At 52.6% G+C, this 57,671-nt stretch carries 47 protein-coding genes and 1 pseudogene (1 of these 48 running past the window's edge); 39 read left to right on the top strand and 9 right to left on the bottom strand.

Annotated features, from left to right (window positions below; all coding sequences use genetic code 11):
* Window positions 1-642: 642 nt before the first annotated feature.
* Window positions 643-1,767 (top strand): cupin domain-containing protein, encoded by a 1,125-nt coding sequence (locus ABLU87_RS17460; protein WP_014227737.1) that lies wholly within the window; start codon window positions 643-645, stop codon window positions 1,765-1,767.
* Window positions 1,768-1,835: 68 nt separating this feature from the next.
* Here ABLU87_RS17460 and surE read toward each other — a convergent pair whose 3' ends face one another.
* Window positions 1,836-2,711 carry a 5'/3'-nucleotidase SurE gene (gene surE, locus ABLU87_RS17465; protein ID WP_122117969.1) on the bottom strand — a complete coding sequence of 292 codons (876 nt, stop codon included), beginning with the start codon at window positions 2,709-2,711 and terminating at the stop codon, window positions 1,836-1,838.
* Between the two features lie 495 nt (window positions 2,712-3,206).
* Between surE and ABLU87_RS17470 the strand changes: the two genes are divergently transcribed.
* Together ABLU87_RS17470 and ABLU87_RS17475 are read left to right on the top strand one after the other, a co-directional pair.
* On the top strand, window positions 3,207-3,986 hold the full coding sequence (locus ABLU87_RS17470; RefSeq protein WP_122117968.1) for a histidine phosphatase family protein: 780 nt from the start codon (window positions 3,207-3,209) through the stop codon (window positions 3,984-3,986).
* 84 nt (window positions 3,987-4,070) lie between these two features.
* Window positions 4,071-5,414 carry an OprD family outer membrane porin gene (locus ABLU87_RS17475; RefSeq protein ID WP_116281058.1) on the top strand — a complete coding sequence of 448 codons (1,344 nt, stop codon included), beginning with the start codon at window positions 4,071-4,073 and terminating at the stop codon, window positions 5,412-5,414.
* 41 nt (window positions 5,415-5,455) lie between these two features.
* Here the strand turns inward: ABLU87_RS17475 and ABLU87_RS17480 are convergent, their stop codons facing one another.
* Window positions 5,456-6,820 (bottom strand): MFS transporter, encoded by a 1,365-nt coding sequence (locus tag ABLU87_RS17480; protein ID WP_014227732.1) that lies wholly within the window; start codon window positions 6,818-6,820, stop codon window positions 5,456-5,458.
* Window positions 6,821-7,385: 565 nt separating this feature from the next.
* On the opposite strand from ABLU87_RS17480, the gene ABLU87_RS17485 reads away from it, so the two are divergent.
* The 6 genes from ABLU87_RS17485 to ABLU87_RS17510 all read left to right on the top strand — a co-directional run bounded on the left by ABLU87_RS17485 (window position 7,386) and on the right by ABLU87_RS17510 (window position 13,961).
* Window positions 7,386-9,035 carry a signal transduction protein gene (locus tag ABLU87_RS17485; RefSeq protein ID WP_116281057.1) on the top strand — a complete coding sequence of 550 codons (1,650 nt, stop codon included), beginning with the start codon at window positions 7,386-7,388 and terminating at the stop codon, window positions 9,033-9,035.
* A 144-nt stretch (window positions 9,036-9,179) separates the two neighbouring features.
* On the top strand, window positions 9,180-10,631 hold the full coding sequence (locus ABLU87_RS17490) for an MFS transporter (RefSeq protein ID WP_122117719.1): 1,452 nt from the start codon (window positions 9,180-9,182) through the stop codon (window positions 10,629-10,631).
* A 52-nt stretch (window positions 10,632-10,683) separates the two neighbouring features.
* Window positions 10,684-11,787 (top strand): mandelate racemase/muconate lactonizing enzyme family protein, encoded by a 1,104-nt coding sequence (locus ABLU87_RS17495; protein ID WP_004108723.1) that lies wholly within the window; start codon window positions 10,684-10,686, stop codon window positions 11,785-11,787.
* Between the two features lie 23 nt (window positions 11,788-11,810).
* Window positions 11,811-12,638, top strand: coding sequence for an SDR family oxidoreductase (locus ABLU87_RS17500; RefSeq protein WP_122117718.1), 828 nt, complete (start codon window positions 11,811-11,813; stop codon window positions 12,636-12,638).
* The gene (locus ABLU87_RS17505) at window positions 12,632-13,543 is read left to right on the top strand and encodes a dihydrodipicolinate synthase family protein (RefSeq protein ID WP_064378495.1); all 912 of its coding nucleotides are present in this window, start codon (window positions 12,632-12,634) and stop codon (window positions 13,541-13,543) included. The genes ABLU87_RS17500 and ABLU87_RS17505 overlap by 7 nt, the downstream gene beginning before the upstream one ends.
* Window positions 13,530-13,961 (top strand): heme-binding protein, encoded by a 432-nt coding sequence (locus ABLU87_RS17510; RefSeq protein ID WP_122117717.1) that lies wholly within the window; start codon window positions 13,530-13,532, stop codon window positions 13,959-13,961. Before ABLU87_RS17505 ends, ABLU87_RS17510 begins: the two co-directional genes overlap by 14 nt.
* A 136-nt stretch (window positions 13,962-14,097) precedes the next feature.
* On the opposite strand, the gene ABLU87_RS17515 is transcribed toward ABLU87_RS17510, so the two are convergent.
* Together ABLU87_RS17515 and ABLU87_RS17520 are read right to left on the bottom strand one after the other, a co-directional pair.
* The gene (locus ABLU87_RS17515) at window positions 14,098-15,111 is read right to left on the bottom strand and encodes a LacI family DNA-binding transcriptional regulator (RefSeq protein WP_004117622.1); all 1,014 of its coding nucleotides are present in this window, start codon (window positions 15,109-15,111) and stop codon (window positions 14,098-14,100) included.
* A 210-nt stretch (window positions 15,112-15,321) separates the two neighbouring features.
* Window positions 15,322-16,353, bottom strand: coding sequence for a DUF1176 domain-containing protein (locus ABLU87_RS17520; protein ID WP_122117716.1), 1,032 nt, complete (start codon window positions 16,351-16,353; stop codon window positions 15,322-15,324).
* 381 nt (window positions 16,354-16,734) lie between these two features.
* Between ABLU87_RS17520 and ABLU87_RS17525 the strand changes: the two genes are divergently transcribed.
* The 4 genes from ABLU87_RS17525 to ABLU87_RS17540 all read left to right on the top strand — a co-directional run bounded on the left by ABLU87_RS17525 (window position 16,735) and on the right by ABLU87_RS17540 (window position 19,580).
* Window positions 16,735-17,529 carry a DNA/RNA non-specific endonuclease gene (locus ABLU87_RS17525; protein ID WP_224237532.1) on the top strand — a complete coding sequence of 265 codons (795 nt, stop codon included), beginning with the start codon at window positions 16,735-16,737 and terminating at the stop codon, window positions 17,527-17,529.
* Between the two features lie 289 nt (window positions 17,530-17,818).
* Window positions 17,819-18,142, top strand: coding sequence for an endoribonuclease SymE (gene symE, locus ABLU87_RS17530; protein ID WP_122117714.1), 324 nt, complete (start codon window positions 17,819-17,821; stop codon window positions 18,140-18,142).
* Window positions 18,143-18,288: 146 nt separating this feature from the next.
* The gene (locus ABLU87_RS17535) at window positions 18,289-18,723 is read left to right on the top strand and encodes a VOC family protein (RefSeq protein ID WP_004098173.1); all 435 of its coding nucleotides are present in this window, start codon (window positions 18,289-18,291) and stop codon (window positions 18,721-18,723) included.
* Window positions 18,724-18,887: 164 nt separating this feature from the next.
* Window positions 18,888-19,580 (top strand): hypothetical protein, encoded by a 693-nt coding sequence (locus ABLU87_RS17540; RefSeq protein WP_224237531.1) that lies wholly within the window; start codon window positions 18,888-18,890, stop codon window positions 19,578-19,580.
* A 231-nt stretch (window positions 19,581-19,811) separates the two neighbouring features.
* Here the strand turns inward: ABLU87_RS17540 and ABLU87_RS17545 are convergent.
* A pseudogene (locus tag ABLU87_RS17545) lies at window positions 19,812-20,036 on the bottom strand (FosA family fosfomycin resistance glutathione transferase); the annotation flags it as partial.
* Window positions 20,037-20,288: 252 nt separating this feature from the next.
* Here ABLU87_RS17545 and ABLU87_RS17550 point away from each other — a divergent pair.
* The 9 genes from ABLU87_RS17550 to ABLU87_RS17590 all read left to right on the top strand — a co-directional run bounded on the left by ABLU87_RS17550 (window position 20,289) and on the right by ABLU87_RS17590 (window position 36,590).
* Window positions 20,289-21,284 carry a hypothetical protein gene (locus ABLU87_RS17550; RefSeq protein ID WP_142927871.1) on the top strand — a complete coding sequence of 332 codons (996 nt, stop codon included), beginning with the start codon at window positions 20,289-20,291 and terminating at the stop codon, window positions 21,282-21,284.
* A gap of 113 nt (window positions 21,285-21,397) precedes the next feature.
* A complete protein-coding gene (locus ABLU87_RS17555; RefSeq protein WP_142927870.1) occupies window positions 21,398-21,637 on the top strand; it encodes a hypothetical protein in 240 nt (79 codons plus the stop codon).
* Between the two features lie 25 nt (window positions 21,638-21,662).
* Window positions 21,663-22,265 (top strand): DUF1819 family protein, encoded by a 603-nt coding sequence (locus ABLU87_RS17560; RefSeq protein ID WP_122118028.1) that lies wholly within the window; start codon window positions 21,663-21,665, stop codon window positions 22,263-22,265.
* Entirely contained in the window at window positions 22,262-22,864 is a 603-nt protein-coding gene (locus ABLU87_RS17565; RefSeq protein ID WP_086531847.1) for a DUF1788 domain-containing protein, read from the top strand. The genes ABLU87_RS17560 and ABLU87_RS17565 overlap by 4 nt, the downstream gene beginning before the upstream one ends.
* Window positions 22,865-22,875: 11 nt before the next feature.
* Window positions 22,876-26,517 carry a BREX system P-loop protein BrxC gene (gene brxC / locus ABLU87_RS17570; RefSeq protein WP_196942032.1) on the top strand — a complete coding sequence of 1,214 codons (3,642 nt, stop codon included), beginning with the start codon at window positions 22,876-22,878 and terminating at the stop codon, window positions 26,515-26,517.
* Window positions 26,518-26,562: 45 nt separating this feature from the next.
* Window positions 26,563-30,240 carry a BREX-1 system adenine-specific DNA-methyltransferase PglX gene (pglX, locus tag ABLU87_RS17575; protein WP_196942033.1) on the top strand — a complete coding sequence of 1,226 codons (3,678 nt, stop codon included), beginning with the start codon at window positions 26,563-26,565 and terminating at the stop codon, window positions 30,238-30,240.
* A 190-nt stretch (window positions 30,241-30,430) separates the two neighbouring features.
* Complete coding sequence (pglZ, locus tag ABLU87_RS17580; protein WP_196942034.1) at window positions 30,431-33,028, top strand: BREX-1 system phosphatase PglZ type A; 2,598 nt, start codon at window positions 30,431-30,433, stop codon at window positions 33,026-33,028.
* Between the two features lie 10 nt (window positions 33,029-33,038).
* Window positions 33,039-35,123: a protease Lon-related BREX system protein BrxL gene (gene brxL, locus ABLU87_RS17585; protein ID WP_196942035.1), complete on the top strand. Its 2,085-nt coding sequence runs from the start codon at window positions 33,039-33,041 to the stop codon at window positions 35,121-35,123.
* A gap of 117 nt (window positions 35,124-35,240) precedes the next feature.
* Window positions 35,241-36,590, top strand: a complete 1,350-nt coding sequence (locus tag ABLU87_RS17590; protein ID WP_117029420.1) for a phospholipase D-like domain-containing protein — start codon at window positions 35,241-35,243, stop codon at window positions 36,588-36,590.
* Between the two features lie 60 nt (window positions 36,591-36,650).
* On the opposite strand, the gene ABLU87_RS17595 is transcribed toward ABLU87_RS17590, so the two are convergent.
* From ABLU87_RS17595 to ABLU87_RS17605, 3 genes are all read right to left on the bottom strand, one after another.
* On the bottom strand, window positions 36,651-37,640 hold the full coding sequence (locus ABLU87_RS17595; protein ID WP_122117228.1) for a restriction endonuclease: 990 nt from the start codon (window positions 37,638-37,640) through the stop codon (window positions 36,651-36,653).
* 96 nt (window positions 37,641-37,736) lie between these two features.
* Complete coding sequence (locus tag ABLU87_RS17600; protein ID WP_122117203.1) at window positions 37,737-41,252, bottom strand: AAA domain-containing protein; 3,516 nt, start codon at window positions 41,250-41,252, stop codon at window positions 37,737-37,739.
* A 315-nt stretch (window positions 41,253-41,567) separates the two neighbouring features.
* Window positions 41,568-42,347 (bottom strand): HNH endonuclease, encoded by a 780-nt coding sequence (locus ABLU87_RS17605; protein WP_122117204.1) that lies wholly within the window; start codon window positions 42,345-42,347, stop codon window positions 41,568-41,570.
* 160 nt (window positions 42,348-42,507) lie between these two features.
* On the opposite strand from ABLU87_RS17605, the gene ABLU87_RS17610 reads away from it, so the two are divergent.
* The 8 genes from ABLU87_RS17610 to ABLU87_RS17645 all read left to right on the top strand — a co-directional run bounded on the left by ABLU87_RS17610 (window position 42,508) and on the right by ABLU87_RS17645 (window position 49,644).
* Window positions 42,508-43,398: a hypothetical protein gene (locus ABLU87_RS17610; protein ID WP_122117205.1), complete on the top strand. Its 891-nt coding sequence runs from the start codon at window positions 42,508-42,510 to the stop codon at window positions 43,396-43,398.
* A 138-nt stretch (window positions 43,399-43,536) separates the two neighbouring features.
* Window positions 43,537-43,731, top strand: a complete 195-nt coding sequence (locus ABLU87_RS17615; RefSeq protein ID WP_122117206.1) for an AlpA family transcriptional regulator — start codon at window positions 43,537-43,539, stop codon at window positions 43,729-43,731.
* 16 nt (window positions 43,732-43,747) lie between these two features.
* Window positions 43,748-45,037 (top strand): ParB family protein, encoded by a 1,290-nt coding sequence (locus ABLU87_RS17620; RefSeq protein WP_122117207.1) that lies wholly within the window; start codon window positions 43,748-43,750, stop codon window positions 45,035-45,037.
* Window positions 45,021-45,578, top strand: coding sequence for a DUF2857 domain-containing protein (locus tag ABLU87_RS17625; protein ID WP_032670637.1), 558 nt, complete (start codon window positions 45,021-45,023; stop codon window positions 45,576-45,578). The genes ABLU87_RS17620 and ABLU87_RS17625 overlap by 17 nt, the downstream gene beginning before the upstream one ends.
* Window positions 45,568-46,440 (top strand): STY4528 family pathogenicity island replication protein, encoded by an 873-nt coding sequence (locus ABLU87_RS17630; RefSeq protein WP_122117208.1) that lies wholly within the window; start codon window positions 45,568-45,570, stop codon window positions 46,438-46,440. The genes ABLU87_RS17625 and ABLU87_RS17630 overlap by 11 nt, the downstream gene beginning before the upstream one ends.
* A 159-nt stretch (window positions 46,441-46,599) precedes the next feature.
* Entirely contained in the window at window positions 46,600-47,211 is a 612-nt protein-coding gene (locus ABLU87_RS17635; protein ID WP_122117209.1) for a PFL_4669 family integrating conjugative element protein, read from the top strand.
* Complete coding sequence (locus ABLU87_RS17640; RefSeq protein WP_122117210.1) at window positions 47,201-47,626, top strand: DUF3158 family protein; 426 nt, start codon at window positions 47,201-47,203, stop codon at window positions 47,624-47,626. The genes ABLU87_RS17635 and ABLU87_RS17640 overlap by 11 nt, the downstream gene beginning before the upstream one ends.
* 191 nt (window positions 47,627-47,817) lie before the next feature.
* On the top strand, window positions 47,818-49,644 hold the full coding sequence (locus tag ABLU87_RS17645) for a DNA topoisomerase III (RefSeq protein WP_122117211.1): 1,827 nt from the start codon (window positions 47,818-47,820) through the stop codon (window positions 49,642-49,644).
* A gap of 47 nt (window positions 49,645-49,691) precedes the next feature.
* On the opposite strand, the gene ABLU87_RS17650 is transcribed toward ABLU87_RS17645, so the two are convergent.
* The gene (locus ABLU87_RS17650; RefSeq protein ID WP_122117212.1) at window positions 49,692-50,162 is read right to left on the bottom strand and encodes an Hsp20 family protein; all 471 of its coding nucleotides are present in this window, start codon (window positions 50,160-50,162) and stop codon (window positions 49,692-49,694) included.
* Between the two features lie 387 nt (window positions 50,163-50,549).
* Between ABLU87_RS17650 and ABLU87_RS17655 the strand changes: the two genes are divergently transcribed.
* The 9 genes from ABLU87_RS17655 to ABLU87_RS17695 all read left to right on the top strand — a co-directional run.
* Window positions 50,550-50,993, top strand: a complete 444-nt coding sequence (locus ABLU87_RS17655) for an STY4534 family ICE replication protein (protein ID WP_032718930.1) — start codon at window positions 50,550-50,552, stop codon at window positions 50,991-50,993.
* Window positions 50,994-51,063: 70 nt separating this feature from the next.
* A complete protein-coding gene (locus tag ABLU87_RS17660; protein ID WP_122117213.1) occupies window positions 51,064-51,447 on the top strand; it encodes a hypothetical protein in 384 nt (127 codons plus the stop codon).
* A 111-nt stretch (window positions 51,448-51,558) separates the two neighbouring features.
* The gene (locus ABLU87_RS17665) at window positions 51,559-52,218 is read left to right on the top strand and encodes a pilus assembly protein PilL (RefSeq protein ID WP_122117214.1); all 660 of its coding nucleotides are present in this window, start codon (window positions 51,559-51,561) and stop codon (window positions 52,216-52,218) included.
* Window positions 52,219-52,221: 3 nt separating this feature from the next.
* Window positions 52,222-52,896 (top strand): TIGR03759 family integrating conjugative element protein, encoded by a 675-nt coding sequence (locus tag ABLU87_RS17670; RefSeq protein ID WP_122117215.1) that lies wholly within the window; start codon window positions 52,222-52,224, stop codon window positions 52,894-52,896.
* Window positions 52,897-52,963: 67 nt separating this feature from the next.
* Window positions 52,964-53,410 (top strand): transglycosylase SLT domain-containing protein, encoded by a 447-nt coding sequence (locus tag ABLU87_RS17675; RefSeq protein WP_227633881.1) that lies wholly within the window; start codon window positions 52,964-52,966, stop codon window positions 53,408-53,410.
* Entirely contained in the window at window positions 53,407-55,425 is a 2,019-nt protein-coding gene (gene traD / locus ABLU87_RS17680; RefSeq protein ID WP_122117217.1) for a type IV conjugative transfer system coupling protein TraD, read from the top strand. Before ABLU87_RS17675 ends, traD begins: the two co-directional genes overlap by 4 nt.
* The gene (locus tag ABLU87_RS17685; protein ID WP_122117218.1) at window positions 55,422-56,054 is read left to right on the top strand and encodes a DUF4400 domain-containing protein; all 633 of its coding nucleotides are present in this window, start codon (window positions 55,422-55,424) and stop codon (window positions 56,052-56,054) included. The genes traD and ABLU87_RS17685 overlap by 4 nt, the downstream gene beginning before the upstream one ends.
* A 212-nt stretch (window positions 56,055-56,266) precedes the next feature.
* Entirely contained in the window at window positions 56,267-56,455 is a 189-nt protein-coding gene (locus tag ABLU87_RS17690; protein WP_032734411.1) for a hypothetical protein, read from the top strand.
* A 19-nt stretch (window positions 56,456-56,474) separates the two neighbouring features.
* A protein-coding gene (locus ABLU87_RS17695; RefSeq protein WP_122117219.1) for an anti-phage dCTP deaminase crosses the window boundary here: on the top strand, window positions 56,475-57,671 show its 5' portion. The gene runs 405 nt beyond the window's last position; only the first 1,197 of its 1,602 coding nucleotides appear in the window; the start codon lies at window positions 56,475-56,477; its stop codon lies off the right edge, out of view.

The raw sequence follows: 57,671 nt of genomic DNA on the forward strand, positions 1-57,671 counted from the left end.
GCCAGCGTTCAATCTGAGCCATGATCAAACTCTTCAATTTAAGTTTGATGCTCGTGAATTAAACTTCGTAATGAATTACGTATGTTCACTCAGAGACTTGGTATTCATTTTTCGTCCGAGGACGTTAAGAATCCATGTCACTTTGAGTGCCCACACAGATTGTCTGATAAATTGTTAAAGAGCAGTGCAACGCGGCTTTCGCTCACCGTTGCGAGGTGGCGTATATTACGCTTTCCTCTTTCAGAGTCAACCCGTTATTTCAGGTTTTTTTCTCTTCAACCGACCCGGTTGTTTGTGAAGTGATTCACATCTGCCGTGTCAGTGGGAGCGCATTATAGGGAGCTGCCGGGATATAGCAACCCTTAAAATACAAAAAACTTATCAAACGCTCATAATTTAAACTTCTCACGCTCCCTCCACGCCAGAAAAAATGGGGGAAAGCCAGATGCCACGCGGGCTGCAGCGAATTCAGGCAAAAGCGACATTTTGCGAAAATCAACGTTATCCGCTTTACGTTTCCCCCACTCTTACCGCGTCGTGACTTCAGATGATGAATTAAGCACCAGCTTTGACCCATGACAAAGCGGCTTGAGGGTGCATATTTCTATAATCAGGCCCGTTTCTTCTTATTGGTATGAACCTATGGCTTATCAACTCAACATTAACTGGCCCGAGTTTTTAGAAAAGTACTGGCAAAAGCAGCCGGTCGTATTAAAGAAGGCTTTCGCGAATTTCGTCGATCCGATTACGCCGGATGAGCTGGCCGGGCTGGCCATGGAACCGGAAGTCGATAGTCGACTGGTGAGCCTCAAGAACGGTCAATGGCAGGCCAGCAACGGGCCGTTTGAACATTTTGATGGCCTGGGCGAAACCGGCTGGTCGCTACTGGCTCAGGCGGTAAACCACTGGCATATGCCCGCCGCTGAACTGGTGCGCCCCTTCCGCGTGCTGCCGGACTGGCGTTTAGACGATCTGATGATCTCCTTTTCCGTACCGGGCGGCGGCGTAGGCCCGCATATCGACCAGTACGACGTCTTTATTATTCAGGGCATGGGCAGCCGCCGCTGGCGCGTGGGCGATAAGCTACCGATGCGTCAGTTCTGCCCGCATCCGGCGCTGCTGCACGTTGACCCGTTCCCGCCGATCATTGATGAAGATCTGCAACCTGGCGATATTCTGTACATTCCGCCCGGATTCCCGCACGACGGAATCACTCACGAAACGGCGCTGAACTACTCCGTCGGCTTCCGTGGACCAAACGGCCGCGATTTGATCAGCAGCTTTGCCGATTATGCGCTGGAAAACGATCTCGGCGGCGAGCACTACAGCGATCCGGATTTGACCTGCCGCGAACATCCGGGACGGGTAGAAGAGTATGAACTGGAACGCCTGCGCGGCATGATGATCGAGATGATTAGCCAGCCGGAAGATTTCCGCCGCTGGTTTGGGCGTTTTGCCACCACGCCGCGCCACGAGCTGGATATTGCGCCCGCTGAACCGCCTTTTGAAGAAGAGGAGATTGTCGACGCGCTGGCGGGCGGTGAAATGCTGACTCGCCTGAGCGGCCTGCGTGTACTGCACATCGGCGACAGCTTCTTTGTGAATAGCGAACAGCTGGAGCCAACCGATCCCGCGGCTCTGGACGCGCTGTGCCGCTATACCCTGCTGGGTAAAGAGGAGCTAGGCGAGGCCGCGCTGCGCAATCCGGCTTTTATCGCCGATCTGACCCGCCTGATTAACCAGGGCTACTGGTTCTTCGACGAATAGCGCTTCATCATCGGTTCATATAAAGAAGGCGCGGAGCCCGCGCCTTCTTCTTTACTATCGCTACAGCATCATTTACCGAGCAGCGCCTCAAACTGCGCCTGGTAGTGCGGCGCGTTCCATGAACCATCAAACAGGGTGTAAGTAATATATCCTTTGTTGAGCCAGCCCGAGTCATTATCCCCTTCCGCCGGTTTCATCGCCTCCGGATTCATCGTCTGTTTGGCGGTACCGTCCGCCAGAAGTTCATAACCAATCTGCGGCACAGGGAATTGTTCATTCTCAATATAATGAACGCCCTTAATTTCAGCCGACGGCAGCGGCGGATAGTTAATGCTTAACCCGGCCCCCTGCGGCATAATCGGGCTTCCCGGTTTATGCGCGGCGTTAAGTTTATCCACCAACGAGACGACATAATCCACCGAATCAGGCCAGTACTTATGCGTGCTCGGCCATTTGTTCTTCATCTCTTCTTCCGTGAAGCGGTAGCCAATGCTGGCGGCAATCGCCGGGAAACCGTAGCGTACGGCGCGGGCCACGGCGCTCACGGTGCCGGAGTTAACCTGCGCCATACCGGTATTGGGACCATCGTTGACGCCCGAAATCACCAGATCCGGCGGCGCGTCTTTCAGCACGCCCCACAGGCCAAAATCCAGCGCATCGGCAGGAGTTCCCGGGAAGCAGTAGCGTTTGTCAGCGGCTTTTTTGACATCAAAAACTTTACCCGTCTTAAAAGTAATTGCCGACCCGATACCGCTCTGATTCGTTGCCGGCGCCACCATCCAGACGTCATACCCTTTGGCCGCCAGTTTTTCCTGCAGCGAAGTGGTTCCCACAGACTGGCAGCCATCATCGTTAACCAGCAGTATTTTCAGCGGTTTTTCAGCAGCCTGTACGCCAGTGGCAGATAACGCCAGAATGGCGGCAGTCAGGATTTTCGTTCTCATCATCACTCCTTGTTGGGTAGCAGAGGTATTTCTTAGGCGCAAAAAAAAACCTAAGACTCCTGCCGCACGCCAAATTGGCGGACAGGGGTCTTAGGTTTTGCCTGTGGTCAGTAACAATCCCAGAGTGCTGCGAAAATAACGCCAGAGCGTAAAAGAGTCCAGCCCGGACATCATTATTCTGTGACGGAGATCAATCCTCTAAAATTATTTAAGCCGAAAACTGCCAATTAATCTGAAAATTAAACTTAAGATACAACTCAATCGACAAAATTACCTCCATGAAGACGATCACATTTATTGACATTCATAATAAATAGAGGATGTCTTTTCTCATAATTAGTGCTAACGTCGCCCTTGTTGGATTGTTACTGTTTAGAACAGGCGAAACCTACGTTATAGACGTTCGAGCGAACATAATCTTATTTATGCTTCGCGTCGAATATCTGACGTAGGTTTTTTTTTGCTTATAAAAAGACCATTCAGGTGGAGCGTTATATGAAGAAGTGGCTAATAGCATTAATGATGGCGGCAGGTGCGGCAACCTGCTCTGCGGCGGAAGTTAAAAACGATGACGGCGTGAATATCTATTTCGCCCGCCATGGCAAAACGCTGCTGAATACGTTTGACCGCGTGCAGGGTTGGGCGGACTCACCGCTTACCGAAGACGGCATTCGCGTCGCTCGTTATCTCGGCGAGGGGCTTAAAGGTATTCCGTTTGATAGCTTCTATTCCAGCGATGCCGGACGTCAGCGTGAAACCATGCAGGTGATCCTTAAGCAAGCCGGAGTAAGTGATTACAAACTTACTGAACTCAGCGGCCTGCGAGAAGCCTTCTTCGGCGGTTTCGAAGGCGGCTATAACAAAGATATGGCCGACGCCGGCGCCAGACAGCTGGGGCTTAAAGACGGCGCTGCGCTGTTCAGCCAAATGAAAGCGGGCACCCTGGCCGTCGATACCAACCAGAACGCGCTGGCAGCGGCCGACCCAAAGGGTATGGCGGAAAACTATCAGCAGGTAAAAACCCGTACCCAGGCAGCGCTGCATACTATCGTTGAAAACGCGCAGGCCCGGGGCGATAAAAACGTGCTGGCAATTTCATCCGGTACCGCAATGCAGATTATGATTTCCGATTTAACCAACGATAACGCGAAAAACAAGCCGCTTGCCAATGCCGCGGTGGTTAAAATTGTTTATAAAGACGGCAAATATACCGTTCCAGAAATTGGCACCATGAAATATGTTGAAGCCGGAAAACAGGCTCTCGATAAAAAATAATACCCACGCTTAATTATTTATTACGTCAGACTTCAGGCGAAAACACCTCGCCTGGATCGCTGCGTCCCTACTCTGGGGTTTATTATGAAAATCAATACTACAACAGTCGCCATTATGCTGCTGGCTATTCCCGCCAGCGCCTGGTCAGCTTCGACCACTAACAGCCTGAAGGAGCACGATTATATCGATACCGTGCTCGACGATCCGTTATTCAGCCAGTCCCATATGAATTTATCGTTTAAAAACTACTGGAAATATCTTAAGGAAGAAGAGACCGAGCCAAAGAAAGTCCATAATGCCTGGGGTCAGGGCGTCGCCGTCGATTATCAGTCCGGCTATTTTGCCGATATTATTGGCTTTGATGCCACTTACTACGGAGCGGTCAAGCTCGGCGCCAGCGATTACTTTAACTCCCGCGGCGTGCTGTATAACAACGGCAGCGGGAATAAAAAGAGCAACGCTGAAGGCTTTTCTAAATTTGGTCAACGCAACATCAAGCTACAGTATCGCCTGGCGGACACTCATCTGAACGCCCGCTGGGGCTGGCAGACGATGAAAAACTTTGGCGTCATCTCCAACTCCACCCGCCTCTCCCCGACCACCTATTTGGGCTGGACCGGCGCGGTGAACTACGGCCCCTTCACGCTGCGCGGCGCGTACATCGAAAGCGCGATGGATCGTAACTCGCCGGATAAGAAACGCTTCCAGACCAACAGCGGACAGTACATTAACCATATCGCCAGCGGCGATATTCTGTGGCAAAGCGAGCACCTGAACATGCAGTACGGCTATGGTGAAAGCGATAACTATCTGCGCCGCCATATTCTGTTTACCAATATTAAGCCGATAAAAGCGCTGAACATCGGTACTCAGGTCTACACCACTCACGCGCTGGACGAGTATAAAGCGATGCCAGCGAATAAGCGTGACTTTGACGACGACGCCTGGCACATCGCCATGGATGTGAAGTGGCAGGCGGACAACTGGAGCACCAAGTGGGGTCTGGGCTATACCGATGCGAACAAGGCCAATGAAGTGGGCTTCTACCCGCGCCATATGAGTAAAAACTCGCGCGGGACCTTTATCTCAATGGCCTATGCCGGCAACGACTATATGCGCGACGGTGAGCTGGTTCTCTCTAATATGTCGGACTATAACCTGACGCCGGAGCTGGCGATCGGTCTCGCCGGCAACATCGCCCAGTTTAACTACCGCGGCAACCACGTCCGTACCGGGGAAATTAACGCCTTCAGCCGCTGGGTGCCGACGCACCCAAGACTGAAAAATCTCACCGTCTGGGCGATGTTCGGGCCGGGCTGGTCCTATAAGATGAATGGCAAAACGCCGGTGCTTACCGACGGCCATTACAGCCGGGCCAACTCGCTCTCTTCGGAAGTGATTATCGAATATAAATTTAATCTGTTCTGATACGCCCGCCCCGCCGGTCATGGCGGGGCAACCCTCCCCGGCTACTTCTTCACCTCATTAAGCTCATCGTTATAGCTTTCCCGCGTCACGCAGACGCACAGGATGGTAATCAGCGCCATGCAGGCGAGAAACAGCGAGATGGGCCACGATGCGCCGCCGGACCACACCAGCAGCAAGGTACCAATCATCGGCGTTAAGCCGCCGACGATGTTCGCCAGCTGGAAGCCGAGCGACACGCCGGTGTAGCGCACGCTGGTGTCAAAAAGCTCCGAAAAGAAGGCTGGCTGAACGCTGAACATCATCCCCAGCCCCACGGAATAGCAGAAGGTGGTGGCGAACATAAACATCTTCACCGAGCCGGAGTCGATCATCCAGAACAGCGGAAAGGCAAAGATCAGCGTGATGGCGGCGCCGGCCAGATAGACCGGTCGGCGGCCAATTTTATCGGAAAGCCAGCCGAAGAACGGAAAGGTAAAAATGCCGACAAAGCTGGCCAGCAGCAGCCCGTTCAGCGCCGTTTCGCGAGTGAAGTTGAGTTCCCTTGTCACATAGGACATAAAGAACGCCACCGTCAGCCAGCCCAGAACAATCTCCCCCATGCGCATGCCCATCGCCAGGAACACCGCTTTACGGTGATGCTTGAGTACGGTGAGAATGGGAAACTTCTGCTCCGCCGCTTTCGGCGCGTTCTGCTGCTGTTTCTGATTCTCCTGGAACACCGGCGTCTCTTCGATCCTTGAGCGGATAAACATCCCGACAAACAACAGCGCGATGCTTAACAGGAAAGGCACGCGCCAGCCCCAGGACATCAGGTCATCCTCCGGCAGCATCACCACCAGCGCAAAAACGCCGGTGGCGATAAACAGGCCAAGCACGTTGCCCAACTGAACAAAAGTGCCGAAAAAGCCCCGGCGATGGCGCGGCGCATACTCGGTGATCAGCGTCGTCGCCCCACCCCATTCGCCGCCGATGGCAAAGCCCTGGCAGAGGCGCAAAAAGATAAGTATCAGCGGCGCGGCGTTGCCTATGGTGTCGTAGCTGGGGATTAAGCCTATGAAAAAAGTCGAAATACCCATAATCATCAGCGACAGAACCAGCGATTTTTTGCGGCCGATCTTATCGCCATAGTGGCCAAATACGATGGCCCCGATGGGCCGGCTGACGAAGGTAATCGACAGCGTCAGGAAGGACACCAGCAGCGCCATCAGCGGCGAGAGGTTAGGAAAAAACAGCGACGGAAACACCAGCGCGGCGGCGGTGCCGTAGATAAAAAAGTCATAGAACTCAATCGTTGTGCCGGAAAGACCGGAGCCCAGCACGGTGAGCAGCTTTCTTCTTTCATGCGTTTGTTGCGATGTTTGTTCATTTTTTGCAGGGGTCATGGCGGGCGAGGTAAGCATAGTCATCATTAAATCCTCTGTCCTGAATCATTATTGTTAAGTCGGGCAGCGCCTGGCTAACCGCGGTCGCGAGGGAAAATCGCCCGCAAGCTAACTCGAATTAGCTAATTATAACAAGATACGGAGATTCACAACGTAAATGCTAAAAGAGTGTGACCAGGATCGGTTAAATTTTAACACCTGCGCCAGCGCCGCGAGACAAATCGTTCACGAAATAACGTAAATAATTTAATAAATTCAATTAATTATATATTTAACGCTGATTTACCGTCCCCGCTGCGCTTCCCGTCCGCTTTTCTGCCCGCCTTTATGCCGCCTCAGCAAGCGTTCCCTGTCACCTCGACCCACCGTTTAAAATAAAGAGTTAAATATTAATAAGTTAATAATTGCACATTGATAGCCATCACAAATCCCCGGTAAAGAGTTTGTTCCTGTCTTTTTTTTATCCTAATTTGCTAATTCGAGTTAGCCAAAGAAATTAGCCAGCAACAGAACGATTGATGCCGCGCTTACCCCGGCGCAGCACGCTCAACGATAACCAAGCGACCTATCCCCTACAGGAGAAATTCACATGCTGAATTTAACGTTACCCGCGGAAGCCGGGCTTATTACCCCGCAGCCAGGCGAAGTGTTGATGGTGACCAATGCGGATCTCCGCGAACCGGCTAACGTCACCTGCTGGCCCACGCAGAAGCTGTTTGAACAGCGTCTGGAAACGGCGCTGGAAACATTAGGCTATCGCCTGCGCCGCGCCCATCCGGTCAACGAGCAGCGCGGTCACGGGTTTATCAGCAGCCAGAAAGAGGGTAGCGAGCTGTTCGCCGGGATCGATCCGGATGCGCCGGTTATTGTCCTGCTGACCGCCTGGCAATACTCCCATCACCTTGCTCCTTCGCTGGTACATCATCGCGGCCCTATTTTGCTGCTCGCCAATTTTGACGGTACCTGGCCGGGCCTCGTCGGCATGCTCTGTATGGCAGGCTGCCTCACCAGCCTGGAGCGCAGCTACTCGCGGCTTTGGTCGGAAACCTTCGCCGACGAGGCGTTTATTCGTGGCTTAGACACCTGGCTGCGCGACGGCCATCTCAGCCATAAGCTCGGCTATCTGCATCCGGTTGCACCCAGCGCGCCGCTGCTGGCCAGCGAAGCCGGGCAGATTGGCGTGAAGGTTGGGCAGTCGATCCTCAAACACAAGGCCATTGTCGGGCTGTTCGATACCTTCTGTATGGGGATGATCAACGGCGTGTTCCCGCAAAAAGCGATGATCGACGTAGGGATGCCGGTGGAGTCGCTGTCGCAATCGGCGCTTCTGGTTGAAATGAACAAGGTGCCGATCGCCCTGCGCGAAGCCTGTCTCGACTGGTATGAGACCCGCGGCATGCGCTTCCGGTTCGGCACCGACGGCGCGAAGGATCTGACCCGGGAGCAGGTGCTGGAACAGTGCGCGATGATGATCGCCATGGCGCGCTTCGTGAAGCGCTTCGGCCTGACGGCGGTGGGCGTGCAGTATCAGCAGGGGCTCAAAGACAGCTGCGCCGCCTCGGATTTTGCCGAAGGCGCCATCGGTAACGCGGAACGTTTCCCGATCCCGGATGAAAATGGCGAGATCGTCTGTCCGGACGCGCCGATCCCCTGCATCAACGAGGTGGATATGGGCAGCGCCATCCCGCAGGTGATGCTGGCGAAGCTGCTCGGTGCGCTGGGCATGGCGAGCGAAACCACCCTTCACGATATCCGCTGGGGTAGCGAATACAACGGCACGTTCTACTGGGATTTGGAGATCTCCGGCGCGGTGCCGTTCGCCCATCTGAAAGGCGGGATCGCCGGGGCCACCGGCTATCGCCAGCCGGCGATGTTCTTCCCCTACGGCGGCTCGACCATCGCCGGTCAGGGCAAAGCCGGACGCTTTATCTGGGCGCGAGCGCATTACGAAGGCACCCAGGTGATCCTGCATATCGGCACCGGCACCGCCGTCGAACTACCGCATGACGAATTCGAACGCCGCCGCCGGGCGACCAACTACGAGTGGCCGTTACTCAACGCCGTTCTCGACGGGGTTTCGCGCGACGATTTAATGGCGGGCCACCAGAGCAACCATCTCAGTCTGGCTTATGTAGAGGAGGAGGTATTATCCGAAGTGCTGAACGCCTTTATTGCCCAGGCGCTGACGCAAAATATGAAAGTCTTTATCGCAGGCGATGCGCATTTATTAATGAAATAACAACTGATTCGCTTATGTAATTTTTACGTTGTTAGCGATCCTGGCAAACATCCGCTTCATTCGTCTCTTTATCGCCCATAAAGAGCGGATCAACGCGCATCTGTCCGGGCGGGCTCTCCGCCTGCCCGGATAAGAGAGGATTATATGTATCAGCAGCAACATATTGAATTTATTATCCAGAAGGCAAAGAAACGGCTCGATCTGCAGGAGGCCCCTGGCTGCACCAAAGCGGGATGGCTAATGATCACCGCATTATTAATTGAGTCATGGGATATTTATTCCATGGCGTTTATTTTATTCGCCCTGAAAGATATTTATGAGCCCAGCAGCTGGCTGCTTGGTTTTACCGCCGCCGGCACCCAGCTCGGCGCGGTGGTCGGCGCGCTGCTCGGCGGCTGGCTGACCGATAAGCTCGGACGGCGTAAAATTTTCCTCTGGTCGATGATCCTGTTCGCGATCTTCGCCGTTCTTCAGGGCCTGGCGCCCAATATGTACTGGCTGGCGATTATTCGCTGCCTCGCCGGGATCCCGGTGGGCGCGGACGTGGCTAACGGCTTTACCTACATCATGGAGGTGATGCCGAAGGGCAAGCGCGAAGTGATGGCTAACCGCTGGCAGTTTATGTTCGCGCTGGGGATTATCGCCGCCATTCTGCTGGTCACCACGCTGGTGGCGCTTGATGTTCACCCGGATATGATCTGGCGCATCGTGCTGGCGGTCCCGGCGATCCCGGCCTGCCTGCTGCTGTTTATGCGTCGGGAGCTGCCGGAGACGCCAGCGTGGTTCGTCGAACGCGGCCGCTTTATCGAAGCGAAAAAAGCCTCCCGTGAATATTACGGCGAACAGGATGGCCGTCTGCTGGACGACATTCTGCCCAATGAAAACGTCACTATCGCCGACCCGACGCTCAAAGAGACGCTGCACGATCTGTTCCGCCGTCCGTTTACCCGCCGCACCACCCTGTTCGGCTGGTTCTCCTGCGCCGTGCAGTCGTTTGAAAACTACGCCTTCTCCTTCTTCCTGCCGCTGATCCTCGTCACCATCGGGATTTCCGGGCAGATCCAGAATAACCTCGCCCTGCTGGCGGTGAACTGTATCGCCGCGCTCTCGGCATTTGTCGGCCCGCTGCTGTTGCCGAAGCTCGGGCATAAGGGACTGAGCAAATACGGCTTCCTGCTGGTCACCATCGGTATTTCGATATCGGCGTGGGGCGTCTACAGCAGCAGCTTCGCATTTATCATCTTCGGCGCGGCGCTAATGCTGTGGGGCCACTACTGGGATTCCGAAAGCGGCATGACGGTGATCTCGCTGGTGGCAAAACCGCGCTATCGCGGGGTGGCCTCCGGCATCGGCTACACCATCGTCAAGGTCACCGCCTTCGTTACCACCCTGGTCTTCCCGGCCCTGTTTGAAGCGGTCGGCGTACCGGTCGCCTCGATGATTATCGCTATCGCGCCGTTCTGCGCCTTCCTCGCCTCCATCTTCCTGCTGCCGGAAGTCTTCGGCCATGCGGTGGGCGACGAGAACGATCGAGAACATGACGCCAGCCCGGCAATCGCCCTGAAGGGGCATGAATCCCCGGCCTCCAAACATTAACCGCCCGGGCCGCAGGGGCGGCCCCCGCTGAACCCATAAAGGAAGGAATCAGATGAACAGCACAAAAATGCCCGTGATTGAAAATATCGAACTGATGACCGCCCGCGTTCCGCTGCCGGAAGGCCCGTGGGGGGATCAGATTCACCACGTCACCGATATCGAAGTGGCGATTGTTGACGTCTACGGTTCTAACGGCCACGTCGGCACCGGCTTTAGCCACACTTCCGGCTGGTGCGGGAAAACCATCTCCGCGCTGATTGCCGAGATTATCCCGGACGTTATTGGCCAGCCGCTCTCCCCGCGCGGCCTGTGGCATCGCTCGTATAAACACGTACACGACGTCGGCGGCGCGGGCGTCACCACCCATGCCCTGGCGGCGCTGGATATTGCCTACTGGGATCTGTTAGGTAAAACCCTCAATGCGCCGATTATCGACATTCTTGGCCGCGTACGCGATCGCGTTCCGCTGTACGGCAGCGGCATCAACCTGCATCTGTCCATTGAGGAAGTGATTGACCAGGTCAAACGCTGGAAAAGCACCGGCTACCTGGCGGCGAAAGTGAAAGTGGGCAAACCGACGCTGGAGGAGGACGTGGAGCGGCTGCGTAAGATTCAGGAAGCAGTGCCGGGCTTCCCGCTGGCGGTGGACGCCAACCAGGGCTGGAACTTCCCGCAGGCGCTGCGCGCGTTCAAGCTGTTCGAACCGCTCAACCTGCTGTGGATTGAGGAGCCGCTGCCCTCCGACGATATCGCCGGCCATCTGCGGCTGCGCGAACGCAGCGCCACGCCTATCGCGCTGGGAGAAAACGTCTATAACTTAAACCAGTTTACGCAGTACATCGAGAGCGGCAGCGCGGATTACATCCAGGCGGATCTCGGCCGCGTCGGCGGGATCACCGGCTATCTGGATATCGCCGCCGTCGCCCGCGCGCACAACCTGCCAATGACGCCGCATTTTGTCATGGAGCTCAGCGCCAGCCTGCTGGCAACGGTGCCGAATATCTCATACGCCGAGATGACCGACGGCGGGCGCTGGAAAGATCTGCGCATCATCGCCGAAGCGGGCGAAGAGGTGGACGGCTACTACGTGCCGAGCGAAAGGCCGGGCCACGGCATTATTCTCGATCGTGATTACCTCGCAACCCACAAAATCTAACCACGCAGTGAGGGGAAAGGACAATGGAAGACACGTTATTCTCGGTTAAAGACAAGGTCATCATCGTGACCGGCGGCCTGGGACAGCTGGGGGCGCAGTATGTGAAGACGTTACACGACCGCGGCGCGAAGGTGGCGGCGCTGGCCACCCGCGTCGATGCCGCGCGCGTCGACCGCGTGCTGGGGGCGATTAAGGACTCCGACCGCCTGCTGTGCGCGGAAGTGAATATTACCGATAAAACCAGCATTAACCGGGTGCTGGATAGCATTGAAGCGAAGTGGGGCGTCCCGGATGGCCTGGTCAACAACGCGGGCGTCGACACCCAGCCCAGCGCGCCGCCGGAAGTCTCCGGCCCGTTTGAAGAGTTTCCGGAAGAGGTGTTCCGCGAGGTGGTGGAAGTGAACCTGGTCGGCACCTTCCTGATGACCCAGCAGGTCGGCAAGCGCATGAAACAGGCCGGCAAAGGCGGCTCGATCATCAACGTCGGTTCGATCTACGGCGTGGTCTCCCCTGTGCAGGATATCTATAGCTACAAAAAAGAGGACACCGGCATTCCGTTCGTCAAACCGGTGGCCTATTCGGCGGCAAAGTCCGGGCTGTATAACTTTACCCGCTACTGCGCCACCTACTGGGGGCGCGACGGCATTCGCGTCAATACTCTGACCCTCTCCGGCGTCGAGCGCAGCGATCAGGACCCGCGCTTCCAGAAAAACTACACCAGCCGTATCCCCATCGGGCGGATGGCGAAAGCCCACGAGTACAACGGCGCGGTGGTGTTTTTGCTCTCCGACGCCTCGGTCTATATGACCGGTTCCAACGTGGTGGTGGATGGAGGCTGGACCGCATGGTAAGCGATAAATGGCAGGTTTTTCGCGGCATTATCTCCGCCGTGGTGACGCCGATGCACGCCGATGAGTCGGTGAACTACTCGGCGCTGGACGCTCTCGCCCGCGCCCAGCTGGCGCGCGGGGTTGAGGGCTTTTACTGCTGCGGCTCCTCCGGGGAGGGGCCGTTGCTGCGTTTCGATGAGCGCCGGCAGGTACTGGCAACGCTGGTGCAGTCGGCGGGCGGTCGCGTGCCGGTGATCGCCCACGTCGGGACGCCGCGCACCCGGGATGCCGTCGAGCTGGCGAAGCACGCCGAGCAGGACGGCGCCAGCGCGGTGTCGCTGGTGCCGCCCTACTACTACAAATATAGCCGCGAGGAGATTATCGCCTACTACCGTCGAGTGCTGGACGCCATTTCGATTCCGGTGATTTTGTATAACATTCCGCAGTTTACCGGCGTCGAGCTGGATGCCCAGAGCGCCGACGCGCTGCTCGGCGATGAGCAGGTTCTGGGGGTGAAGCATACTTCGCATAACCTCTATTCGCTGGAACGGATGATCGCCCGCTACCCGGAGAAAGTCTTTTTTAACGGTTTCGATGAGATCTTCCTTTCCAGCCTCGCGGCGGGCGCGACGGCCACGGTTGGCACCACGGTTAACCTGCAGCCGGAGTTGTTTCTCGCCCTGCGCAGCGCTTTTCAACAGGGCGACATCGCCCGGGCGCAGCGCCTGCAGCAGCAGATCAACGAGGTGGTGGAGCAGCTGGTCGCGCGCGGCGTGTTCCAGTCGGCGAAGTATCTTGCCGCGAAAGAGAGCGTCGATACCGGCCCCACCCGCGAGCCGTTTGTGGCGCTGACGGCGGCGCAGAAAGGCGAGCTGGATGACCTCTATCTGCGCTTACGGGGGTATATCGCCGATGCCGGACAATGACGCGCTCTGTCCCAAGATCCGTCTGAACGATAGTGTTGTGTGCCAGCAGGTCGCGCGGTTTTTACAGGAGACGGAAAGCGATGCGCGAACCCGGGGGCTGGCGGTGGCGGTTGTCGGGCCGGAGGGCGAGCTCATCGCCTTTGGCGCGCACGCTCGCTGCCCGCCGCTACCGCGCCAGCTGGCGCAGCGCAAGGCCTGGAGCGCCCTGCGCTTTCGCCGTCCGACGGCAACGCTGGCGCAAGAGGTCAGCGCCGGCGCCCTGCAGCTGGCGGTATTTAACGACCCGCAGCTGCTGGCGATGCCGGGCGGCGAGCCGGTGATCGTCGACGGGCTGGCCATTGGCGGCGTCGGGATCAGCGGCCTGCCACCGGAGCTGGACGCCGGGCTGGCGGCGCGGTTTGTTCAGCGATTGACTTGATGAGGGATCGTTAAGGGTTCCCGGATTGCGGCGCCCGCGCCTTATCCGGGCTGCCAGCGCGCGCAGGATGCGGTATCTGTAGCCCCGGCCAGCATAGCGCAGCCGGGGATTGACATGTTCACACAAGCCGTGTCATTTACTGGCTCCGCTGCTTCTCCACCGACAGCGGGCGGTGAATCAGGGTCATCGGCACGGTGATCTTCACATCGGCATTTTCCCCCTGCAGCTTCTGCTGCATCAGATGAAACGCGTGCTGCGCCCAGGCGTCCTCATCCTGGCGCATCGACCACACCGCGTTCGGCAGAAATCCCAGCATCTGATGTTCATCGAAGGTGCCGATGGGAATATCCGACGGAATAAAGCCGTAGGTTTCCCGCAGCGCGCTCAGCGTCCCTTCCAGAATGGGCAGAGAGGAGGCGATAAACGCCTTCGGCGGCTCGCGGTGCTGACGCAGAAAATCGAGCATCAGCTGTTTGCCCTCTTCCTGACGGTTATGGCTGGCGGACAATATCCACTCCTTGCCGGCGGGCAGCTCGCTCAGGTAGCCCTGCAGACGACGCTGGATCGACGGCTGCTGGGTATCCCCGGCGATAAAAAAAATCGGCGAGACGTCCACCGCCTGGGTCATCGCCTGCACCAGCTTTTTGCTGCCGTTGTAGTTATCGCTTACCACCAGCGACACGTCGCTCTCGCCAAAATCGCGGTCGAGCAGCACCAGCGGCCGCTTGCGCGCTACCTTCTGGTGATGCAGCTGCGTTTCCCGGGTAGAGGGCACCACGAAGAGCCCGTCAACGTTGCGCGCCAGCAGTCCTTCAACCAGACTGTTTTCATGCTCGCTGTCGCTGTAGGTGCAGGCAATCATTAGCTGATACCCCGCCTGACGGCAGCAGGCTTCGAGCTTTTCCGCCAGGGTGGAGAAAAACAGGTTGGATAAACGCGGGATCACCAGCCCTAAGGTCTCGGTTTTATTGAGCTTCAGGCTGCGGGCGATATGGTTAACGACCAGCCCGTTCTCGGCGATGTAATCATTAATACGCTGCTGCGTTTTGGCGCTGATGCGATACTGCTCAGCTTTGCCACCCAGCACCAGGCGCACGGTGGTAATCGAGATTTCCAGCGCCCTGGCGACTTGCTCAACGGTTTTGGCCATAAACTCATTTTCCATAACGAACAGAACGGCTTAATCATAAACTAATTCGAGTTAGCAATACATTAGCCGCGCTGTTATTTTGAACAAGGCGTCAGTTTTCTGACGCCACTGGCGCTGTCGATCGCGATCCCGCTACGCGGAGGATCGTTAAGATCCTTCCCTGTCCTCTCTGTCGCCGTGTGTGCCGGGAGAGATTCTGGCCGCGTGATTTCACTTTGCCGGTTTAACCTCGGTCACCCAGGTGGGAAGATCCCATGTCCCGCCGAGGCGAAGATAGCGGCACATCCCGGTGGTCGCTTCACGGCTTTTGCGGAACGTTGTGCCATCCCAGAGCCAGCTCGCCGTCCCCCAGCAATCGCCGAGCCCTCGCCCTTTCTGGCTCATAAAAATCTCGCCGTCACCATACTCAGAACCGGAGACCGTGATAAGCGTCGGATTGCCCTCAAGTTTACTATCCACAACCCAATAGCCATATCCCTCGTTATAGGCCGCCCGCCAGCACAAGGCCGAAATCAGGGAATGCGCGTTATCCAGCGGCGTCAGACTGATGGTTTCAGGCTCCTGTCCCTCCTCAGGCTGGAGGCGATCGCACCAATCATCATTATTTAGCGTGGCCAGAAGCTTAGGCTTGAGCACCGCCAGCTCAGGCGCGGTTAACGCTCTCTCCTGCGCCTTCTCAGGCATGACCCGGTGAATGACCGGGGCGGGAATCGCCGCCCGGACGCTGCTTTCCGGCCCGTCGCCTTTTTTGGTCAACGCACCCGGCGTGCCGATTCGCCCCTGAACATCGTCCATTTTCAGCAGTACCGCGTAAGCGCCTTCGCCGGAAAGCTCAAACGGCGCCTCCCCGCCTGTAAATTCGACCTTCCCGCTGCCTTTGATGGCGTTAACGATCGCCCGGGCCTGTTTCTCCGACAGCGGCCAGCTCTCTTTTTCGGGCTTCACATCGCCTGCCGGCTGGCCGTTGATCCACAGCGTCAGTTTGCCCGGCAGAACGTCGCTGTCGGTCACCTCCGCCAGCATCAGCTCTCCCGAGACGGCGGTGCCCGCTCCGGCCTGCCGGGTCAGCAGCACCGAACCTCCGCTTCCTTCTTCAGCGCTGTATCCCGCCGCCCGGCAGGTCAGCGTGTTATCGCATACCACTTCCCAGTCTTTGTGGCTGAATGAAACGCCTGTTTTCGCCAGCGCGGGGAGACTAAGTACGGCCAGTGCCAGCACGCCTCTCAAGAGTTCCTTTTTCATACCTTCTCTCCTTAATCGGTCATCCGCGTAGTCTGAGTAATCCTCCTCGCAGAGAGAAGTGTTTTCCCCTGCCGCGACATTTTTTCAGACAACGACATGGATGCCGCACCGCTTTACGCTTCGCTGGACATATTCCCCGTTCAGCCCGGCTGAAAATAGCGGGCTTGAGAGTCTGGTCACCTCATTCAACATCATTTCCAGAGTCACAAAATAACATCCGCCGTGATGTTAAATCATCTTGTGATATTCCGCGCGGCTGCGACCGGCTAACTCTTTTTACGCTCTCACTTCATCTTTGCGATTCATAGCTGAATTCCGCTCTGGTTATTCAGGGGGTTCTTTTATGCATCGGTTCATCTTTTCTTTGACGTCATCAATAATATGAAGCTATCCCGAGTATTCAGCGTTCTGCCGTCGCTATTTTTTGCCGTCGCGTGCGCTGCCGCATCATCCGGCGAGGATCATTGTGAAGTGGGCTGCCCGACCGGCGGAAGCGCGCAGACGCTGGTTCGCGAAGCCTATACGCTCAATAACAACAGCCAGCGCAAATTCGCTAATTGGGTGGCGTATAAAATCACCAAAGCCAGCCTGGCCAGCGGGCGTTCGCGCAGCTGGAAGCGCGATCCGGATTTACCCGCTGCGGATACCCTTGCCCCCGCGGCATACAAAGGGGCCAGCGCAGCATTGGCGGTCGATCGCGGGCATCAGGCGCCGCTCGCCGGGCTCGGCGCCAGCGCAGACTGGCAGGCATTAAACTATCTTTCCAATATCACCCCGCAGGCCTCCAACCTGAATCAGGGGGCGTGGGCGCGGCTGGAGGATAAGGAGCGCGCCCTCGCCGAGCGCCGCGACGTGGCGGCGGTGTGGTCCGTTACCGGGCCGCTGTTCGAACGGCATATCGCCACCCTGCCCGCCGCGCCCGAGGTGGAGATCCCCAGCGGCTACTGGAAGATTATGTTTATCGGCTCCAGTCCGGATAAAGGCGAATACGCGGCGTTTTTGCTGGATCAGGCGACGCCCAAAAGCGCCAGTTTTTGTGATTATCAGGTTACGGTGGACGAGATTGAGCGGCGGACTCATCCGGCGCTCTCGTTCTGGTCCGCCCTGCCGGCAGGTATCGCCCGCCGCCTGAAGTCCCGGAAGGGTACGCTGGCTAAAGAGATGGGGTGCCCGTAATTGGGCATGGGCATCCTGTTGCGCGCATTATCTCGCTTTTATTTTTTGAATCTGCTTTGCGGTTATTTCAGCAATATCAGGAAAGTCATTTTCCACAGATGCTAATTAATAGAAACACGCATTCTGTTAATTCTTAATTCGCGGTTAAAGGCTTTTATTATGTCCGATTAAAGTCTGGACTTTATTTTTATTACTGGTTAGGTTTACAGGTGTTATTTAGCGCGGTGCGAATGTGCGCCAACACACCCGCACCGCTGATCACAATTACTATTTCGCGAGAATAGCAACCATGACTAATGCTGATTGTATTGTAGATTCGTTTGATCCAGAAGTGTCGCCGAAAAATAAGCGTCAGTTGACGGTGAGTTATGTGAGACGTCTGCCAGATCGTCGTCTTGTTCCGGCGCTGATCATGAAGGGCGAGTGGCTGGCGGCGGCAGGGTTTTCGACCGGCACCCGGGTGGAGGTGCGGGTGATGGATGGCTGTATTGTGCTGACGGCGGTTGAGCCGGAACCGGAGCTGGAAGCCGCGATGCGCAGGGTGGAGGAGCTGTCGGCCAGGAAGCAGAAGCAGGTCAGAGAGTTTATCGGAGTGATTGGGGGACGGGGTTGAGGGATCAGGATTGCGGTGACAGACAGGATTTTAATGTCATGCTCTATATCGCCACTCCGGATCTGTACTCATCCATCAAATCCGTACAACGCTCTTTTTAGATAACGGATAAATACCTGTTAATACGACTGAATGAGGAAACCATCATGGAGACTTACCGATTACATCGCGGCAGGCTTATCGACCATATCCAGCTTGTGGTAAATGATTTCGAGGCCAGCAAAGCGTTTTATACAGCCGTGCTGGCGGTCCTTGAGATCCCTGTCGTGAATACCTACGACGATTATTTTTGGGCTGATGAGCTTGTTGTTTCATCCATTAATAGCCCCGGTTCCGCAGGTAAGCCGACAGGACGCCATCATCTGGCTTTCCAGGCCAGGGATCGTGAGACGGTGGATGCTTTTTACCAGGCAGCGCTGGCACACGGCGGCAGTGATAACGGAGCGCCCGGTGAGCGAACTTATCACCCGGGCTACTACGCGGCCTTTGTACTCGATCCCGATGGTAACAATATCGAAGCGGTTTACCATGGCGAGGGGGAACGCAGTGCGGCATCGGTGGAGATTGGCTTCAGTCTTTAAGTATAACGGCCTCCGGGCAGGGCCGTATTGGGCGGTTGGCATTAAATCAGACCAGGAGCCAGCCCATGAATTAGCCATATCGAAGCCCTCATAATAATGAGGGCTACATAAAATAAATTCAGTGTTGTAAATTCATTACGTATTCATTTTATAAAGGAATAACGATGGGAGCCATTAACGAGATAGATATTGCAAAGCTGGTTTTGCTACCCGCGATTTTATATGTGGCTAAAAAGATCATCGACTGGGCGGGAAAAGTGATGTCCAGCCCGCCAGCAAAGCGAAAAATCCGCTTCGAAAAGGTACCTATTGAAACAAAAATAGAGGTGCTGAATAAAATCGCTGAGATAGCGAACGCTGAAATACCCGACACTAAACTCTCGAGGACGCATCAGACGGTACAAATAAAGTTTTTGTATGAGCAGATCGGGATTACTCTTCCTGTCTGGCACGCCCATCAGCTGATCGCGTTTATCGCTGATAAAAATATCGGCTCATATGATGTACGATTAATGAGTTTCCTTAAAAACCCATCCTTTTATCGTTGTGAAGAAAATCATTTTTCTGTAGATGCTGAAAAAATAAAAAAATTTCACATCGTTAGTGGAGGTTTCTGGCTAATTTCAATCGTCATTTTTGCCTGCGCCTGGTGGACAACAATACAATCGTTACTGGCCAGCGGGGCTGTAAATTCAGCTATCGCATTTTCACTGTTTTACTTTATTTCCGCTATTGTGGTCACTGGCTTTATCTTAAGCCAGGTTGGAGAAACCTGGCAAAGCGCCAGATTCGCCAGGCTGTTTGAAAGGTGGTGTGAGGATGAAGCGCGGGTGGATAGTGGGGAGCGTGTGTGCTAGCCATGTCGGATTCAGAAGAACAGACGCCTCAACAGGAGCTTTTCAAATGATGAAATGCAGATACAAAAAAATATTTTAGTGGACTGATTGGGGGATTTGGTGCGAAGGCCGGACTCGCCTTTTCGTTTAATTTGTTGAAAATTAATGGGTTGTGAGATTTTATTTTGAGGATTTGCCCCCAAAATGGGACATAAAATTGAATACTGCGTGGAAGATCAAAAAGTTGCGTGATTATTTTCCAGATCCGAAACGCATTCCAGAGTAAGGCTTCTCACGGCATTGTGCCAGTCGAGATGCTAAATCTCCCACATGTAGCTCAAGCTTGTGGCCATCCGGGTCAAGAAAATAGAAAGATTGCCCTTCGCTTTTATTATCTTTCCAAACCGTCACTCCCGCCTGTTTCAGCTTACACGAGAACGGCTCAAAATCCTCTGGCGCAATACTGAATGCGTAGTGGTGAAGTCGCTAAACTGCCATTCTATGACAAGCCATGAGTAAACTGTGTACAGGGTGATTAGTAAGACATGGTGGAGGATAAGGCAAAAAATTAATACACAAATAGTTGCCGCCGCACTAATATGCGGAGAAATAAACTACTGCAAAAGTTCAATATTTTTCGGAGATATGTCATTAGAATAGGTATGGGATTATTTCATTACATATCAAGCAGTATTAGCTTGATACCTAGAATAAATTTTGGGGGAAATCATGGTTGGTAAAAGAAAATTTGTATCTGAATTTTCAGTGAGCATTACTTCTAAAGGATGGCTGATGTTCACTCCTGATCAGCTGCATGCTGATGGTAAGATGAATGATGAGCTCCAAGAAGTTGCTGACAATAGCCATATATACCTCATCTGTAAAAAGCCAAAAGCAACATGTTGTAACGAGCAACCTATAATCCACAATGGCCTTGTTTCTGGTAAAGTGTCTAGTCGGATCAAAGGTAAAGAAATAGTTTCTGAATATACTTTTCCATTTGAATTTGAAGATAATGAGGTTAGTTTGAATGTAGCAGATTACCCACATAAAAAAATTCAGACGCTCAAGTCTGATGGCTTATGGGAGAGATATTGGCCGAGCGATGTATTGGCTTTATATACTGGAAATGATATTTATCGTAACTTCGAGGTTTTATATGTAGGTCAAGCATTTGCTGAAGGAAAGAGAAATGCAATTGACCGGTTAAAAAGTCATTCTACACTCCAGAAAATTCTTGCTGAAACAATGAGTGACTATCCAGATGACCAAGTATCTATTTTTAATTTGGTATACGATGATTATATACTTTTAACTTCTTTCGATGGACGAGACAAAACTAGTATTACCGGTAAAGAAGACAATATTCGTCTCAAAAGCATAATAGACAATCTTTTATCCCAAAAAGAAGTAATTTGCTTAGCCGAGGCCGGGTTAATTAGATATTTCCAACCTAAATATAATGCCATTTATAAAGAAAGTTTTCCTGCTTCAGATCAGAAGATACTTTCAGGTTGTTTTGCGCTCGATTTTTCTGGTTTATCAGTAGAAATCGAATTGAGCCAATCACCTTTCAGATTATATTCTGATAAAATTAAATCCCGTTATCATCATATTGCTGCATTTAATTTATCTGATGAAGAGGAGAGACTTGGTTTCTTTACCTTAAGTGATGGCGTTACAGAAACTAACATACTTGGTAATGTTATTAAAATGGAAAAATAAAATCTGACTGATGATATTAGGCGGTATGCACCGCCTTTTTATAGGTGATCAGGCAGTATTAAGACAGGATCTTAATATATTTAATCAAACATTTAACTTAAGCATGTCTTTCTATGGAACTTGAATCTCATCTGACTCAGAATGTTGAGGCTGACCGTAAGAATAATACTAGTAAAATGAGTATTAAATCTCCAATCGGCGGTTTCAAGCTGGCTACTCAGGCGATGGTAAGCATCAATGCTCGGGCTCATGATAATCCTTCAAGCCTTACCCTCTCACAAATTGCCATTTCTCATGGCATCCGGCCCCTTCCCCCATTACAATCATCGTTTGTTTTTTTGCGAGCTGCATAGCAGTCTTCAGAGGGTAGATATGACGATGAAAAACGACAAGGCATGGATTGGAGACCTGCTAGGCGGGCCGCTGATGAGCAGGGAAAGTCGAATCATCGCTGAGCTCATGCTTACCAATCCCGATGAACAGACCTGGCAAGAGCAGATCGTGGGCCATAACATTCTCCAGGCTTCCTCTGCCAATACGGCGAAGCGCTATGCCACAACGATAAAACTACGCCTGAATACGCTTGATAAAGCGGCATGGTCACTTATTTCGGAAGGGAGCGAGCGCGAGCGTCAGCAATTACTGTTTGTCGCGCTGGTACTCCATTCACCGGTTGTTAAAGACTTCCTGGCTGAGGTGGTGAACGACCTGCGTAGACAGTTTAAAGAAAAGCTGCCTATGGATAGCTGGGATGAGTTTGTGGCTAACCATCTTCGCCAGCAGCCCGTACTCACTGGTTACTCAGATTCATCCATCAAAAAAATGGGTAACAACCTGATCAAAGCCTTGGCTGAAGCGGGTTATCTGGATACACCACGCCGACGTAATCTACAGTCCGTCTTTCTTTTACCAGAAACTCAGGCGACCTTGCAGCGCCTCGGGCAACAGGAATTGGTTTCTATTCTGGAGGGGCAACGGTGATCGATCCCGTGCTTGAATACCGCCTGTCACAGGTTCAGAGCCGCATTAGCGAAGAGCGCTTTCTTAAAAACAACGGCTCAGGTAATGAGATTGGGTTCTGGATTTTTGATTATCCTGCTCAGAATGAGCTGCAGGTACGTGAACATCTCAAGTATCTGCTCCGTAATCTGGAAAAGGACCACAAGTTCGCACACCTCAACATCTTTCAGATCATTATCGAGATGCTCACCGAACGTGGGCTATTTGAGCGCGTCTGTCAGCAGGAAGTGAAAGTCGGTACCGAAGCGCTGAAAAAACAACTCGTTGGCTTGTTGAATCAGAAAAAGATCGCGGATTACATAGCAAAAAAAGTCGATCTTCAGAATCAAGAATTTGTCATCCTGACAGGCATGGGTAATGCCTGGCCGCTGGTTCGTGGCCATGAGCTGATGAGCGCCTTGCAGGACGTGATGGGTTTTACCCCTCTGTTGATGTTTTATCCAGGAACCTATAGCGGACACGATCTCTCCCCATTGGCGGGCATTGATTCCCGAAATTATTATCGCGCCTTCAGGCTGGTACCCGAAAGCGGGCCTGCGGCGACATTGAATCCTCGTTAAAGAGCACAGCAATGAATATTGAACAGATCTTTGAGAAACGTCTGGACCGAAATATTAATGGCGTTGTGAAAGCCGAACAGACGGACGATGCCAGTGCCTGGATTGAGCTTGATGAATACGTCATCACCCGGGAACTGGAAGGACATCTTCGCCATTTCTTCGAATCTTATGTTCCGGCAACCGGTCCGGAGCGCGTACGCATGGAAAACAAAATTGGCGTATGGGTTTCAGGGTTCTTTGGCTCAGGTAAATCACACTTTATCAAGATCCTGTCGTATCTGTTGTCTAACCGCAAAGTCAGTCATAACGGTACAGAACGTAATGCATACTCCTTCTTTGAAGACAAAATCAAAGATGCTCTGTTCCTCGCTGATATCAACAAAGCGGTCCATCATCCGACGGAAGTGATTCTGTTCAATATTGATTCTCGTGCTAACGTCGATGACAAAGAAGATGCCATCCTTAAAGTCTTCCTGAAGGTGTTTAACGAACGGGTTGGCTACTGCGCTGATTTTCCGCACATCGCCCATCTGGAGCGTGAGCTGGCAAAACGCGGCCAATACGACGTGTTTAAGACCGCATTCTCCACTATCACTGGTTCAAGCTGGGAAAAAGAGCGCGATTCCTACTATTTCATCAGCGATGAAATGGCAGAAGCCCTAAGCCAGGCCACAGGTCAAAGCGTTGACGCCTCGCGTCAATGGGTGGAACAGCTGGATAAGAACTTCCCATTAGATATCAATAATTTTTGCCAGTGGGTCAAAGAGTGGCTGGATGAAAACGGCAAAAATATCCTCTTCATGGTGGATGAGGTCGGCCAGTTCATCGGTAAAAATACGCAGATGATGTTGAAGCTACAGACTATCACTGAAAACCTAGGTGTGATCTGCGGTGGACGCGCATGGGTTATTGTTACCTCCCAGGCAGATATCAATGCGGCCATTGGTGGGATGAGCAGCCGCGATGGACAAGACTTCTCTAAAATCCAGGGCCGCTTTTCAACTCGCCTGCAGCTTTCAAGCTCCAACACATCCGAAGTTATCCAAAAACGTTTGCTGGTGAAAACCGATGCTGCAAAACCCGCGCTGGCGAAAGTCTGGCAGGAAAAAGGCGACATTCTGCGCAACCAGCTTGCCTTTGATCCTACAACCACCGCTTCTTTGCGCCCCTACACCAGCGAAGAAGAATTTATTGATAACTACCCCTTTGTCCCGTGGCACTACCAAATTCTGCAGAAGGTTTTTGAGTCTATTCGGACCAAAGGTGCCGCCGGTAAACAGTTAGCCATGGGTGAACGCTCACAGTTAGAAGCATTCCAGACTGCGGCACAGCAGATCGCCCCGCAAGGTCTGGATTCTCTGGTGCCGTTCTGGCGTTTCTATGCCGCGATTGAAAGCTTCCTCGAACCGGCGGTCAGCCGTACCATCACTCAGGCCTGTCAGAATGGCATTCTTGATGAGTTCGATGGCAACTTACTGAAAACGCTGTTCCTGATCCGCTATGTCGATGTGCTGAAGAGTACACTCGATAATCTGGTCACCCTTTCCATTGATAAAATCGATGCTGATAAAGTCGATCTGCGCCGTCGCGTTGAAACAAGCCTGAACAAGCTGGAACGGGAAATGTTGATTGCACGTGTTGAAGACAAATACGTGTTCCTGACCAACGAAGAAAAAGAGATCGAAAACGAGATCCGCAATGTCGAAGTCGATTTCTCTGCAATCAATAAAAAACTGGCATCGATCATCTTTGATGACATTCTAAAAAACCGGAAGTATCGCTACCCGGCGAATAAGCAGGATTTTGATATCAGCCGCTTCCTGAACGGGCACCCGTTGGACGGCGCGATGCTTAACGATCTGGTGGTGAAAATCCTCACGCCAAAAGATCCGACCTATACGTTCTATAACAGCGATGCCGCCTGCCGTCCTTATACTTCGGAGGGTGATGGCTGTATTTTGATTCGCCTCCCTGAGGAGGGGCGCACTTGGACCGACATTGATTTAGTCGTTCAGACCGAAAAATTCCTCAAGGACAACGCCGGACAACGCCCGGAACAGGCCAGCCTGCTTTCAGAAAAAGCTCGCGAGAACAGCGTTCGCGAAAAAATGCTGCGCGTCCAGCTAGAGTCGCTTATTGCCGAAGCAGACGTCTGGGCGATTGGCGAGCGCTTACCGAAGAAATCTTCGACGCCGTCCAGCATCGTGGATGAAGCCTGCCGCTATGTGATTGAAAACACGTTTGCCAAGCTGAAAATGCTGCGTCCATTCAACGGCGATATCGCACGTGAAATCCATGCACTGCTAACGGTGGAGAATGATGCGGAGTTGGATCTGGGCGAACTGGAGGAATCCAATCCTGACGCGATGCGTGAAGTGGAAACCTGGGTCAGCATGAACATTGAATTCAATAAACCGGTCTATTTACGCGATATTCTCAACCACTTTGCCCGTCGTCCTTATGGATGGCCAGAAGAAGAAGTGAAGCTGCTGGTTGCTCGCCTGGCACGCAAAGGCAAATTCAGCTTCAGCCAGCAAAATAATAATATCGAGCGTAAGCAGGTGTGGGAGTTGTTCAATAACAGTCGTCGCCACAGCGAGCTGCGTCTGCACAAAATTCGTCGTCACGACGAATCACAAATTCGCAAAGCCGCCCAAACCATGGCGGAGATTGCCCAACAGCCGTTTAGCGAACGTGAAGAACCCGCACTGGTCGAACATATCCGTCAGGTCTTCGACGACTGGAAGCAAGAGCTGAATGTCTTCAGAGCGAAAGCTGAAGGTGGAAACAATCCAGGCAAAAATGAGATTGAATCAGGTCTGCGCCTGCTGAATTCCATTCTTAGCGAAAAAGAAGAGTTTGCTCTGATTGAGAAGGTCACCACCCAGGCAAACGAATTGCTGGATTTCAGCGAAGATCGCGAAGATTTGGTCGATTTCTACCGCAAGCAGTTCTCCACCTGGCAAAAGCTGGGGGCTGCGCTGAACGGAAGCTTTAAATCCAACCGCAGCGCACTGGAAAAAGACGCTGTGGCGGTAAAAGCGTTAGGTGAGCTGGAAAACATCTGGCAGATGCCGGAGCCTTACAAGCATCTCAATCGCATCACGCCGCTGATTGAACAGGTTCAGAACGTTAACCATCAGTTAGTTGAACAGCACCGCCAGCACGCTCTGGAACGTATTGACGCCCGCATCGAAGAGAGTCGTCAACGCTTGCAGGAAGCGCATGCCACATCGGAGCTGCAAAACAGCGTTCTGCTGCCGATGCAGAAAGCCAGAAAACGCGCTGAGGTCAGCCATTCGATTCCGGAAATTCTGGCGGAACAGCAAGAGACGAAAGCGCTGCAAACGGATGCTGAGAAGAAGATTAACCAGTGGATCGACGAGCTGCGTAAAAAGCAGGAAGCCCAGCTACGAGCAGCGAATGAAGCTACACGCGCTGCAGAATCACAACAGACCTATGTTGTGGTAGAAAAACCCGTTATCCAACCGGTACCGAAAAAAACACATCTGGTGAATGTCGCCAGCGAGATGCGCAAAGCCACCGGTGGTGAAGTGCTGGAAACCGCCGAGCAGGTGGAAAAAGCGCTGGATACGCTTCGTGCTGCCCTGTTGGCAGCCATTGAGGCAGGTGACCGGATCCGTCTTCAGTAACCCCCATTTCAGGGCAGCGTTCTGCTGCCCTTTGCAGGATTTTCTATGAATACCAATAACATCAAAAAATATGCTCCACAGGCTCGTAACCAGTTCCGCGATGCGGTGATCCAGAAGCTGACCACATTGGGGATTGCCACCGATAAAAAAGGCAATCTGCAGATTGCAGATGTCGAGATCGTCGGCGAAACCGTGCGCTATGGCCAGTTCGACCACCCCAAATCCACCCTCACCCGCCGCGATCGTCTGGTAAAACGCGCCCACGAGCAGGGCTTTGACGTACTGGTTGAACACTGTGCCTACACCTGGTTCAACCGCCTGTGTGCCATTCGTTATATGGAAATCCACGGCTACCTTGACCACGGCTTCCGTATGCTCTCGCACCCGGATAATCCAACCGGCTTTGAAGTGCTGGACCATGTGCCGGAAGTGGCGGAAGCGCTACTGCCGGAGAAAAAGGCGCTGCTGGTCGAAATGAAACTTTCCGGCAACCAGGACGAAGCTATCTACCGTGAACTGCTGCTGGCGCAGTGCCACGCCCTGCACCGTGCGATGCCGTTCCTGTTTGAAGCAGTCGACGATGAAGCTGAACTTCTAATGCCGGATAACCTGACCCGTACTGACTCGATTCTGCGCGGTCTGGTGGACGGTATTCCGGAAGAAGACTGGCATGATGTTGAGGTTATCGGCTGGCTGTATCAGTTCTATATCTCTGAGAAAAAAGATGCGGTTATTGGCAAGGTAGTAAAGAGCGAAGATATTCCTGCCGCCACCCAGTTGTTTACCCCGAACTGGATTGTGCAGTATCTGGTGCAGAACTCCGTCGGTCGCCAGTGGTTGCAGACCTACCCGGATTCGCCGCTGAAAGGCAAAATGGACTACTACATTGAGCCAGCCGAACAGACGCCGGAAGTGCAGGCACAACTGGCAGCCATTACGCCTGCCAGCATTGAACCGGAAAGCATCAAGGTGCTCGACCCGGCCTGCGGCTCCGGACATATTCTGATTGAAGCCTATAACGTGCTGAAAAATATCTACGAAGAGCGCGGCTATCGCGCTCGGGATATTCCACAGCTGATTCTGGAAAATAATGTTTTTGGTCTCGATATCGACGACCGTGCTGCCCAGCTTTCCGGCTTTGCATTATTAATGATGGCCCGTCAGGATGACCGCCGGATATTCACCCGCGACGTGCGCCTGAATATTGTCTCCCTGCAGGAAAGCCTGCATCTGGATATTGCTAAACTGTGGCAGCAGCTGAACTTCCACCAGCAAAACCAGACTGGCAGCATGGGAGATATGTTTGCCGAAAATACCGCATTAGCCCATACCGACAGTGCAGAATATCAGCTGCTGATGCGCACGCTGAAGCGCTTTGTGAATGCCAAAACGCTGGGCTCGCTGATTCAGGTGCCGCAGGAAGAAGAAGCGGAACTGAAGGCGTTTCTCGATGCGTTGTACCGTCTTGAGCTGGAAGGCGATTTTCAGCAGAAAGCCGCAGCGAAGGCGTTTATTCCGTATATTCAGCAGGCGTGGATACTGGCACAACAGTATGACGCGGTGGTGGCGAATCCGCCCTATATGGGTAGTAAAGGAATGAATAGTGACCTGAAGGAATTTGCCAGAAATAATTTCCCGGACAGTAAGTCTGATTTGTTCGCAATGTTTATGCAATATGCATTCTCTTTGCTTAAAGAAAATGGATTTAATGCGCAAATTAATATGCAGTCATGGATGTTCTTGTCTAGTTATGAAGCACTACGCGGTTGGTTACTGGACAATAAAACATTTATCACGATGTTACATTTGGGGGCTCGAGCTTTTGGACAAATTTCTGGAGAGGTTGTACAGACAACTGCTTGGGTGATTAAAAACCAACACTCCGAACGTTACCAGCCTGTATTTTTTAGACTTATAGATGGTAAGGAAGAAGTAAAAAAAAGCAATCTACTTCTAAGGAAAAATATATTTGAGAAATTTAAACAGCACGATTTTAAAAACATACCAGGAATGCCAATAGCATATTGGATAGACTTGCCGAGTCTATTATCTTTTCGCCATCATAAAAAACTTGGAGAAAAAATATCATTAAAAGCAGGTATGTCCACCGGTGATAACATTAAATTTCAAAGATATTGGCACGAGGTTTCAATAGAAAAAACTCTTATCACAAATAAAGAGTCAAATACAAAAATCGACATTCATAATATCAAATGGTTTCCTTGTAGTAGTGGAGGTGAATATCGAAAGTGGTACGGTAATAACGAAATAGTTGTAAATTGGGAAAATAATGGATACGAAATACGAAATTTTAAATTTGAGAATGGAAAAACTCGCTCTGCCGTAAGAAATGATGAATATTACTTTAGAGAAGGTATAACCTGGTCAAAAATAAGCCAAGGTAATTTTTGCGTGAGATATCGTCCAGAAGGGTTTGTTTTTGATGATACAGGCCGTTGCGGCTTTTCAAATAACAAAAATGAGTTGCTTTACGCTGCGGGACTAATGTGCACTCCGGTTGTAAACCATTATTTATCAATTCTATCCCCCACACTTAGCTTTACTAGTGGTGAATTAGCCTCAGTACCATATCCAGAAATTGAAGATGAAATTATCGAATTAGTCACCAATGCTATTGAAATAGCTAAAAATGACTGGGACTCTCAAGAGCAATCATGGGATTATGTTTGCTCACCATTATTTGAACACAATTCAACTCAATTGCTACGGAAAATCTATAAACAAAAAATCAATACAAATATCAAGTTAGTCGAAACTCTTCTCCTAATAGAAAACACTATAAATAATATTTTTATAGATAAATTACGACTAGACAAAACTGTAATTAAAGCTGTATTGCAAAGTGAAATAACACTATTATGTAACCCAAACTATCGATATAAAAATATTCAAGATCATACAGTCCTAACCAATAAGTATTACACGGATATCACTATAGATATCTTAAGTTACACCATCGGCTGCATGATGGGCCGCTACTCCCTCGATCGTGAAAGCCTGGTCTACGCCCACGAAGGTAACAAAGGTTTTACTGAACTGGTCGCTGAAGGCGCCTACAAAACCTTCCCTGCCGACAACGACGGTATCCTGCCGCTGATGGATGACGAATGGTTTGACGATGACGTCACCTCTCGCGTCAAAGAGTTTGTGCGCACCGTCTGGGGCGAAGAGCATTTGCAGGAAAACCTCGACTTTATCGCTGAAAGTCTGTGTTTATACGCGATCAAGCCGAAAAAAGGTGAGTCTGCGTTGGACACCATCCGTCGCTATCTTTCCACCCAGTTCTGGAAAGATCATCTGAAGATGTACAAAAAGCGCCCGATCTACTGGCTGTTCAGCTCCGGTAAAGAAAAAGCGTTTGAGTGCCTGGTCTATCTGCATCGCTACAACGACGCCACACTGGCGAGAATGCGTACCGAATATGTGGTGCCGCTGCTGGCGCGCTATCAGGCCAATATTGACCGCCTGAACGAACAGGTCGATGGTGCCTCCGGCGGCGAAGCCACCCGTTTGAAGCGCGATCGCGACAATCTGAGCAAGAAATTCAATGAGCTGCGCAGCTTCGACGATCGCCTGCGTCACTATGCTGATATGAGAATCAGTATTGATCTCGACGACGGCGTTAAGGTTAACTACGGTAAGTTTGGCGATCTGCTGGCGGATGTGAAAGCCATTACCGGCAATGCGCCTGAGGTGATGTAAGTCAGATAGCATACCTTCCCACACCACCGGGCTTTAGCCCGGTGGTGATCTCGATACGGGAAACCAGCCTTATTCAGGCATCCGTCACCTCCAGTTCATGATAAAATGCGGCTTTGTGTCAGAACGCGGAACACGGTTTCCAGGCGTTCAGACATCTTCGAACTTACCGAATCAACATGGGATTGTGACCTTGCAAAATCAGGAATTTATTGCCGGCCTTAAAGCAAAATTCGCCGAACATCGCATCGTTTTCTGGCACGATCCCGATAAGCGTTTCCTCGAAGAGCTGGGTAATCTCGAACTGGAGAACATCACGCTGCTCGATATGACCGACCAGTCACAGCTTGCGGTTAAAAAACGCATTGAAATTGATGAGCCTGAACAGCAGTTTTTGCTGTGGTTCCCCCACGACGTGCCTCCCAAAGAGTTCGACTGGCTGCTGGATATTCGTCTTTACAGTACGGAGTTCCATGCCGATTTCGCCGCCATTACGTTGAATACGTTAGGCATTCCGCAGCTTGGCCTACGTGAGCATATACAACGCCGGAAGGCATTTTTCAGCACTAAACGTCTTGCTGCCTTAAAAGGCCTAGTGACTGAGCAGGAAAATGAAGCCTCTCTTGATAAGAAGATGGTTGCGGTCATCGCTGGCGTAAAAACAGCAAAAACGGAAGAGATTCTGTTCAGCCTGATTACCCAATACGTTAATCAGCAGAAAGATGACGACAGCGACCTGGAAAACACGCTGGCAATGCTGAAACGCCACAACCTGGAAGGCGTGCTGTGGGACATTCTGAATCAGGAAATGGGCTATCAGGCCGAGCATCCTTCGCTTGAAAACCTCATCCTAAAGCTATTCTGTACCGATCTCTCCGCGCAGGCAGACCCGCAGAAACGTGAATGGCTGGAAAAAAACGTACTGACCACGCCGTCAGGCAGAGCCTCCGCGCTGGCCTTTATGGTCACCTGGCGCGCCGACCGTCGCTACAAAGAAGCCTATGATTATTGCGCACAGCAGATGCAGGATGCGCTGCGACCAGAAGACCAGTACCGTCTCAGCTCGCCGTATGATCTGCACGAATGCGAAACCACGCTGAGCATTGAACAGACCGTTATTCATGCGCTGGTGACGCAACTTCTGGAAGAGAGCACCACGCTTGACCGTGAAGCCTTCAAAAAGCTTCTGTCCGAACGCCAGAGCAAATACTGGTGCCAGACTCGTCAGGAATACTACGCCATCTATGACGCGCTTCGTCAGGCTGAGCGGCTGCTGAATCTGCGTAATCGTCATATTGATGGTTTCCACTATCAGGACAGCGCAACGTTCTGGAAAGCGTACTGCGAGGAGCTGTTCCGCTTTGACCAGGCCTACCGCCTGTTTAACGAATACGCGCTGTTGGTTCACAGCAAAGGCGCAATGATCCTGAAAAGCCTGGATGACTATATCGAAGCGCTATATTCCAACTGGTACCTGGCAGAATTAAGCCGGAGCTGGAATAAGGTTCTGGAAGCCGAAAACCGTATGCAGGAGTGGCGTATTGCGGGCGTTCCACGGCAGCACAACTTCTACAATGAGGTAGTTAAGCCGCAGTTTAATAATCCACAAATCAAGCGCGTGTTCGTGATTATCTCCGATGCGCTGCGTTATGAAGTGGCAGAAGAGCTGAGCAACCAGATCAATACCGAAAAACGCTTTACTGCCGAACTGCGTTCACAGTTAGGGGTGTTACCCAGCTATACCCAGTTGGGTATGGCTGCATTGCTGCCTCATGACGAGATATGCTACCAAGCGGGTAATGGTGACATCGTTTATGCGGACGGGTTATCCACCTCAGGTACGCCTAACCGCGATACCATTCTGAAGAAATATAAAGGGATGGCAGTAAAATCCGACGATCTTCTGAAATGGAAAAATCAGGAAGGACGGGATCTGATTCGCGATTACGAAGTCGTCTATATCTGGCATAACACCATTGATGCCATGGGTGACAGCGCATCTACGGAAGAGAAGACCTTCGAAGCGTGCCGCAACGCGGTGGTTGAACTGAAGGATTTAGTGACCCGTGTAATAAACCGTCTTCATGGTACACGCATTATAGTCACGGCGGACCATGGTTTCCTGTTCCAGCAGCAGCCCCTTTCCGGGCAGGATAAAACCACGCTGCAGATCAAGCCAGACAATACGATTAAAAACCACAAGCGCTTTATTATCGGCCACCAGCTTCCTGCCGATGATTTTTGTTGGAAAGGAAAAGTGGCGGATACCGCAGGCGTCAGCGATAACAGCGAGTTCCTGATCCCGAAAGGGATCCAGCGTTTCCATTTCTCGGGCGGCGCGCGATTTGTGCATGGTGGTGCCATGCTGCAGGAAGTCTGCGTTCCCGTATTGCAGGTGAAAGCGCTGCAGAAAACCGCTGCCGAGAAGCAACCTCAGCGTCGTCCGGTAGATATCGTGAATTACCATCCGCTGATCAAACTCGTCAATAACATTGATAAAGTCAGCCTGCTGCAAACCCATCCGGTAGGTGAGTTATACGAACCGCGCACCTTGAATATCTTCATCGTCGACTACGCCAATAATGTGGTATCCGGTAAAGAGCGAATCTGCTTTGACAGCGATAACAACACAATGGAAAAACGCGTGCGTGACGTTACGCTGAAGCTGATAGGCGCGAATTTCAATCGCCGTAATGAATACTGGCTGATACTGGAAGATGCACAAACGGAAACGGGTTACCAGAAGTACCCTGTGATTATCGACTTGGCATTTCAGGATGATTTCTTTTAAGTGAGGCGATATGCAAACCCATCATGACTTACCCGTTCCAGCTGTATCCGACGGGGAACTCGTCGCAGAAGGTTACGATCTGGACGCCTTACTGAATCAGCATTTTCGCGGTCGGGTGGTGCGTAAAGATCTGACCAAGCAGCTCAAAGAAGGGGCTAACGTCCCGGTCTATGTGCTGGAGTATCTGCTCGGTATGTACTGCGCTTCTGACGATGACCAGATCGTTGAGCAAGGCTTGCAGAATGTTAAGCGCATTCTGGCTGATAACTACGTCCGCCCTGATGAAGCAGAGAAGGTGAAATCGCTCATTCGTGAGCGAGGATCCTACAAGATCATCGATAAAGTGTCGGTAAAGCTCAATCAGAAAAAAGACGTTTACGAAGCCCAGCTCTCCAACCTCGGCATTAAAGATGCACTGGTTCCACCGCAGATGGTCAAGGACAACGAAAAACTGTTGACCGGCGGCATCTGGTGCATGATTACCGTGAACTACTTCTTTGAGGAAGGACAAAAAACGTCGCCCTTCTCTCTGATGACGCTTAAACCTATCCAGATGCCCAATATGGACATGGAAGAGGTATTTACCGCACGTACGCACTTCAACCGCGACCAGTGGATTGACGTCCTGCTACGTTCCGTGGGTATGGAACCTGCCAACATTGAGCAACGAACTAAATGGCACCTGATCACCCGCATGATCCCTTTCGTGGAAAATAACTATAACGTCTGCGAACTGGGCCCACGCGGTACCGGTAAAAGCCACGTCTATAAAGAGTGTTCGCCAAACTCACTGCTAGTTTCCGGCGGACAAACCACGGTAGCAAACCTGTTTTACAACATGGCCAGCCGCCAGATTGGCCTGGTCGGCATGTGGGATGTGGTCGCGTTTGATGAAGTGGCTGGGATCACTTTCAAAGACAAAGACGGCGTGCAAATCATGAAGGATTACATGGCGTCTGGCTCGTTTTCCCGCGGCAGAGATTCGATTGAAGGCAAAGCATCAATGGTGTTCGTCGGCAACATCAATCAGAGCGTTGAGACGTTAGTCAAAACCAGCCATTTGTTAGCACCCTTCCCTGCCGCGATGATCGATACGGCGTTTTTCGACCGCTTCCACGCCTATATTCCCGGCTGGGAAATCCCGAAAATGCGCCCGGAATTCTTTACCAACCGCTACGGCCTTATCACAGATTATCTCGCCGAATACATGCGGGAAATGCGCAAACGCAGCTTCTCCGATGCGATTGATAAGTTCTATAAGCTGGGTAATAACCTCAACCAGCGAGATGTTATCGCGGTAAGGCGCACGGTTTCTGGTCTATTGAAACTTCTTCATCCCAATGGTTCTTACAGTAAAGAAGATGTCCGTGTTTGCCTGACCTACGCCATGGAAGCCCGTCGTCGAGTCAAAGAACAGCTTAAAAAGCTGGGCGGTCTGGAGTTCTTCGATGTGAATTTCAGCTACATCGATAACGAGACGCTGGAAGAATTCTTCGTCAGCGTGCCAGAACAGGGAGGCAGCGAATTAATTCCTGCTGGCATGCCAAAGCCAGGCGTAGTGCATTTAGTGACGCAAGCGGAAAGTGGCATGACGGGTCTGTACCGCTTCGAAACTCAGATGACCGCTGGTAATGGTAAGCATAGCGTTTCTGGTCTGGGATCAAGTACCTCTGCTAAGGAAGCTATCCGGGTTGGATTTGACTATTTCAAAGGCAACCTCAGCCGTGTTAGCGCAACAGCAAAATTTTCTGAACATGAGTACCACCTGCACGTAGTCGAATTGCATAATACTGGACCAAGTACTTCTACCAGCCTTGCGGCACTTATTGCCCTGTGTTCCGTTTTACTGGCGAAACCCGTTCAGGAACAAATGGTCGTGTTAGGTAGCATGACGCTCGGTGGAGTAATCAACCCTGTTCAGGATCTGGCGGCTAGCTTACAACTTGCTTTCGATAGCGGCGCGAAAAAGGTACTTCTGCCGATGTCTTCCGCGGTAGATATCCCGACTGTGCCAGCCGAGTTGTTTACCAAATTCCAGGTCAGTTTTTACTCTGAACCTGTGGACGCGGTTTATAAGGCGTTGGGGGTAAATTAAGACATACCGAGGAATGGATCACATTTCTCGGCATGTTAATGCCCATATTATTTTTATTTAATATAACATCATCCTAAATACATTTATTTTATGAAATAACTTCCCGGTAAAATAATAATGAAACTTATTGCTAACGGATTAAATGGAGAGTTTTTTAGATCATGTTTACCCCCTCCTGGTAAAGAAATTGATGGTGTTGTTGCCGCCATTGCTTATGGAGATGATAAAACCACGCTCCTCGAGCATTGTATAAAAAACCATCACCGACTTGATATTTGGATGCGATATGATCATACAGTTCCTGTATCGCCTGCATTTTTATCAAAACTTCTCGCAAACGTTAAAAATAATATTTTTTGTAAACTTATACCAGATCGCCTGCACAGCAAAGTTATTTGGTGGAAGGGATATGGCGCTTATATTGGTTCAGCTAATTTAACTGAGCGTGCATGGTACTCGAATATAGAAGCCGGTATTTTCTTCACTGAGAGTGATTTATACAGTTCTAATTTAATTGAACAGTTAGAGGAATTCTTCGATAACTTAGCATCACTTGACTCTTGCGTTGATCTTAGTAAAGAGATTATTGATGAACAAAGACAATTATTAAAACTAAAAGTCGAATTAGAGAAAAAAGAACGAGAGCTTATCAAAAAGCGGAAAATACCTGAATGGGGTGGCGTGAATTTTTTTGATAACAAAAAAACTAAAGATAGAAGGAAAGAGAGTTTCCATAAAGAATGGGAAAGCACATTTTCAATCATCAAGAGTATCTCAGACCAAATTAATGATTACAGACCTGCATGGATATCAGAAGATACTCCAAAGTTTTGGCAAACCGATCAATTTCTACACGCATACTATTATAAAAAAGTTCATCAACAAGATAATACTTATCCTTTTGAGGATTATCACCGTACCAATAGTAAAAACCCACAAGCAGTATTGATGAATATGCTCTCCTGGTGGAAAATCCAATCAGTTCCTCCGTCTAATGAGGATATTCATCTTGGGATTTACGCCCCCTACATTCGCGAACACTTGTCAAAAAATAATATTGACTCATTGACAGAGGATAAGCTCTATCAAATATTCTCTTACACACATGCAACAATGGACCATGTGATAAAAATGAGCGCTGAAACATTTGGCTATTCAGCCAAAACATCCTTAAATAAGGAAGAGCGCGCCGTTTTATTCACAAAATGGATCATGGGCCAAACCAATCAAAAAGGTATGACTATTGCTGAATTGCTCAACTATGTCCTCTACGGTGGAAAGCCTTCATTAATGTGGGAAAGGCTCTATCTGGCAGGCAAAGACGAGGAGTACAAATTCCAGCATTACGGTATTAACTCTATTGCTGAAGTGGTCGGTTGGGCAAGGCCAGAAGATACGCCTCCCAGAAATGGCAGAACCAATAAAGCCTTGCGTGCATTAGGCTATCCAGTTCGCGTGAATATTTAGCGCCCCTCATTGTAAGAACCTACATCGCCGCCTGTTTATACAGAAACAGGCGGCGAAAACTCATGCAGGCAAATACGTTTTCTTGAGTGGAACTAATAGCTTAGTCTCTATATCCACTTGCTCATAGTTTTCCACTAACGCACGAACCAGATCGTCAAGCGTCCATAGCGTCAACGGGATTGTAGAACGATTGGCTTCATAGCGCGCATCCTTGCTGAATCCGCCTGTACTGACATATAGCCCGCGATCGTCTTTATGACGGCCACCTATAAAGCTACGGATTTGCTGGCTGCTCATCTGTTCCCGTCGGTGCTTCACCTCAACAATAATGCGCGGATTTTCGAACCCAAAGCCGTCAGGCGAAGCAATAATATCTTTCCCACGGTCAGCACCAGCAGGCGATACCTGAGTTTTATATCCCATACTACGTAACACGCCTGCGACCAGATTTTGCATCTCATCCCAGTCGAGACGGTTGATACGATCCTTGATACCTTCAAAAGCGATAATCTCCATGTCGCGCAGAGGATTTGAAACAACCTCATCCTCTTCACCTGAAACAATTGCTTCCGGCACGACATCTGAGACAGGCTTTTTGCCCTGCACTAATTCATTCACGGCAAAATCAGGAACCTGAAAAACCGTCAGCGTAGAGCCAAGAGTGTTTCTGGTTGCATCACTCAGACTATCGCGCTTAATCTCTTCCGCGTTCCACTTCACTTTACGGGCGATGCCCATGCCATCTTCAAGCCACTCGGCATGAAACTCAAAATCTGAGGCGATTTTCCCTATCAAATAAGTCCGATTAGAAGGTGAATAAGTGATAGCCCAGTCACCTTTCTGCATTTCATTCACAAAGCGCCAGACCTGGGAAGCACCGGAACGAACTGTGCCTGGCTTAGTCTGTGGCTCAAGCTCCTGATACCGGGTAAACAACTGCTCTCTTGAGCATCCCGGTTTCACATAGGGAGCGAGCTGCGACCAGCCGATTGCAACAACCTGTTTGTCCCTAAAGTCATCGTACAATTTTCCGCCATCGCCGCGGATCATCCACATTTTAGTCGTCACAATAATTCCTTCTGAAAATGCCTCACAGCCATCTTACACTGGGGAAACACTGTTAAGATGGCTAATCACATTCCTGATCTAAACCTGACGCCTCTCAAGGCTATTGTAAATTGCCTCAATCTCGCCCTTCAGGTTATCACCACAGTAAACCATTGATGTATCGTATCGTTCATATCGCGCTTCACGTGTCGCACTAAACCAGTTGAATGATCCCACGCACAGCAAACCATCATCACCAATTACAATTTTGCTATGAACGCGATTGACCAGTTTTGTCGCAATACCAAGGGCATTCAGTTTCTCCAGCGCCGCTTTGAGGTTCTGCTGCTTCTCTTTTCGCTTCTCAAAATCATTATGTTCAGTGTTGTAGCTTCTGTCAGTAACTACCGTGACGTTAATACCACGTGAACACGCCGCAATCATGGAATCAAGAAAACCGGTTTGCTCCAGTTTTTGCCAGGTCAGCCATGGAGAAACTATCGTGATATGTTTACCGGTATTTTCAAACGTCTGATTTAGGAAATTATCATGCTGCTCCACACCATGGAGTGTGTAGATTTTGGTCTCGGCAGTTTTTAAATCCTTACGCTCTTTATAATCAAAAGAGAGCGCATTCTTCTCTGACTCAAAGAGATATTTTGCCAGTAATCCCCGCGGAGATGAGGCTGGCTGGATCTCAAACAGATCCATATCGCCGAAGACCAGGAAACTGTCCTTCGCACGGGAGACAGCAACGTTCAGCATGCTGTTATCGCTATCAATAAACCCGCCATCCTCATGCTTTGAATAGACTGGCGAGAATATAACAATCGCTCTTTCCGCCCCCTGAAGAGAATGCACGGTGCCCACCGTGAGCGACGTTTCATTCGCGCCAGTGCTGATACCTTGTTTACCCAGCGCCTGTTTGATGGTCGATACCTGCGCGCTAAAAGGCGTCACGATACCGACAACCTCATGAAGCGATTTGCCGTAATGCGTTTCAATATCTTGCTGGTTATCTGTCAGCCAGGCCGCTATCGTTTCAGCCTCAAGCAAATTATATCGACTTCCACTACTTGCCAGCTCTCCTTTACCATCAATATGGAGATAACCCATTGCGGGCATTAAATTGCTCTCTTCACGCCCTCTTTTAGGCAATAACTTACCGTGGTAGCAGAGCGTATTGCAGTATCCAATAATATTATCGAAGCACCGGCGGTGTTCATACAAGTACATCCCACGAGCCAGCTCGGGATCATATTGATAGCGTGAGGCATACTGCGCTATTTTCATGACGCTGCCAGATGCAGCGCTTTTACCAAGCTCTGCGATTGCCGTATATTTCTCAGTAATCTCTTCTTGCGTACTACCTGACAGAATTTTTTCCGCCAGCATGTTACCTATATCAATAGCGGGAGCAATACTCCATATTGGCGGGATCTGTACCGTATCACCAATCACTAATGCCTTTTTAGCTAAGGCAAACGAGGCAGCAGCCACTTCAGGAAGCACCTGCCCGGCTTCATCGACAATGAGTAAATCAGCGAAGTCATATAAATAGCTTTTCTCGAATTTACGTTGGCCTTTGTGTTCACTTATCTGCATATTGCCGGGAAGCATATAGCAGGTCATGACCACACATGGAGTGAGTTTCATTCGGCGTTGCCAGCGGGCGGTTACCCCTTTAGCTCCTTTCTTGCCCTTCTCTTTTTGCAGATCATCGATCTTAGCCATATCCATTAGCCAACGACCTTCCCAGTAGTGGGTGGTCAGTAAGAATGCAGGGAAGCGAATCTGCGTATCAGCCAGTTCATCTGCCTGTGAGAAGCTCAGCTCCTCGTCGCTCTCATGTCCTAAATCAAGTGCCAGCCTCTGCCATTCCTGAGCCGCCTGCTGTTCTTTAAGAACAATTTCATGGGCGGAATCAATCTGCTGCCGGTATGTTGTTTGCTCGCGCTCAGCGGAGTTGAGCAGTCCATCTATATTACGTTCGATGGTTTCAGGATCCGACCACTGATTTCCCGCAATCAGCGCGCCTAATTTATCTTCGAGAAACAGTTGTATTTGGTACTGCCGCTTACTGCGAACCGCTGGAAGCCAGGAAAATAATGAATAGATCAGTGATTCACTGGCCCGATATTTTTTCCATTCCGCTTTAGCACTCTTTAGCTGAGTGACTTTTTGTTCTTGCCCGGAGAGTAATTTATTTAAATTATCGAGATATTGCTCAATGTCGTTAGCAATAAGCTCTCGCGCCTCCCGAACCTGGCTTAACGTTTGCCATGCTGCATTCAGCCTTACCAATTGTTCGGATTTTGCTACTAACTGGCCATGCAGGAGTTCAATGACCTTTTCAGGGGTTGAACAATCTTTTTCAGGGAAGGCTGCCTTAGCTTTCTCCAGATAAAACAGCAGTGCATTCTCTACATACTCTTTTGACTCAACCTGGTTGAAGAAATCTTCAGTTTGGTATTTTTTGGCTGCCTCGGCTTTACGAGTGCTTGAGGGGAAATAAGCGCCGAAGCTTTTCAGCTCTGGCAACCATCGTCCCGCCATTGCACCAGTACCCTGGGAAAAGTCTTTCCCGAACGCCTCGATAATGTTCGTTACAGCCTGGTTATTCGTTGAAGTCGCGATAATAACCGGAGGCTCCGCTTTTTCGAGAGCCGCTCTGGCCCACTGCGTGGAGATAATAGAAAGCACCAGCGTGGTTTTCCCGGTTCCGGGAGGGCCGTTAACGGCAAGGATATCGCCATGCTTCGCATCAAGAAAATGGCTTAAGGCATCGCGCTGAGCCTTTGCCAGCGGGAACTTATCCCCGGAGTGTCCAAGCCTGTCGCTGAATTTTGCTTCCGGGGCGAGTAAAGACTCTGCTGCCTGGATCTCCCGCGAGGCGAAGCGATTGAAGAGCGGCACATCCTTTTTGCAAACAAGCAGGTGGTCATAAAGCGAAAGGATATGGAAACTGGCGCCGCCAGATTGCGCCGTTTTAACAATATAACCGTGCTCAGCGAGTTCATATTGCTCGGGATTTTTAATCCAGTCGCCGACAACGTTCTTCAGTAGCCTCTCTGAATCATCCAGATATTGACGCCAATCCTGCTGCCAGGCTGCATATCGTGCTTCTCGTTCTTCATCCGTTTCGGCAGTGTTATCAACGCTGTCATCAAAGTTGATAGAGAATGACGTATGTGTCGTTTTATATTTGTCATACTGCTCAATCTCACCAATCGAAAATGCCCCTTTTGGCAAAGGTTCAAGCAGGTCTCTGGGAATGGAGGTCGCTGGCGTCGGATATAAAAAACCTTCACGGCTCAACAGGGCTGGCGTCACTATCGGGGTAACAATATCAGGCGCACCAGCGGAACGGTCCTTTCCATGCTGCAGTAACCGGAAATAAACCTTTGGCCGCAAGATGACATCGACTGTTTCGACGTCGTCTTTTTCTCCTTCAAAAAATTTATCGACGATCGCTTCGTCAAGACGTCCCGCCGCTATCCCATGCCAGTGAGTGAAATTTTTGGCGTCTTTCCGTTCAAAACTGCCCTTTCCTGACTCAGCATCTGCCAGCGAGTTGCGCCAGTATGAGGCAAACCCTAAAGCATTTTCATCCATTACCAGTCCTATGACACAATGAAATCCATTGATTTATCGAATATAAAATCACCGTATGGATAACTATTGTCCACGTTGAAAGGCTGGCTGCAATGTTTTGTTCACGCTTCGATACAAATACTCGGGTTATACGGAGTCCTGGAGGCAACCATATCCTGCTGCATGGCACATAAAAGCTTTATAACCGAAGCAGCAGAGGGTTACCGGTTGCACAGCACGCTCCAGAAGCCAGTGAGCCCTACTGGCAGCGTTCAATGCAATATTGGAACCTGTAAGTTCAGAAAATAGCGCTGTCGAAGATAGTTTATAGCTTAACTATCTCAGTAAATTCTCCCGATGCCACTCCAGATAACAATACGATTCAACAGAAAACGCCTTTATTTTATCCGGCAACAAAAACTGCTCTTTAACACTAATATCCAGCTCATTACTAGTTAATAAACGCCCATCGTTCTCAAACGAAATCCATCCCTGATCAAATAGAATATCAATGTGCGCAGCTAATATAATTCCATTATAAGGATCAAGACGTTCACTCCCATTCTCGCAGGCAGCCCACGGCTTTATATGGCTGGCACGGAGTAACGGCGCAAACGTCGTTCCCGTAACAGGGAATGCCGGATAGAGCATGAGACAATTTTTCCGAAAGGTACCCTGCCCCAGTCGTGCCGCAATCAACTGCTCGCGTATAGTATCTTCAATACTTTTATCCTGCTGGATAGCAAGGCAATCACGTTGTGCCTGTTCCTCTCCATCAGAAGATATTAACGAAAGAACGCGCTGCTCAATCGCACTCTCTGAAAGCACACTCAATCGCTGATGCACACGCTGCGCTGAATGAGAAAGCGCAGCAGGAGCCCCCTGCTCGTCAAGCCAGCCGACACGCACATTACTAAGCCAGGAATCAAAACGGTCACGACTATTTTTCAGACTATTGTGAAACTCGCTGGCGGTTTTACCCGCTCCAAAGCGAGGATAAAACAAGGCAAAAGCCTCTTTCCATTTCTGAACACCCAGTCCCACGGGTGGCTGAGATTTACCGTACTTCGACAAATACCACGCAACTTCAAGCAAATCGTCTTCCGAGCTATTCAATGTTACATCCTGTTTTTCCAGCGTAATTCATCACCAGATTATGTCTGAAAAGATCGTTAACTAAACTGATCAGGTTAGTTGTTTTAGCAAAAACATCTCACACCGGTTTTCACCATCAACAAGCACGACACGCAACCAACAACACAAAAAGGAACACCTCATGCCCCCACACAAAATCCGCCAGGAGTGGCTGACGCTGGATGAGGCCGCAGAAGTCATCCGGCAGCACAACATCACGTTGCTGCCCGCCGACCTGATCCGCCATGCCCTGCATGGCGATCTGCTACTCTCGGTCTACTTCCCTTCTCCCGTACTTCTGAGACCACTCAATCCCCCTTGCCACTTTGCCTGCCGATTCAGCAAGCCCCCCTTTCCGCCTTCGCAGTGCAACAAACCCGGCAACCGCAAAGTGATGGCGAACTCTCCGCCATGCCGACGCGACCCGACTCTGCAACTGACCACCAGCCATCTGTGGAATTTGCCGTTAATCGGCCTTGAGCGCCTGCTGCTCCACCAGCAACTGGCGAAAACGTTGAATCGCCCTTGCCCCAATGATACTCATTGCTGCAACCAGATTGGCATCGTGGTCTGCGATGAAAACGACAGCTACTACCAACTCTGTTGCCGCAAATCGTTGCGGGAGCTTTTACTGGAACTGCTCGCCACGCAGAACAACCTCCAGGAAGAGCTGCATCTGCTGATTGGCCAGCTGTATGGCAATGGACGCAATGACCTGAAATCCCGGCTCAGTCTGTCCGTCTGCTACCTGCAGGATACATTGCCTCCTGACGCACTGTTCGTCATCCGCCGCACTCATCTCGAAGCCTTCCTGACCCGTCATCAGCCGGAATCAAAGGAGCGGATCACCTCCGCGCTTTCCCGTTTGCTGTGGTTGGCCTGCAAGCACAACCCGCAACTGGACGATGAAATGCTGGAGCATCCCTACAAACTGCTGAACATTTTCGAATGCTGGGCGCGTGAAGAAGGTATGCACCTGCCGCTGAGCGCCGAGACGTTGAAAACCGCACTCCAGCGCGGTGCACCGCCGTAACGCGATCAACTAATCCTTTCAACTAACAACTCTCACTAACCCAGATAAGGATTTTTACTGCCTGGCAGGGACGCTGCTGCTTTGATAACCACGCCCATCGTGCTGATGTGAACGAATCTGGACACAGGAGGAATGGTTATGAATAGCGACAGATTTTTACGCTTACGCCAGGTGGAAGACAAAATCGGCTTCGGTAAATCGTGGATTTACCGGCAAATCCAGCTGCAACAGTTTCCGCCATCCATTCGACTCAACAGCCGCCACGTCGCCTGGCTGGAAAGCGAGGTGGACGCGTGGATCCACCAGCGCATCCGCCTCACACGCGATGACTGAATGCCGGAGGAAGATTATGTGCGCTTCACATCTGCTCAACCGCTGGCTTCACGGTGCCAGCACTACCGGAGAACAGGAAATGGTCCAGGTCAGTCTGGAGCAAATCCAGCCGTTCTCCCTCAATCCCCGCGTCACCCGCAACCCCGGCTATGACGTACTGAAAGCGTCAATTCTTGCCCGCGGACTGGATAACCCGCCGATGTTGACCCGTCGCCCCGGTGATGAAAAATATATGCTCGCCAGCGGCGGGAATACGCGCCTCGCCATCCTCAATGAACTGTGGCAGGAGACGCAGGATGAACGTTACCACCGCGTCTGCTGGCCATTCAGACCGTGGCCGGAAACGCTGTCACCGCAGCAAGGCGAAGTCCAGTGCCTGATCGGCCATCTGGCGGAAAGCGACCTGCATAATGGATTGATGTTTATCGAACGCGCGGAAGGGATCCTGCACCTGCGCGATCTTTACCTCGAGGCAGGTATTGAATGCCCGACGCAGCTGGCGCTGGCGGAGCAACTCACCCGCGACGGCTATCCCGTCAGCCAGTCGCAAATCAGCCGGATGTTGCAGACCGTCGACTGGCTGCTGCCCTGCATCCCTAACGCGCTATATGGCGGTCTGACCCGAAAGGTTATTGATCGCCTGCTGGCACTACGCAGCACAGCGGAACAGGTCTGGGCAAAGCTGATGCCACTGGAACGCCAGCCGGAATTTGCCGACCTGTTCAGCACCGCCCTCGCCACCTTCAACGGCGAGCCGGAAGCCGTGGTACCGCAATTGGTGCAGGATGAACTGCTCGGGGAGATGAGCTGTCGCAGCGGCATGAGCTGGAATACGTTGCTGGCGGAACTGACCGATGGCCAGAGCAGGCGCCAGGCGCTGCTGGGGCCTCCGGCCGAAAAGGTCCTCTGGCCGCCTCCGCCGGAGGCGGAAAAAGCACCACTACCAGAGCCAGAGCCAGAGCCACCGACGGAACCCGCCGTGCCCGGCGCGTCAAAGCCCTCGCCGCTGGTACATACGGCACGGTCGCTGTTTGCCTGCTGGGGACTGGACGCCTGTATCCAGCCGAACGACAGCGCTCCCGCCGGTTTCACCCTCGCGCCCTGCCACGATTTTCCCCACCCGGCGGCACAGCGCTGCTATCAGGTGCTGGCGGCCCTGAATGGTGACACCAGTACGCCGATGCCCGCCCTCGAATTGCTGTTATCGCCGGACTACAACAACGCTCAGATCCAGCAACTGATGCAGCTTATCAGCCTGTGCCGCCAGCGACGGCTGCGGGAGGTGTGCCATGACACCCTCAGTTAACCAGGCAGTACTCACCCACATCGTCCAGGCGCTGAAGGAGGGGCAGATCCGCTACTGCGAATCGCTCGGCTTCAGCCCGCAGGAGCTGTGCGAGCTGACGCGCCTTACCGCCGACGACATCCTGTTTCTCAGCAACAGCGCGGTGCAGTTCATCACCACCCACATTGATCACGAGATGCTGGGCCGGATGCTGGCGAGGATGGAGCAGGAGCGGCTGTTCCAGCAGCGTCTGGAGGAAGCCCTATCGCTGGGCGCGTCCATCGAATTTATCAACCACTACTTTGGTCTTTCCACGCCGGAAGTTTGTGCCCGGCGGCGGCTGATTGGCCTGTTTGTCCGGCAAGGGCGCAACAATGCTCCGGATGAGCAGGTGGAAACGCTGGTATGGAATGAGTGGCAGAAAACGGGCGTGAACAAGCTCGACTCACCCGAAGCGCTGACCGCCATGATGGCAATGGCCCGCGAACACGATCTGTCGCTGACGGTCATCTGGAACCTGCTGCGCCAGTGGACTCAGGAGAAGTTGCTGCATGAAGAGTGACGATCGGCTGCTGTTTCTCGGCAACCCGCAGCAGAGCGTGCCGAAGCGCCTGCTGCTGGCGCGCAACCTCTCCCCGCGCGACAAGTTCGCATGGCAACTGTTGCGCCTGCACGCCCGCGACGACGGCAGCGGCATCTTCCCCTCCTACAACGAACTGCAGGGCTGGCTCTCTGACCAGCCCGAGGGCGAGAAGGCCTCGCGCAGCACTGTCAGCAATGCGCTGATGATGCTGCGGATCACCCGCTGGCTGAGCCTGTGCCAGCGACTGCGCGACGAGCAAAGCGGCAGGATCACCGGCAACCTCTACGCCCTGCATGATGCGCCACTGACTCATGCTGATGCCTGCCGGATGGACAGCGAATATCTGGCGCTGCTTACGGCCTGTTCTCGCCACCGCAACCGGCGTATCCGCAACATCGCCATCGGGCTGCTGCTCACCCTGCAACAACCTGTGGACAGTGGACGAACCTGCACTGAGTCTCCATTGAAGACCGCCCCTGGTCTTAATCGAGGACTCAGTAAAAAATGCCCGAGTCTTCAATTAAGACTCAGTGATGTGGCGGGGGCTGGCGGGCAACCTGAGCCGCATTGCGTACATACTGGTACAGATTTAAACAATAAACATCAAAAGCGTACGCAACTGCTGCACTGGCCTGTGGATAATCCCTTCAGCGCCAGCGAGCGCCGCGCCGCCGAACGCGCGATGCGCAATCTGGATCCCGACCTCTGCCAGCAGGTGCTGGACGACTGTCTGTGGCGGATCGCCGCCCACGATATCCACCGCCCCCTCGCCTATCTGCTGGCAACGCTGGAGAAAGCCAGACGGGGCGAGTTCAATCAGCTTCGGCGCAGGCGCAGATAGCCCGGATTTTATGCGCACCGCATAAAGCCGGTGTACCAGCTATCAATCAAACCTCATTCATCGGCGAAATTAACTTTCTGTGAACCAGATGGGTTTCCCGTCGCCTGACTCATTGCGCGGACCGACACTGCGGGCATCTGAATCCATGGAGAATTTCCGATGCCTGGCACAACCCTGTTCAGCGATATCCGCATCACCCTGCACACCCGCGTCGCCGCCCGGCTTTGGCAGGCGCATCCCACCGGAATGCTACTCTGTCTGGCGTTACTCAGGCGACTGCTGCGCGCCGAAGAGGCCGACGATCCGTGGGCCGCCCACTGGCTGAAGCAATTGCGCATCCGCCTCAACCTGATCGCGCACCTGCTGAAGCAAAAAAACAGTCGGCTGGACCAAGCCTTCGCCAGCCTGCCAGGCGCTATCCACACCACGCAGGTCAGTAACCCGTCCCCGACCGAATTCATCCTGCCGCTGGCGCTGTTCTCACCGCCCGGTTCGCGCCTGCTGCAACAGTTGATTGATTACGATCTGCTGGTCCGCCGCACCCTGCTTGCCTGGCATCTCGGCCTTATCACCCAGGCGGAGAAGCGCGATTTCATTGCCACTATCCCACGCCTGATGCTTCAGGTGTTCAGCTTCGTGAACCGCTTTCGCACCACAGGCGTGAGCCGCGCCGACGTGAGAGCGAACAGTCCACTGGCGCAGTCGATGGCCCACAAACTCGGGAATTTGCCCAAAAAGATGCTTGCGGAGATACAGCGCGATGTTCAATGACGATGATGATGAACGCTCCGCCCGCAAAAGCTCGCTAAAGGGCCTTTTAAAGGCCTTTAAGGGTAAGGGAGAGCTGCAAGCGCTGGTGCGGGAATTACAGACGCTGCGCATGCAGTTGCAACTACGCCAGCCGATGCTGAAACAGGCGGTGTATGAACTGCCGGGGCGTAATGTACCGCTGATCCTGTGCAGTAACCCGGCACGCTCCGGCGTCAGCTATCTGCGCTGGCGCAATCTGGACAACAACCGTTCGGGGAGCGTGGCGTTGCAGGAAGCCATTCAACAGCCGGACGCGAGCGATGAACTGCGCGACGCGCTGATGGCGCTCGAATGGCGGCGACAGGTGCTGAATACGCAGCTTTCGGTGGTGATGTTTATGCTGCGGCGAATACAGCCCTTAACCGCGCTGGTTTAAAATTCTGCGCAAAGTTAAACCCTGTGTGTCACTTTAGCGAAAATTTTAAACTCACCTCATGCACCTTAAAACAGGCACTATCCGCTTAATGCACGTTTTAAGGTGCAATTTTTACCTTCGCCCTCCAGTTTCCCCTGTCGCCTTATCCCTCCGGCACACCATGCTGAACTCCCTTTCACCGGAGACAGCTCATGCAACTTTACCTGTGCGAAAAACCCTCTCAGGCGCGTGATATCGCCCGCGTTCTTGACGCCCATAACCGCAGCGACGGCTACCTGCATAACGCCACCGTGACCATCACCTGGTGCTTCGGCCATCTGCTGAGCATGGCCGCGCCGGAGGATTACGATCCGGCGCTGAAACACTGGCGGGCAGAGCATCTGCCGTTTATTCCCCCGGCATGGCGGCTGGTGATCCGCCCGGAGGTACGCAAGCAGTTCCGTATCATCGAAAAGCTGCTGAAACAGGCAGATGCAGTGGTGATTGCCACCGACGCCGATCGCGAGGGCGAAACCATCGCCCGCGAAATTCTGGAACAATGCCGCTGGCGCGGTCCGGTCCAGCGACTGTGGCTGTCGGCGCTGGATGAGGCCAGCATCCACAAGGCGCTTGCAGCGCTGCGACCCGGCGACAGCACGTTTCCGCTGTACCAGGCCGGACTGGCGCGCGCCCGCGCTGACTGGCTGGTCGGCATCAACATGACCCGCGCCTGCACGCTGATGAACCGGCGGCACAAAGGCGTGCTCTCCGTGGGCCGGGTGCAGACGCCGACCCTGCGCCTGGTGGTGGAGCGCGATCGGGAGATCGCCCGTTTCACGCCCCGCCCCTGGTGGCGGGTGGACGCCCGGCTGCATGCTGAGGGCACTACCTTTCTGGCGCAGTGGCAACCGGATAAAGCGTACTGCGACGACGAAGGCCGCTGTATCCGTGAATCCGCCGCCCGCGAGGCCACTGCGCGCCTGCAACAGGCCGGAACCGCGCTGGTACTGGATGTGACCACCCGGCGGGAGAAAACACCGCCACCGCTGGCCTTCACCCTCAGCGCCCTGCAGCAGGTCTGCTCAAAACAGTGGGGCATGGGCGCGCAGGAGGTACTGGATATCGCCCAGCGCCTGTATGAAACCCATAAAGCCACCACCTATCCGCGCACCGACTGCGGCTGGCTGCCGCTCTCCATGCACGCTGAAGCGCCACAGGTGCTGGCCGCGGTGGTTGCCAGCGACACCTCACTCCAGCCCCTCGCCACGCAACTAAATCTGCAGCAACGCTCCAGGTTGTGGGACGACAGTAAAATCACCGCCCACCACGGCATCATCCCGACCCGTAAAACGGTAGATCTGACGCAGATGAACGACAGCGAGCGCAAGGTTTACGGCCTGGTACGCAGCCATTTTCTGGCGCAGTTTCTGCCGGACCATGAGGTGGATAAAACGGAGTTGCGCCTGAACTGCGCCGGGGAAACGCTGGCTGCCCGTGGCTCTGTGGTGATTGTCAGCGGCTGGCGGCAACTGTTTTTGCGCGAGATGGCAACCCAATCGCCGGAAGAGACGCAGGCACTTCCCGCCCTGCAACAGGGACAAACCTGCGAGGTGGAACAGGTGGACGTTCGCGCCCGCCAGACCCAGCCACCGGAGCACTACACCGAAGGGACGCTGATTGCCGCGATGAAAAACGCCGCCCGTTTTGTCAGCGATGAGCTCCTGAAACAGCGGCTGAAAGAGAACGCCGGTATTGGCACCGAAGCCACCCGCGCCGGGATTATCCAGACGCTGCTTAAGCGTGGTTATCTGATTAAGCAACGCCGCTTTCTGTTGGCAACGGATACCGCCAGCGCGCTGATTGACGCCCTGCCGGAAACGCTGAAAGATCCGGGCACCACTGCGCTATGGGATCAGATGCTGGATGACATCGCGACGGGGAAAATGGGGCTGGAGGCGTTCCTGGCGCAGCAGCAAGAAACCGTTACAGCGCTCACGGCTCAAATATTCAGAGGCCAGAAAAGTGGCTCATCAGGTTAGCAAAACGCCCGGCGTTTGCCGGGCGTGAAAACAACGTCAGTCAACGATTACGGCTTGTGTTCAATTGCCGGGTTGTTGTTGATGGCGATGCGCTGCGGTTTCTCTTCTTCCGGGATATCCTGGTGTAATTCAATTGCCAGTAAGCCGTTTTCCAGCGAAGCGCCGGTCACTTTCACATGCTCCGGCAGACTATAGCTGGCCCGGAAGTCGCTGCGGCTGATACCCCGATGGATCCACCCTTCTTCGCCGTTTTCGGTTTTCTCCTCTTCACGTTTACCGCTGATGTTCAGCTGACCGCCAACGGTTTCAATTTCCAGTTCACTCTCTTTCCAGCCCGGCACGCTGAGCGTCAGTTCATAGCGGTTATCGCCCAGCCGACGGATATTGTACGAAGGCGTGGAGGGCAACGGCGTGCTGCCGGTTAGCTGGCTAAAGAGGCGATCGATACGGTTAAAACGGTCCGCAAACAGAGAGTCGGAGAGATCGTTCAACATGGGAAAAGTTCTGAGAGTCATCATGTACCTCCTGAACAGTAAAAAAGAATATTCAAAAAGTTCATGTCTTGTGGACAGGTGTTCCTTACCCGCTTTCTAGATAAGGTTCCTGCACAACTTTTCAACTCACCGAAGCGCAATTTTGTGATGAAAATCACATACTCTCCTCTCAGCCTGTCACGGAAATTATTCAGCCACCGGTAACAAATCTCGCTGTCCTCTCCCCCCGAAAGCTGTTGCTGTAATGCCGTTATCACCAAAGTCCGCCATGCATTCCTGAAACGCGGAGGCGCACAGCGCGGAATGCCCGTACTGCCAGTAACTCAGAGGCCTTGCAGCCCATGAGCCAAACCCGAAGCGGGGCATCCCCGCGCATGGGGCCTCCGCACCTTTCAACACGGAGATACCACCATGAACGATACCCACTACTTCAACCTGTACACCAGCGGTCTGGGTTACCTCAACCGGATCCGGGAAGTGACCCCGAAAAAAGGCGAACCGTTCCTGTGCTGCGACATTGCCGCACTGCGGGGCGAAGCCAGCAACGCAGAGCACACCTGGTTCGACTGCCGCGTCAGCGGCAAGGAAGCGCAGAAACTGGTGCGCCGCTGTATCGACGCCTGCGAGCAGAAACGCAAGGTGCTGATCCAGTTCCGCCTCGGCGATCTGTATGCCGACACCTTTGTCTACAGCAAAGGCGACCGTAAAGGCGAAACCGGTGTCAGCCTGAAAGCCCATCTGCTGCACATCGGGCTCATCAAAATTGACGGTGAAGAGGTTTACCGGGCAGAGCGCGAAGCTGAATCCCAGCCAGCGCCAGCCGCACCGCCAGCAGAGCCTGTAGCGCAATTCTGACGCACAGCATTCACCCTGCCGGGGAAATTCCCCGCCGGGGCGTTTCCCTGGCCTTTTACCGGAGAGACGCATGATGAATACCGCATTGAATTCACGCGAAGAAGCCCTTAACCAGGGCAAACTGATTAACCTTGATGACAAGGCGTTGGACGCTGGCTTACCGCTGGATCTGGCCATTACCCTTTCGGCCCACAGGCACTGTCTTGAAGACCGGAATGACAACGCCATCAGGGACTTGCTGAAAGGTGTTGAAATGGCGGTGATAGTGGCCTTTATCGCCCACCAACCGCCGCAACGCACCATTCGTATCGATTACCGCTCGGTGCTGTCGCAGAAAACCAACGGCAGCACGCAGCAGCAAACCGTCAGGCTAACGTTACGCGTTCATTTTTCTGAGCAAGGCATCCCCATCGCCGCCACGCTGGGGCTGATGGGTGAAAGATTCCCTTACTGAATTGATTTCGCGCCCTTAACCGGGCGCTATTTTTTGACGCCGCAAACAGTTGTCGGTATTCCCCAACCCTCTCATCCGGCACGCTCCTGTCAAAGCACTGTGGAGGATGCGATGAAACGACTATTAATAACCCTGCTCCTGTTCATTTTCATCGGCGTGGCCACCGCCTCCCCAGCCACGCCAGAAGTCGTCCGCTACGACCGCTATCTGCTGGTCAGCACATCACCGCAACAGCCGCCACTCGAACAGCTTACCGCCCTGTCCGTGCCGCCCGGTTTTCACCCGACGATAGGGGAAGCGTTGCAATACCTGCTGCGCGACAGCGGCTGGTCTTTGTGTCTCGCCGATGCGCACCGGGCGCAGCTTTATGGGCTCCCATTACCGCTGAGCCAGTACAACACCGGCCCGCTGCGCCTGAAGAGCGCCCTGCAACTGCTGGCGGGCCCGGCGTGGCGGATGACCACCGACGAAAACCGCCGTGAAATCTGTTTCACCAGCGACCATTCCCTCCCGCCAACGGTGGCTTACCGTCATCCCATGTCCCTCCGCCCTTTGGGGCCGTTAACGGCCCCGTTTTTTCTCGCCGGGACCGTAAAGCGCGGTGATATCCGCCTGGCGGTGATTGTGCCGCCCGAAGCCGTTTACCTCCATCAGGTGGTGTGGCTGCGCAGGGGGGAACAGTGGCAAGGCTGGCAGCTGGAACGGTTTGATGAGCGTCGGTCGGTATTCCGCCACGGCAAGCATCAGCTGACGCTGAAAGTACCGGAGTAAGCGATGAAACGCCTGATTCTCCTGTTAATGTTCACCGCCAGCGTGCTAGCGCAACCGCTTCAGGTGCAGACCAGCCGGAGCGCGGACTCTGCTCTCAGACCGCTGACCACGCAACAGCAGGCCACCGTCTGGGGTATCACGCCGGAGGAGTGGCAGCGCTATCTCACGCTGAAACAGCAGGCGCGCGGCGTCTGGTCGCCGGGGATCGATCCACTGACCACGCTGGGCGTCGAAGCCGACACTGACCACGAACGCCAGCACTTCGCCGAACTGCTGGTCAGGCAGGAGTACCAACGGCTGGAGAAAGAACTCGCCTTTCAGCGCGCCTATGACGCGGCCTGGCAACGCCTCTATCCGGGCCTGACACCGCTGAAAACCACCTCTGCCAGCACTTCCCGCGTTTCGTTGTTCGTCCAGGATGACTGCCCACCCTGCGACAGCCTGCTGCGTACCCTGCTGGCGCAGCAGCGTCCGCTGGATATCTGGCTGGTCAACAGCGAAGGCGATGATAACCGGGTGCGCCGCTGGGCGATGGCGCACGGCATCGACACAAAGCTGGTGAGTGAACACAGCATCACCCTTAACCATGATGCGGGCCGATGGCTGATGCTGGGCCAGAGCAAAATCCCGGTGGCGCTGGAGCGTAAGGGGGAGCAATGGCGCGAGGTCCTGCCCTGATCCTGCTGCTGCCCTGATCCTGCTGCTGCCCTGCCTGGCGCTGGCACAGCCGCTGCCGGAAGCGTACTTGCGCGCCGCAAAAAATTACCGCGTGCCGCCGGAACTGCTGTGGGCCGTCACACAAACCGAAAGCGGGGCGAACCTGAGCGGCAGGCATCTCCCATGGCCGTGGACGCTCAATATCAAAGGTACCGGCTACCGCTACGCCAGCCGGGAGCAGGCCTGTCAGGCGCTGCTGGCCGCCATCCGCCGTACCAGCCCGAAGCGCATTGACGTGGGGCTCGGGCAGATCAATATCGGCTGGCACCGGGCGTATTTTGACTCTCCCTGCGACGCCCTGCATCCCCTGCACAACCTGTCGCTCACCGCGCAACTGCTGCGTAAGCGCTACGATGAACGCCCCGGAAGCTGGCTCAATGCCGCAGCCCGATATCACCGCCCTGCAGGCGGCGCGCCCGCTGCACGCTACCGTAAGCTGGTCAGCCGCCACCTGCAACAGGCCGCTCCGCCATGAGCCGTTACGCGCTGGAAGCGCTGCTTCGCCCGCCCGTGGAGTTTTACAGCACCGTCACCGCTGGCTGTGGTGCATTAATCTGCCTGACGCAGGCCCCGCTGCTGATGCTGACACCGTGGCAGGCCCACCTGCTTGCATGCGCCCTGTTGCTGCTGGCCCTGCGACGTGGCTGGCAGGGCTGGCACATCGTGCGCTACCACCGTAACCTCCTGCGCCTGCCGCGCTACGCGCTCACCAGCCGGAAAGTCCCGGTTAGCCGCCAGAGGCTGTTTCTCGGTAAAGGCTTCCGCTGGCAGCCTATCCACACCCAGCGTCTGTACGATTGCCTGCAACCGGAAGCCGCACGCTGGCTGCGCCCGGGATGGTGTTACCGCCTGGCAAGACACATCGAAAAACGCAGCGAACATACTCTGCCCGGCCTTTCCCGCCTGCTCAGCGCCGATCGCTGGCTGAACCCGGTGCGCCCGCTGCCGCCCGTCGGCGGCAATCCGTGGCTGCATGGAGTAGAACTGAAAGAGTACGACGTCACCCTGCCGCTCAGCGAACGCCCCGGCCACACGCTGGTGCTTGGCACCACCCGCGTCGGCAAAACCCGGCTGGCGGAACTGCTTGCCACTCAGGACATCCGTCGCGGTGAGGTGGTAATCGTTTTCGATCCGAAGGGCGATGCCGACCTGCTGAAGCGTCTGTGGACAGAGGCGCAGCGCGCCGGACGCGGCGACCGCTTTATTCTGTTCCATCTGGCCTACCCGGAGATCTCCGCCCGCTACAACGCCATCGGGCGCTTTGGCCGCATTTCGGAAGTGGCGTCGCGCCTCACCGGACAGCTTTCCGGCGAAGGTAACTCGGCGGCCTTTCGCGAGTTCGCCTGGCGCTTTGTCAATATCATCGCCCGCGCCCTGGTGGCGCTCGGTCAGCGCCCCGACTATCAGTTAATTTCCCGCCACGTCGTCAATATCGATGCCCTGTTTATCGACTATGCCCGCATCGTGCTGCCACGCCACAACGCGCGGGCGTGGGAAGTGGTGGCGCAACTGGCGGAGCGCGTTAACGACAAAAACACGCCGCGCCATATGCTGGGACGCGATCCTCACGTAGTGGCGCTGGAACAGTACCTCAACGCGGAGAAATTCTACGATCCGATCCTCGATGGGCTGCTCTCGGCGGTGCGCTATGACAAAACCTATTTCGACAAGATTGTCGCCTCGCTGCTGCCGTTGCTGGAAAAGCTGACCACCGGCACGCTCGCCGCCCTGCTCGCCCCGGACTACCACGATCTGGACGACACGCGTCCGATCCTCGACTGGCAGCAGGCGATCCGCCAGAAAGCGGTGGTGTATGTCGGGCTGGACGCGCTCTCCGATGCGGTGGTCGCTGCCGCCGTCGGCAATTCGATGTTTGCCGATCTGGTGAGTGTCGCCGGGCATCTCTACAAATTTGGCCTCAACGAAGGACTACCCACCAGCAGTGAAAAACAGCCGCCCATCAACCTGCACTGCGATGAGTTTAACGAACTGATGGGCGAGGAGTTTATTCCACTGGTCAACAAAGGCGGCGGCGCGGGTATTCAGGTCACCGCCTACACCCAGACGCTAAGTGATATTCAGGCACGCATCGGCAGCGCGCCCAAGGCAGACCAGGTGGTGGGTAACTTCAACAACCTGATTATGCTGCGGGTGCGCGAAACCGCCACCGCTGAACTGCTGACAAAGCAACTGCCGCAGGTGGAAGTGCGCAGCCGACAGGTTAGCTCCGGCGTCACCGACACGCCGGGCGGCACCAACAGCTTCAGCAGCAACACCCGCGAGCAGGTAGTTACCCGCAATGTACCGCTGCTGGATACCGCCGCGCTGATCCAGCTTCCCAAAGGCCAGGCTTTTGCCCTGCTTGAGGGCGGACGGTTGTGGAAAATCCGCCTGCCGCTGCCCGTAACGGATAAGCACTGCCCGTTGCCGGAGTCTGTCGCGCAACTGGCGGCCTGGATGCAGGCTCGCCAGCAGGGGCTGCCGGAATGAGTGAGCAACGGGCCCCACCTTCGTCTCCACCACAAGGACCGATTGGCTGGCTGCTGTCGCTGTCCGGAAGGTTAATCGGGTTGGTTATTGGTGCGCTGGTGCTGCGCGTAGTACTGGAACTGGCGGGGCTCTATTTCTGGTGGCCACAGGAGGGAAGCAGGCATGTTTTTCAGGTGATGAGACAAGAGCGGGTGGAACTGGTTATTGCGTTGCAATCGCATCCGCTGGGGAATGAAATTCTGGTGCTGCTGGAAAAAGGGACAACTCGTGTACTTATGGCCAACAGGCTCCTGCAAAAACCGTTCACCGCCCTGGCCTATACGCTGGTGAGTTTTATGCAGCGCCTGGTATGGCTTGCCGCTATGCTCCCCCTGATTTGCCTGTGTGTTGTAATCGGGCTAACCGAAGGGCTGGTTCAACGGGACTTGAGGCGCTTTGGCTCCGGGCTGGAATCGGTTTTTTTCCACCGTTATGTCATCAGGTCAGGCAGTTCAGTCGCCACCACGCTGTGGGTGGTTTATCTGGCTCAGCCACTGTTTCTGCCTGCGATACTGCTTTTATTACCTGCCGCCTTATGGTCCGGGATAACGGTATGGATGGCCGCCGGGAGTTTTAAGCGTTGGTTATAAAAACAATAAAATATCAAAAAAATCATACCATTACATTAATAAAATTTCATTGTATACATCAAAAGTTGTACTTAGTTGGAACCAGTTGCACAAGGATGTACTAATCGAATGGACAAAGGAGGATTATAGGATTATAGGTGTAATAGCTTACAGCGTAATCCTTGACATAAACTTGGGGATTTGTACTATGCACTGCGCTTACAGGAGGAAGTATGTCAGTTGAAAACGAAGGTGTTGTGTACGTCAATTTTAAATCAGTCTCACAAAGTTCTGATTGTGAGAAGACGGTTTTTGAAGGATATGATATGGCTATCCATTCAACGATAGTAACTATCGAAGAATACGAAAGAAAAAAAATCATAGATGAATTAGTGGAACGGGCTGAAAGTAAAATTTGGTAAATAATTGGTGTAATCGCAAATGACGAACGCAGCAATCGCGGTAAAAGACTCAAAAAAACAGTCGATGGATGATTCGACAGAAAAGAAATCCATCGATTTCATAAGATCAAGGCAGTCAAAAACTCTTATCATTGGTATATGTGGTACAGTTGGTTCTGGATTTAGATCTCTCGTTGAGACTGTAAAGGCAGAATTAGATATTTATGATTATGATACTCATACTATTAGAGTTAGTGACATAATCATTGACCTCTCCAAGAAACATCCAAATCTTGTTGAACTACTTATCCGCAATGCGGCAGAACGTTACCTACAATTACAAAGCCAAGGTAACTTAATTAGAGATAAAATAGAAACCACTTATTTATCCCAAGCAGTGATTAGCGAAATAACTAGGATAAAAGCTGAAATTAAGAAAAAGAACAATATTGATCTTGAAAAAAAAGATATTGGTAAAGTCGCATTTATTATTGACCAACTAAAACATCCTCACGAAGTTGAGTTACTCAGATTAATATATCCGCATAATTTTTATTTATTTGGAATGCTTAGAAGTGAAAGTGAAAGAATTATAAATTTAAGGGATGAGGGCATATCAACAAATGATATATACAAGATCATCACTGAAGATAAAAAATCCGAGAAGAAGACAGGTCAACAAACTGAAAAAACAATTTTAGACTCTGATTTTTTTATAAATAATAACTCTGGTAATAAGTCACTACAAAAGCAAGCAATTTCACGATGCATTGCACTGATTCATGGTAAAAATGGTATAACTCCAACCCGTGATGAAAAAGGCATGTATACAGCTTTTTCTGCTTCTCTAACATCTGCTTGTTTATCAAGACAAGTCGGAGCAGCAATTTTAAACGATGATGGCGATATTATAGCTACTGGACGTAATGATGTCCCTAAACCTTTTGGCGGGCTATATTATGAAACAGGGAACATTGCAGATGATCATCGCTGCATCCATAAAGGAGGCCACTGTTTCAATGATGAACATAAGAATAAAATTAGAGAGAAATTTGAATCAATACTAAAAAACTATAACATTTTCACTCACGAAGAACCTAAATCATCTGAAGATGAACTAACTTCTTCTCCAAAACCGGTATCACCTAGCGAGATTGCTAATCTGTTATTCAATGAGACACCTGTGTCTTCTATAATAGAGTACTCAAGAGCAATCCACGCAGAAATGGATGCAATT

It is taken from the genome of Klebsiella sp. CB_Kp196 (assembly GCF_040061575.1).
Lineage (GTDB): Bacteria > Pseudomonadota > Gammaproteobacteria > Enterobacterales > Enterobacteriaceae > Klebsiella > Klebsiella michiganensis.

Excerpts from the sequence above, each read along its gene's own strand:
- ABLU87_RS17595 (WP_122117228.1), bottom strand. The coding sequence starts at position 37,640 with ATGATCCGCGGCGATGGCGGAAAATTGTACGATGACTTTAGGGACAAA.
- traD (WP_122117217.1), top strand. The coding sequence starts at position 53,407 with ATGAGCCGTTACGCGCTGGAAGCGCTGCTTCGCCCGCCCGTGGAGTTT.
- ABLU87_RS17625 (WP_032670637.1), top strand. The coding sequence starts at position 45,021 with ATGACACCCTCAGTTAACCAGGCAGTACTCACCCACATCGTCCAGGCG.
- ABLU87_RS17630 (WP_122117208.1), top strand. The coding sequence starts at position 45,568 with ATGAAGAGTGACGATCGGCTGCTGTTTCTCGGCAACCCGCAGCAGAGC.
- ABLU87_RS17685 (WP_122117218.1), top strand. The coding sequence starts at position 55,422 with ATGAGTGAGCAACGGGCCCCACCTTCGTCTCCACCACAAGGACCGATT.
- ABLU87_RS17510 (WP_122117717.1), top strand. The coding sequence starts at position 13,530 with ATGCCGGACAATGACGCGCTCTGTCCCAAGATCCGTCTGAACGATAGT.
- ABLU87_RS17600 (WP_122117203.1), bottom strand. The coding sequence starts at position 41,252 with ATGGATGAAAATGCTTTAGGGTTTGCCTCATACTGGCGCAACTCGCTG.
- ABLU87_RS17535 (WP_004098173.1), top strand. The coding sequence starts at position 18,289 with ATGGAGACTTACCGATTACATCGCGGCAGGCTTATCGACCATATCCAG.
- ABLU87_RS17555 (WP_142927870.1), top strand. The coding sequence starts at position 21,398 with ATGGAACTTGAATCTCATCTGACTCAGAATGTTGAGGCTGACCGTAAG.
- ABLU87_RS17505 (WP_064378495.1), top strand. The coding sequence starts at position 12,632 with ATGGTAAGCGATAAATGGCAGGTTTTTCGCGGCATTATCTCCGCCGTG.
- ABLU87_RS17660 (WP_122117213.1), top strand. The coding sequence starts at position 51,064 with ATGATGAATACCGCATTGAATTCACGCGAAGAAGCCCTTAACCAGGGC.
- ABLU87_RS17670 (WP_122117215.1), top strand. The coding sequence starts at position 52,222 with ATGAAACGCCTGATTCTCCTGTTAATGTTCACCGCCAGCGTGCTAGCG.
- ABLU87_RS17615 (WP_122117206.1), top strand. The coding sequence starts at position 43,537 with ATGAATAGCGACAGATTTTTACGCTTACGCCAGGTGGAAGACAAAATC.
- ABLU87_RS17620 (WP_122117207.1), top strand. The coding sequence starts at position 43,748 with ATGTGCGCTTCACATCTGCTCAACCGCTGGCTTCACGGTGCCAGCACT.
- symE (WP_122117714.1), top strand. The coding sequence starts at position 17,819 with ATGACTAATGCTGATTGTATTGTAGATTCGTTTGATCCAGAAGTGTCG.
- ABLU87_RS17655 (WP_032718930.1), top strand. The coding sequence starts at position 50,550 with ATGAACGATACCCACTACTTCAACCTGTACACCAGCGGTCTGGGTTAC.
- ABLU87_RS17485 (WP_116281057.1), top strand. The coding sequence starts at position 7,386 with ATGCTGAATTTAACGTTACCCGCGGAAGCCGGGCTTATTACCCCGCAG.
- ABLU87_RS17635 (WP_122117209.1), top strand. The coding sequence starts at position 46,600 with ATGCCTGGCACAACCCTGTTCAGCGATATCCGCATCACCCTGCACACC.
- ABLU87_RS17460 (WP_014227737.1), top strand. The coding sequence starts at position 643 with ATGGCTTATCAACTCAACATTAACTGGCCCGAGTTTTTAGAAAAGTAC.
- ABLU87_RS17520 (WP_122117716.1), bottom strand. The coding sequence starts at position 16,353 with ATGAAAAAGGAACTCTTGAGAGGCGTGCTGGCACTGGCCGTACTTAGT.
- ABLU87_RS17495 (WP_004108723.1), top strand. The coding sequence starts at position 10,684 with ATGAACAGCACAAAAATGCCCGTGATTGAAAATATCGAACTGATGACC.
- ABLU87_RS17690 (WP_032734411.1), top strand. The coding sequence starts at position 56,267 with ATGTCAGTTGAAAACGAAGGTGTTGTGTACGTCAATTTTAAATCAGTC.
- ABLU87_RS17480 (WP_014227732.1), bottom strand. The coding sequence starts at position 6,820 with ATGACTATGCTTACCTCGCCCGCCATGACCCCTGCAAAAAATGAACAA.
- ABLU87_RS17590 (WP_117029420.1), top strand. The coding sequence starts at position 35,241 with ATGAAACTTATTGCTAACGGATTAAATGGAGAGTTTTTTAGATCATGT.
- ABLU87_RS17540 (WP_224237531.1), top strand. The coding sequence starts at position 18,888 with ATGGGAGCCATTAACGAGATAGATATTGCAAAGCTGGTTTTGCTACCC.
- ABLU87_RS17640 (WP_122117210.1), top strand. The coding sequence starts at position 47,201 with ATGTTCAATGACGATGATGATGAACGCTCCGCCCGCAAAAGCTCGCTA.
- ABLU87_RS17470 (WP_122117968.1), top strand. The coding sequence starts at position 3,207 with ATGAAGAAGTGGCTAATAGCATTAATGATGGCGGCAGGTGCGGCAACC.
- ABLU87_RS17650 (WP_122117212.1), bottom strand. The coding sequence starts at position 50,162 with ATGATGACTCTCAGAACTTTTCCCATGTTGAACGATCTCTCCGACTCT.
- ABLU87_RS17560 (WP_122118028.1), top strand. The coding sequence starts at position 21,663 with ATGAAAAACGACAAGGCATGGATTGGAGACCTGCTAGGCGGGCCGCTG.
- ABLU87_RS17645 (WP_122117211.1), top strand. The coding sequence starts at position 47,818 with ATGCAACTTTACCTGTGCGAAAAACCCTCTCAGGCGCGTGATATCGCC.
- ABLU87_RS17490 (WP_122117719.1), top strand. The coding sequence starts at position 9,180 with ATGTATCAGCAGCAACATATTGAATTTATTATCCAGAAGGCAAAGAAA.
- ABLU87_RS17475 (WP_116281058.1), top strand. The coding sequence starts at position 4,071 with ATGAAAATCAATACTACAACAGTCGCCATTATGCTGCTGGCTATTCCC.
- ABLU87_RS17550 (WP_142927871.1), top strand. The coding sequence starts at position 20,289 with ATGGTTGGTAAAAGAAAATTTGTATCTGAATTTTCAGTGAGCATTACT.
- pglX (WP_196942033.1), top strand. The coding sequence starts at position 26,563 with ATGAATACCAATAACATCAAAAAATATGCTCCACAGGCTCGTAACCAG.
- brxC (WP_196942032.1), top strand. The coding sequence starts at position 22,876 with ATGAATATTGAACAGATCTTTGAGAAACGTCTGGACCGAAATATTAAT.
- ABLU87_RS17665 (WP_122117214.1), top strand. The coding sequence starts at position 51,559 with ATGAAACGACTATTAATAACCCTGCTCCTGTTCATTTTCATCGGCGTG.
- surE (WP_122117969.1), bottom strand. The coding sequence starts at position 2,711 with ATGAGAACGAAAATCCTGACTGCCGCCATTCTGGCGTTATCTGCCACT.
- brxL (WP_196942035.1), top strand. The coding sequence starts at position 33,039 with ATGCAAACCCATCATGACTTACCCGTTCCAGCTGTATCCGACGGGGAA.
- ABLU87_RS17500 (WP_122117718.1), top strand. The coding sequence starts at position 11,811 with ATGGAAGACACGTTATTCTCGGTTAAAGACAAGGTCATCATCGTGACC.
- ABLU87_RS17610 (WP_122117205.1), top strand. The coding sequence starts at position 42,508 with ATGCCCCCACACAAAATCCGCCAGGAGTGGCTGACGCTGGATGAGGCC.
- ABLU87_RS17525 (WP_224237532.1), top strand. The coding sequence starts at position 16,735 with ATGAAGCTATCCCGAGTATTCAGCGTTCTGCCGTCGCTATTTTTTGCC.
- ABLU87_RS17515 (WP_004117622.1), bottom strand. The coding sequence starts at position 15,111 with ATGGCCAAAACCGTTGAGCAAGTCGCCAGGGCGCTGGAAATCTCGATT.